The sequence below is a fragment of the Micromonospora psammae genome, from assembly GCF_036902725.1.
GTDB lineage: Bacteria > Actinomycetota > Actinomycetes > Mycobacteriales > Micromonosporaceae > Micromonospora.
On the sequence record NZ_JBAKHM010000002.1, the window covers coordinates 115,344 to 171,298 of the forward strand.

Consider the following 55,955-nt stretch of genomic DNA (forward strand, 5'->3'; position numbering starts at 1 on the left):
CGAAATCCACGACGCCCAGCGAGTCGCCCCAGGCGAAGTCCTCGCCGGCCCCGTAGTACTCCAGAAGGCTCTGGCCGCCGCGAAACGCTGCGACGGCGTGCAGACCGCCGACCTGGCCAGCTCGGAGCACTTCGTCCAGGCGGTCACGCAACTGCGTTGTCACATGATCCTCCCGAAGGGCGTTAGCGGCCAGCGGAACACCTCGCTCGTTATACCGGAATCTGCGCCATGCAGTGGCCCGCCTGAGAGCCTCCACCGCGGCGCGAGATGCCGCCGTACTCCGCATCTGCCGCAGCACAGGCGCGCGCCGGTGCTGGCAGGTCCGTCATCCTCGGTAGCCGCCTCCGTGGCGCATCCGGTGTGGGAAGGTCCGGAGGTGCCGAGGCCAGTGCGCCAGGTCGCGTTGGGCAGAGGGACTACCCGAGCTGGTCGCGGCGGCGTGTCAGGTAGGCGGTCTCGGCGGTGTTGCCCGCCAGCTCGATGGCTTTGTCGTAGGCCGCGCGCGACTTCTGGCTGCGGCCCAGCCGGCGCAGCAGGTCGGCGCGGGTCGCATGGTAGGCGTGATAGCCGGCCAGGTCGTGCTCAAGCCGGTCGACGGTTGCCAGCGCCACCTCCGGCCCGTCAAGCTCGGCGACCGCGATGGCCCGGTTGAGGGTGATGATCGGCGAGGGGTCGAGGCGGACCAGCTGGTCGTAGTTGGCGACGACCTGTGACCAGTCGGTGTCGCGGACGTCGCGGGCGCAGGTGTGCATGGCGTTGATCGCGGCGAGGATCTGGTAGCGGCCCGGGGCCATTCCGGCGGCCAGGCGTTCGCGCACCAGCCGATGACCCTCGGCGATCAGCGCCGCGTCCCAGACCCCGCGGTCCTGCTCGGCGAGGGTGACCAGTTCGCCGCTCGTCGAGACGCGGGCCGCGCGGCGGGCCTCGGTCAGCAGCATCAGCGCCAGCAGCCCGGCCACCTCACCGTCGTCGGGCAGGAGAGCCCGGACGAGGCGAGTGAGCCGGATCGCCTCGGCGGTCAGGTCGTGACGTACGGGATCGGTGTCGTGGCCGGTTGCCAGGTAGCCCTCGTTGAAGACGAGGAAGAGGACGGCGAGTACGCCGGAGACGCGGGCCGGGAGATCCTGCGCGGACGGCACCCGATAAGGGATGCGAGCCGCCTTGATCTTGGCCTTCGCGCGGGTGATCCGCCGTTGCATGGTGGTCTCCTGCACCAGGAAGGCGCGGGCGATCTGGGGTACGGTGAGACCGGCGACCATGCGCAGCGTCAGCGCCACGCGGGTCTGCATCGCGAGCGCCGGGTGACAGCAGGTGAAGATCAGCCGGAGCCGCTCGTCCTCGATGGCGTCGACAGGCTCGGGCGGGTTGTCGTCGTACAGCATCCGAGCCTCCCGCTGCTTGCCGTCGCGCTTGTTCTCGCGCCGGATCCGGTCGATGGCCTTGCGGTTGGCGGTGGTGGTCAGCCAGGCGCCGGGGTTGGGGGGTACGCCGTCGGCCGGCCACCGCTCGACGGCGGTCGCGAACGCCTCGGCCGCCGCCTCCTCGGCGATGTCGAGGTCACCGAAACGCCTGTTCAACGCGGCGATGACCCGCGCCCACTCCTCGTGGTGGGCGCGGGTGATCGCCTCCCGGACGTCGACCACGCTCACAGGAACTGCCGCACCTCGACCTTCCGGTTGCAGTGCTTCGACCCCTCGCCGGCGAGCTTGAGCGCCACGTCGAGGTCGGGAGCCTCCATGATCCAGAACCCGGCGAGATGCTCCTTCGACTCCAGGAAGGGCCCGTCGCTGAACATCGCCTGTCCGCCTCGGTTGTCGATGACGGTGGCCGTGCTGGGTGCCGCGAGGCCACCGGCGAAGACCCAGTGACCCTCCGCCATGAGCCGGTCGTTGAACGCGTCGATGGCCGCCATCTCTTCGGCGGTGGCGGGGCCGGCCGCGTCGTGGATCACGGAAACCAGGTACTGCAGCCTTGGATCATCTCCTGTGGTTCGGGTCGCCCCTCGTGGGCGGCCGCTCATCCCTGCAACGAACGCCACAGCCTCGATCCGACAACTCCTCCCGTGCCTTTTCAAGACCTTTCCGGTGTGCCGGCCTCGCTGGTCCGAGGCGCCCTTGGAAACGTCCTCTCACGCAACATGTGCCCGCTCGTGCCGACGCGCGGTCGCGGGAAGCGTCGATCCCGGAGGGCTCGCATGCTCAGTCGAGCAACCAGCCGTGTAGTTGCCTGGCGTACGGAGTCAGGGCGAGCACCGCCAGCGCGAGCCACATCGCCGTGCCGATGACGAGCCAGCCGAAGGTCTTCCGGTCGCCGATCCGCCAGGTGCGGACAAGGGATGCCACCCCGGAGACCAAGGTGACGAACGCGACGGGGTGGACGAGCATCGCCACCATCCGGCTGATCTCGAACACCCACACCAGCGGGTTCCACAACGAGTCCGGGCCGGCTGGCGGCAGGGAGTCCTTCGGGTCGCCCAACCGTTCCAGGCCGGGGTCCAGCACAGCCGGGAGATCGCCGGTGCGCAGTGCGGCCACGAGCAGCACGCCGAAGCTGCCGACCAGGCACACCGCCAGCAACAGCAGTTGCACCGATACCACTACGCGGCCGCCGATTGAGGCGGCCGCGACCTGATCCTGTCGGCTCATCGGCGCAACGTACCCGCTCGCCGTCGACTACGAGAGCCCACGTCAGCGGGCGGGCTCAGTGCCTCCGTGAACGCACGGACGGCATCGCCGACCATCCGCTCATGCCGCCGACCGTGCGCGCGGCCGCGCCGTCGAGCCCGACGGCTGCCCCGGCGCCCTTGACAAGGCGAGCACTGCGCTCGTGTCCCACCTCCGCAACGTTCCTCCCGGAAACCGGGACACGCCTCTGCGGCACCGAATGCCTCGCGGGTGAAGCGGGCCCGGTGCTGGGCTTCGCTGGGGGAGACGTCGGTGGCCTGTCAACGTCTACAGCGAGGTCGCCCCGGAGCGACCGAGAATGCGCCCGAGCGCCTCGGTGACCAGTTCGGGAGCTCACCAGGGTTTTCACCCACGGACGGGCGGGGACGCGGGTCAAGAGGGGCGAACGCCGCCCCGCCGGACGACAGGGAGGCGACATGAGTTTGGAACGACCAAAGGACCAGGTCGAGAAGGTGGCTGGCCCCCAGAGGGCGCGGTTGGGCGACATGCCCCAGAACGAGCGGTCGGAGGCGGAGCGGGTGATGCAGCGAGACAAGGCCCAGGGCAGACGGCCCGGCGAGCACATCCAAGCGGATGCTCGGGAGGCGGGAGAAGACTTCACGAGCTGATCCGGCAGGTCGCGACGCCCCCGGTCCGCGTGCCGGGGGCGGTGCTGCACCCGCTGCTGCTGCAGAAGATCGAGAAAGGTCGTCACCACTAGCATTGCCTCCGAGGAGGCTGAGTCGTGGGAGCCGGCATTGCTCGGCTTCTTGGTCCTGTGGATAGCGCAGACGCCGTCCTCAACGGCCCCGCGTCAGACGATGCCCGCGGAGATGAGCTTGGCCGGTAGTGCCGCGGATCTACGACCAGGTGCTGGACGCGGTCGATCATGCCGCCCGAAAGATCGAATAGGACGACCCACAAACGCCTCGGTCGAGGCGTCGACCCGGTCGGGCAGACCTGCGGGCGATGGTGTCGTCAGGTCAGGAGACCCTCCCGCAGCTTTGCGCCCAGGTTGATCCCACCTACCGCCTGAGGGCTGCTCGGCTCGTGTACCTCGAGGGTGTTGTTGCGGCGCATCAGCTCACGGACCGGAGGTGGCAGCCGGGGCGGGTCGTCCATGGCTGCGAGAATCTGCCCTGCGCTCGTGATCAGTCGATCGACCAGGGCGGTCGCGTCGGTGTCCACCCGCACCCGGCCGTACTCCCAGCCGGCTGTGGTGAGGTCGAGCAGCTCGAACACGTGGGTCAGGAGCGGGTACGGGTCGGTCACCCGGTCGAGCTGGGGCGCCCGGCTGCCGACCACCGCGACGGCGGCGGCCACCTGCGCATACGGGTGGAAGCCGCACGGCAACGCGAACAGTGGCCACCGCAGCGCCGGGCCGGCTTCCTTCCACAACGGCCGGTAGTTCCGGCGGTGCACCAGGAGCCGTCGGCCAGTCCGTCGGTGTATGTCATGGGCCTGGGCCTGTAGGTCCGCGTGGGCTTCGTCGGCGACCTGGCTCACGATCCGGGCCGCCACCACCAAGCCGTCGTCACCGTTCAGCATTCCGGTGACCGCCTCAGCCTGCTCGGGAAACCGGACCTGCGCGCCGGCGCCGTACCGGTGCTGGACGTCCCGTAGCAGCGCCTGCTGCCGCGCCGGATCGAGCTGGACCCGCCCGCCGCCCAGCAACTGCCGGAGCCAACGCATATCGCCTCGTTTCAGCAACCGTCCCGGATCGCGGCAATGCTAGTGCGTGGGACCTCCCTCATGCGGTGATGGGGTGGCTGAGCGGTCTTCGACCTTATGGTGGTGCACGCGCATCCGTACGACGAGGCGACGAGCACGGCGGCATCCCTTGTCCAGTAGGCGCGCGGACGAGGGCCCCGGGTTGATGGCCCGGCCCCAACCCAGTCTAGGTAGGGCCGCTGTCAGTTGAGCGGGATTCAGCGTGCCGCGCCGCCCGGTCGACCTGGGTCGGTCCGGGAGGGCCGGTGACCGACGCGCGGAGCGCGTATCACGGAGGAGTTGCCAGACGCCGGGCGGAAACCCCGCGCCGCGTCGGCCACCGTGTCGTCGGGATCGCGCTCGAGAGCCCGCCGGATGTGCGGCGGGAGGACCTCGGATGTTGCCATCGCCAGCCGGACCTCCACGGAACGGTCGTCAACCAGGCGTTCCAGATCCGCCTCGTCCAGCTCGACCGCGCGGACCAGCGCGGCACGGACGTCGACCACGGGGTCCTGAGCAAGCGCGCTGCGCTGCTCGGCGGTGGTCCGCGGGTTGCGGGCGACCCCCTTGCGTACGCGTGCGGTGCGATCGGCCATCAGGGCGGTGATCACGTCGGGGTCGTGGGTGTGGGTGGCGAGTCGTTCCCGTACCTCAGGTGAGACGTCGTCGATCAGCCTGGCGGCCAGGTCGGGCTCCAACTCCCGCATCTCCGCGAGGAGGCCACGAAGCTCCTTGTCGGGCGCCTCCGACATCACCCGGCGAACCGACTCGTCGCACGCCGGGTTGCCGGCGACCGCCCAGCGGACCCACCGGTCGGCGTCTTTGACCAGACGCAGGAGATTGGCGACCGAGGTCGAAGGGTTTCTCGCCACCGCCTCCCGGACCTGACGATCATGGTCCCGGGTCAGCGGTCGCAGTGCCTGCGCGGGTGCGTCGGTCCGGGCCGCGACCGCCTTACGGACCACGGCCGACGGGTCGGACGCCAAGTCGATGAGGGTCATCTGTGGCGTTGCGGGGTCCTGCGCGAGGGCGAGCCGCGCGTCGGCGGCCCCATCGGGCGCGCGGTGGGCGGTGGTACCTGACCCGCTGTGACGATCAGGCCCGTCGACGTCCTGCTGCTTCCCCATGGGCGCAATCATGTCACGGCCCGACTGGGGCAGCGCGAGCCTGACCAGCGCGTTGACGATGGTCGAAGCGCTACCGCTCGGCGGCGCGCTTCGGAGTGGCACACCTTGATGTCTTCATGACGGCGGACGAGGACGGAGGAGATCGCCCGGCGCTCGGGCCTCGTGATCGCGGGACCCGTGCTGCCGAATGGCATGATCGGATCGATCGGGCGTACCGGCACCAGACGGGGAAGCAGGTTGGGGATCCTTGACAAGTCCCAGGAATCGGCCCTTGGAGATTTTCTGCTTGGGAGAATGTCCGAGGCGAGCTTCGTGGCGGCCTTCGGCGTGGATCCCCGAGTAGACGAGGGATACCTGCCTGAGCTGCTGGCCGAGGCGGTGCGTCGCCAGGATGCGACCCTCGTCGAGGCCGCCCTGAGCTTGATGTTCGCTTTCGACCTGCTCGGTCCTCGGTACCTCGCGGTGCTGTGCGACCTGCTGGTGGCCGACTGGCACCACGACCACGAAGACGTGGCGAGGGCGCTCCAACAGTTGTCTGATCCAGCGGCCGTGCCGGCGCTGCGCCATGCCTCCGAGCTGGATCTGCCGTACCGCGAGTACGACGACGTTCGCGCGCTGTCCCGTAAGTGCATGTGGGCGCTCAGCGACATCCGTACCGAAGAGGCTGTCGCCGCGCTAGAGGCGCTCTCACACTCAAGTAACAACTCCGTCGTTCGAAACCTCGCGGCGTACCACCTGGCCAAGGTCCGCAACGGTGAGCCACCGTCCCGAGTGAGCCGGCGTCTCCGCGAACGGTAAGGCGTCGGCCCAGAGCCCGACTGTGATGCGGGCCGGACGAATTCGGCTACAGCGTTGGCGTGGTCGTCGCGCGTCAGGGTCAGCGGGTGGCGGCGGCCAGGAACATGGGGACGGCGAACATCAGCCGGCCGCTGGCGGCGCGCCGGGTCTGCTCTCTGACCCACGCCTCGCCCTCCTCGACGCTGATGGCGCCAGTTTGACGGGCGGCGGCAGCGTGTCCGGCGAGCAGCGGCTGCATGGTGGCGTCGGTGAATATGGCGGTGTGGACTTCGACCTCGACGTCGTGAAAGCCATTGTCGAGCAGCAGATTGCGGTAGGCGCGGGCGATGCGGGGGTGCAGGATGGTGTCGGCGCGGGCGTGCACGATGCGGCGGGTCAGGTCGGGTTGGTCGGAGTCGATGACCAGGGCGTCCCAGTCCTGGCCGACCAGCACGATTCGGCCGCCGGGGGCGAGGACCCGGCGGGCTTCGGCCAGGGCGAGGGACGGCTCGGGCAGCACGTGGTACACCTTGTCGGCCCGGTAGCCGTGGGCCTGCCCGTCTGCCAGGGGCAGGTCGATGGCGTCGGCCGCGCGCAGGTCGAGGTCAGGGAATCGGCTGCGGGCCGCGGTCAGCATGGTGGGGTCGAGGTCGACACCGATGGCGCGGGCGCCGCGCCGGGCGAGTTCGGCGACGGCGCGGCCGGTGCCGCAGCCGACGTCGACCACTGTCGCGCCAGGGTGCAGCCGTAGCAGCTGGTAGCCGCGTTCGCGTAGCGTGACGGCGGCGGGCGTGGCTTCGGCGGCGTGGAGTGTCTGGATGAGGGTTTCGGTGTCCGTGTGGGCGGTGTGCGTCTCCGGCATGTGGTTGAGTCTGCGAGTTCAGGTTGACCTGAAGTCAACTCTCCTCCAGCTGAGGTGAGCCTGACGCCCGGGGGAGTTGTCGATGGAGTACTCGATCGGGAAACTGGCGGCCCGCTTCGGGCTGGCCCCGCATGTCCTGCGGCACTGGGAGGATGTGGGCTTGCTGCCCCCGGCGCGCCGGGTTGCGGGCCGCCGGATGTACGGCGCGGCGGATGTGACCCGGGTCGCGGAGATCCTGCTGGGTAAGGAAGCGGGCTTCAGTCTGGAGCAGTTGCGGGAGCTGTTCACCGCTCCGGATCGTGACCGACGGCGTGAGCTGCTGGGCGGCCAGTTGGCCCAGGTGCGGGAACGCATCGCCCGGCTCACGCTGTCGCAGACGCTGCTGGAACATGCATTGCGCTGCCGACACCCGGACTACCAGTCGTGCCCGCAGTTCCAGGCGATGATGCTCGCACGGCTGGACGAGGTCGACACGGCTGAGGCCCTGAACCACCACTGATCTTAGAAATGCGCGAACGCACTCCCATGCCGCGCTCAGCATGCTGAGGTGTCGCAGATCAGTTGGCGGACGCCCGGCCTGCTGCGACCTCCGGCCGGCGTCGGCCGCGCGCGGGCAACCAGGCTCGTGTTATTCGGGAGGAGCAAGGATCGCGGCCTCTAGACGCAGTCCGACGCCGACTAGGACGAGAAGGCCGGCGAGGATATGCGGCTCGACCTGCCCTGAATCGCTCGACATCGTAAGCGCGGAGATCAGCAAGCCGGCCAGCAACGCAGAAGTGCCTACTACCCGTCGGGTGGCAGCTCGCCTGGATCGAAGGTCCACTACGGGACCGTACCGGAGAGCAGACAACGGAACTGTCCGCAGCGCGACCGATCGAACCACTGCGCCCGTGACGATCGCGGTGTGGTCGGTCGGTCGCCGCCGTGGGCGGGGCGATCGCCGCCGCGCCGCTCCGCGGCTTGCCACCGATTGTCAGGGTCGAGCCCTGCTGCGTCCACGGCTGCTGGACAGGAGTTTGCCGAGCCGGCCATCGAAGTCGCGAACGCGCGCCGTCGTCTGGCTGATCTTCAGCAGCACCCGGCCGGACGGACCGTCATCCGCCGGTCTCGCAGGCGTCGATTTCGCCACCTGGGCCGGCGCGGGTGCCGACAATGAGGAAATGAGAGCGCAGAGCTATCTGAAGAGGTCGCAAGAAGCCGCAGCTCGTCGTCGTACTCCGAAGAGACAACCAGCCGTGCCTCGTCGTCGTGCTCCATGGCCACTGATGGCGGCGCTGCTTGCGGCGGGAGCGGCCGGAGCCGCGGCGGTACGGCGCCGCAGAGGCGCCGGGCGCAGCGGACCCACCGGAGCCGAGGCGACAGGCGACGTCAGCCCGGCCGGTCTTGCCGGGGGGCCTGTCCGGCCCCTCGGCAGCCCCGAAGGAGGCGCACAGAGCTGGCGCCAGGCAAGGTGAAGCCCAAGCCGCCGCGGAGCGTGCGCTGGCGGCCGATCGGTAAATGTGTAGCGGTGTTGTGGCGCGTGTCGGGACACTGCGTCGGTGATCGGTTCTGCACCGCCTCAACCGCTTCGACCTCGTGCCCTGAGGCCCGGAGACCTCGTCGTTGTCGCATCGCTGTCCGGGCCGCTCCATGCCGCTTACGAGCCCGACCTCGAGCAGGCGGTGGTCGTGCTCGAGCGGATGGGATTCCGCGTGCGTCGGGCGCCGCTACTCGAAGCAGGGCGGCACCATTGGTGGAGCGCGGCTACGCCGGCGGAGATCGCCAGGGAATTCAATGCTCTTCTGCGTGATCCTGAGGTGCGCGCCATCATCGCGCATGACGGCGGCCAGACGGCGCTCGGCTACCTCGACCTGATCGACGTTGAGGCGATCGCTGCCGACCCCAAGCCGATCCTCGGCTACAGCGACATCTCACTGCTGCATCTGGTGCTCTATGTACGCACGGGTCTGGTCGGGTTCCATGCCGACCTGGCCACGCCTGGACTCGGCGGGGCGTGGCAGGCTGCGCCCGCAGCGCGCCGAGCGGAACTTGAAAGCTCTACTCGACGTTGCTGACCGGTACCGAGGCGATCGGTGCGCTGCCGGCCACCCCGTCATGGGAGTGCTGGCGTGCCGGCCGTGCCGAAGGACGGCTGATCGGCGGGGTGCTCAATCGCATCATGCGGGCGCAGGCGACGCGATACGCGCTGCCGCTCGAATGGTTCGACGGCGCGGTGCTGTTCTGGGAGGAGATGGGCGGCCAAGCGTCGTGGGTGTGGAGCGATCTGCAGGTGCTGCGGCACTGCGGCATCCTCGATCGGATCTCCGGCATGGTCGTGGGCGTCCCGTACGCCATCGACGGCCTCGGCGGGCCCGACGCGTCCCCGACCCTGCCCGAGATAGTTCTCGACGTCCTCGGCGACCGTGACATCCCGGTCCTGGGCAACGTCGAGTTCGGGCACGCCGGCCCGAATCTGCCGATGCCGGTCGGCATCCGCGTCGGCCTCGATGCGCAGCAGCGGACGTTGTCGCTGCTCGAACCGGCGGTACGGCCGCCCGCGACAACGGGACCGGACCCATCATCGTGGGCCGCACCCGGACGGCGGTGACGTGCGGGAGCTGACCCAGTTGTCGATGCGCCACTACACGCCACCGAGCACCGGCGCGATCGTGCCGCTGCTGCACATCACCCCGTCGAAGCTCGACACCGGCACGCCCGGCAGCGGTGACCGTCCGGGTGCCCGTGATCTGTTTGGGGCTTCACGTGCGCTGATGTCGGCACCCTAGCGGCTTGTTGCACGGACAGTTCCGGTCGGTGACAGCGGCTATGTTCGTGGTCGTGCTGGTGTCGCCCCGTGTTACCTGCCTGCTTGCTGCATTCGTCGTCTTCGTGGTCGCCGGCTGCGGCGACGGCGGTGCTCCCACTGCTGTTCCTTCGGCAGCGCCGGAGGTATCCACCAGTGCCCCCGGTGCCTCCGCTTCGGCCCGTAAGCCCTCCTACACCGCGGTCGACGTGGACTTGTGTGCGCGTACGGATCTGAGGCCGTTGGCGGACCTTGGGGTGACGGTGATGCGCACCGATCCGAAGCCGCCCGTCGGAAGGCCAGGAGCGGCGTGCCTGTTCGAGATGCGCACGAAGGCGGGCTATCAGGCGAACCTGCGGGTGGAGGCGTCCACCCCCGCGACCGAGGACGAGGCCCGTTCGCTGTACCGAAGTACCCGGCAGGTGACCGGCATGACGCTGGTGGGGGCGGTCGCCGACGTGGGGGAGGAGGCGGAGGCGTTCACGAAGCGTTCCAAGCCGGGTTTCCGGTACACGGAGTACATGGTGCACGCCCGCAGCGGCAACCTGGTGGTGAAGGTGTGGCTGGCCGTCGGCGCAGATTCCTACCCGCCCACGGCGACGTTGGCCGGGAAGTCCCTGGCCTTCCTCAAGGCAACCCAGACGTCTGTGCCCACCGCCTGACGCCGTGTTGAACGGCTCGCCGTACTCGAGGTCGGTGGTTCCAGACTGCATCGCGTGTTGGCGGGGCTCGGCTACGACATCCCGTCAGTCGACACCTGGGCGTCGCGGTGCGGCTGGCGGCCGGTGCCGGAGCACCGCTGACCCGGATGATGTGGACCGTTTCCTGGCGAGCGATCCGATTCGCCCTGCCGTCGGCCGACATCCATAGTTTTCGGCGCAGGGAATGACCGGCGCGATGGCGTAAGCTGGGCGCGTAACGGCCGCCCTGGTCCCTGGTGGTGCCTCAGCCGCAGGCACACCATCAGGAGCACCGGATGCCTGTTTCCCCTGCCTATGTCGTCCCCGGCCGGGAGTCCGTGGATGACCTCGTCAAGCGGATCGCCGACCGTGACCAGGCCGCCTTCGGTCGGCTCTACCGCCGCCTCGTCCGCGCTGTCTTCACCCAGGTGAGTGCGAGGGTGGGTAGCCCGTCGGCCGCCGTCGCGGTGACCCGGGCGGTGTTCGTCGAGGTCTGGCAGCTCGCGCCGAGGTGCGCCGCCGGTCAGGTCGATGGTCTCGGGTGGGTGACGGCCATCGCCGTTCGCCGGGCGGAGGAGCGGCTTCGCGAGATCGATGTCAGCCCTTCGCCTCTCCTCACCGGATACGACGAGTTCCTCGGTCACATACTGACCACCGCGTTGAGCGGCGAGCCGCCGGCCCAGCTCGGCACGTCGGTTCCCCCTACCACCAGATGACCGTCTGCCGATCGGCTCTCGGCCCGGTGTGCGGCGCGGTCATCGGGCCGAGCAGTCGTTCTTGTCCGTCAGCCCATCGGCAGCGCGACCGTCTGCCGATTCTGTCTGATGTGGATTCAGCCGGCGTCGACCCCTTCGTGGGCTCGAACTCGGTGAGGACCCGCGCCGGTCAGCGCGGTGCTGCCACCTTCGTTGTCCCACACCGCGTACCTGTCGGAGCCGGTCGCCGCCGCAGCCCGGGGCCCAGCCGGTGCGCTGGCCAGGATGTCCGGCGCGCGCCTGACGTTGGTCGGGTCGGCGGCGGTCGCCATCGCCCACTCGGCTGCCGCCCCCGATGTGGCGGGCGGCACCACCAGCAGGTCGACCTGGACGTCGCGGCCGGTGGTGGCGACCAGCAGGGCGGGGTCGAGGGTGTCGAACCAGCCGATCCGGACCACGTCCGGTCCGACGGTCAACCGGCGGACCGGGCTATCCCAGGTGTGGATGTTGAGCATGAGATGCCGGATCCGGCCATGACGTTCGGACAGGGCGAGGACAAGGCCGGGGAGTTCGGTGGCCGGGTCCCAGGACCGCGGCCACCACCCGCCGTCCAGAACGGCCCGGTCGTGGGGGAGGGAAAGGACGAGCCGGGGTGCGGAGGGCGCCGGTGCGGGGACCGTGGTGGCTGGTCGCGTGCTGATGGACATGGCTCATCCGTCCTGATTCTCCGGGCGGCGTGGCAGCGGGACGCTGGCGATGCCGGTCGTCGGCGGGGGAGTCGGACCGGACTCGGGCGAGCCGGCTTCCTGCGTGCCGCGACGGCGGCCCAGCATCCTGAGTTGCACGATCCGGGCGGTGCCGGGCAGGGCGACGAGCAGGACCCCGGAGACCGCGGCCAGCAGCAGCGCCACCCCCATCGGCAGGGTGCCGTGCGCGCCGAGGAACGACACCTCGGCGCGTTGCCCGTTCTGCAGTACGAAGATGAGCAGCAGCAGGAGCACGACCGCGAACACCACGGCAGCGACCCACAGACCGCCGACCCGCGAGCGCTTCACCGCCGGCTGCGGGGGCATCGGACGAGAAACGTCGGTGCCGTCGTGGCCGTCGAGCGGGAAGAATCGAACATGATTGTTCCGGGGTGCGGTCATCAAGAACCGCCGCCTTCCGAGGAGCATGTGGCCGGCCTGAGCGCGGTAATGCGCTGGCGCGCCTGGTTGATGGCGGGCCTGCGACAGGCTGTCGCGGTCCGACGTGCGGTGGGAGGTGCCCTGCCAGGAACGCGAGGAGGCCCGGCGACCTGACCGGTGGGGGTGGCGCGGCGAGCGGTCATCACGGTGACCTCGATCGGTGGGGGCGTCCGCCAGCGGCGGACTGTCAGCCACCGGGGTCCCGAGCGACACTGCCAGCGTACGCCTCCGCGCCTCGACCGGCCCGTCAGCCGCCGGCACCATCGCGGCCTGATGAGCCGCTGGTCGCGCGGCGGCGTCATGCGGGGTAGGGTTCGGACCTCGCTCGGGACCTCGGCGCCGTACCGCAACGTCCGCTTTGAACGATCCGGGTCGGAGCCAGCAGTGGACGAGGACAACCCGGGGTTCGGCGATCCGATGACCTCCGATCGCCGGCTGCGGCTGTGGGCTGTTCTCGCCGATGCCGCCCGGGGTGGCGCGGTTGCGGTCGATCACGTCTGCGCGGCGGCGGTGGCGGTCGCGGGGGTCGACTCCGCCGCCGTCGCGGTCATCCTCGACGCCACGCCGCGTGAGCTGGTGTATGCCACGGACCGGACCGCGTCGGCGCTGGAAGACCTGACCCTGACCCTCGGTGAGGGGCCGTGCGTGGACGCGACCACCGGTGGGCCTGTCCTGGTAGCCGATCTGACGGCACCGGATTGCTGGAACCGCTGGCCGGTGTTCGCGCCGGCCGCGGTGCTCGCCGGGGCCGGCGCGGTCTTCGCGTTGCCACTACGGATAGGCGGGATCCGCCTCGGTGTCCTGGACCTCTACCGGGCTCGCGCCGGTGGCCTCGGAGTGGAGCAACTGGCCGACGTGCTGGTTCTGGCGGACACGGCGTGCGCGGTGCTGCTGGACGACGCGACGCGCCACGGGGTGGACCGGGGCGATCAGTGGCCCGAGGGGACCGGCCTGCAACACCCCGAGGTGCACCAGGCGACCGGCATGATTGTGGTCCAGTTGGGAGTGCCCGCGGCGGTGGCGCTCGTCCGGTTGCGCGCCTACGCATACTCCCAGGACCGGCAACTGCGGGACGTGGCAGCTGACGTCGTCGCTCGGCGCCTGCGTCTCGGACCGGCGGAGGACACATGGTGACCGGACTTCATGAGCATGGATCGGCGCCAGGACGGCGCGTTACGGACCATCCCGCCGGGCGACCGGTGGATGGAACCACTGATTGACGAGGTGACTGACATGGCCGAGACCCCGCTGGCCGACGTTTTCGTGGAGATGGCCGACACTCTCGTCGACGACTTCGACGTGATCGAGTTCCTGCACGTGCTGACCGAGAGGTGTGTCGAGCTGCTGGGTGTGTCAGCGGCCGGGCTGCTCCTGACCGACCAGCGGGACACGCTGCAGGTGGTCGCCGCCTCCTCCGAACGCACCCGGCTGCTGGAGCTGTTCCAGCTCCAGACCGACCAGGGGCCCTGCCTCGACTGCTTCCGTAGCGGCCAACCGGTGTCGGTCGCCGACCTGACCCTGACCACTGCCCGATGGCCGAGGTTCACCGCCGCCGCCGCCGAGGTCGGCTTCGCCGCAGTGCACGCCCTGCCCATGCGCCTGCGCTCCGAGGTCATCGGCGCGCTGAACCTCTTCGACGTCCGGCCGGGAGCCCTCGACGAGGGCAAGCTCCGCATCGGTCAGGCACTCGCCGACGTGGCCACCATCGGACTGCTGCAACAGCGCGCCATCCACCGACGCGACATCCTCACCGAACAGCTGCAGACCGCCCTGAACAACCGCGTTCTGATCGAACAGGCCAAGGGGGTTCTCGCCGAACGCCTCCAGGTGGACGTCAGCCAAGCCTTCGCGATACTGCGCGACGGCGCCCGCAGCCGCAACCGGCGACTGTCCGAACTGTCCCAGGCGATCGTCGACGGCTCCGAGCAGTTCGCGCCGGGGGCGGTCACCAACCGGCCCGGCTGACCAACGGCTCGACAACCGAGCCAGCGTCCCCGGGCGCGTCCAGGTGTCGGTCGGGGGGATGAAGGCGTACGGTGAGGGTGTCGCCCGGGTCCCCGGTGGCCGCCAGTCTCGCCGCCACCAGCCCGTTAGGGGCGCTGAACAATGGTCACCCCCATCGTGACGCCGACGGCCGTTTCGTCCCCTCCGACGCCGAACCCGGCCAGGGGGGACAGCGAACAACTGTTGCGTCGACGCGCAGCCCTGAACGTCGAAGATCCCGACCGCGCACGGCTACGAACCCGGATCATCGAGGCGAACCTGCCGATGGCGGGTCGACTGGCCCGCCGGTACGTCGGCCGCGGAGAGCCGTACGAGGACCTGGCGCAGGCCGGCGCGCTCGGCCTGATCAAGGCCGTCGACGGATACGACAGCAATCGGGGCGTGCCGTTCGCCAGCTACGCCGTCCCGACCATCCTCGGCGGCATCCGGAAGCACTTTCGCGACACGGCCTGGGCGATCCGGGTCCCACGCGCGGCCCAGGAACTGGGGGCCCAGGTGCCCGAGGCCCGTGGCAGGCTGGCGCAGCAACGCGGTCGCCAACCGACGGATCGAGAGCTCGCCGACGACCTGGCGGTGACCGTCTCCCAACTCGTGGCCGCCGTCGCCGCCCTCGACATGTATCGCCTGGCGTCGCTCAACGAGCCACGACCCGGGGCCGACGACCTCGAGCGTCACGCGCTCGTCGGCGCCGCCGATCCGGCGTACGCAGCCGTTGACGACCACCTCACCCTCCAACTGCTCCTCGCGGCGCTTCCCGCACGTGAACGTCGGATCCTGACCATGCGGTTCTACGGCGACCTGACCCAGGCGGAGATCGCCACCCGGGTCGGGCTGTCCCAGATGCACGTCTCCCGGCTGCTGAAGCGCTCGCTGGCCCAACTGAGAGCCGGGATGCTCCGCTGAGTCCTCGCCACCGGCCATACCGCCACCTGTGACCAAGACCAACCCGAACGACTTCCCAAGGGGGCAGAAGATGAGGATCGCCAGGTACCGGATCGTTGCGGCTCTGCGCGAGCGCGACCAGCAGTTCAGGGCCGACTGGGTCGAGCGCGAACTACCGGAGCGGGTGGACCCCGCCAAGCACGTGGGGCTGCTCGCCACCCTGCGCCTCGATCCGGCTGACCTCGCCGACGCGCCGTCTCCATGAGGGTTGCCCTGCTCGGGCCGGTCGCCTGGCGGACACCCCCACACCACTACGGTCCCTGGGAGCAGGTGACCGGGCTGCTCGCCGAAGGGCTGGTCACCCGGGGCGTGGACGTGACCCTCTTCGCGACGCTGGACTCCGTCACCTCCGCCGCCCTCGACGGCGTGTGCCCCCGGGGGTACGCCGACGATCCGGACCTGGACGGCCGCGTGTGGGAGGCGATGCACGTGTCCCACGCGATGGCCCGCTCCGGGCAGTTCGACCTGGTGCACAGCCACCTCGACTGGCTGCCGCTCGCCTTCGCCGAACACTGCCGTGCTCCGCTGCTCACCACCGTCCACGGCTTCTCCGGCGCGGGGATCCTCCCCGCGTACGCCCGGGCCCGGTCGTCCTACGTGTCGATCTCCGACGCCGACCGGAGCGCCGATCTCGACTACGTCGCCACGGTGCACCACGGTGTCGACCTCACCGGGCTGCCGTTCACCCGCGACGCCGGCCCAGGCCTGGCCGCCTTCGGCCGGATCCATCCCGACAAGGGCACCCACACCGCCATCGAGATCGCCCGCCGCGCCGGCCGGCCGCTGACCATCTGCGGCATCGTGCAGGACGAGCGGTACTTCGCCGAACAGGTGGCCCCGCACATCGACGGCGACCAGGTCGTCTTCCTCGGATCCGTCGGCCCCCGTCGGCGTGCGGAGGTGCTGGGCTCCAGCACCGCGCTGCTGCACCCGATCGCCTTCGACGAGCCGTTCGGACTGTCGGTGGTGGAGTCGATGGCCTGCGGCACGCCGGTCGTCGCGTACGCCCGCGGGTCGATGCCGGAGATCGTCGACGAAGGGGTGACGGGCTTTCTCGTACACACCGTCGAGCAGGCCGTCGACGCCGTCACCCGGGCTGCCGGGCTCGACCGGGCCGGCTGCCGGGCCCGGGCCGGGCAGCGCTTCGGCGCGGACCGGATGGTCACCGACTACCTGGCCGTCTACGACCACCTCACCCGCCGACCGCACCGCTGAACCCGGCCACCGCCTACGAATCCGTTCCGCCGGCCACACACGCTGGCCGGCGTGCGCCGATACCGCGTGAGGTTCGCCCCCGTACGCCGGAGGCGGCCGACAACCAGAAGGCCCGACACCCATGCCCAGCTACGGATTCCTCAGCACCCACCCACCGACCCGGTGTGGACTGGCCACCTTCAACTCCGCCCTCGCCGCCCACCTGACCGCCGACGGTACGCGCGGCGGCATCGTGCGGGTCACCGACCACGGCGACGACCTGCGGGCCGGACCGGGGGTCGTGCACACCTGGTCGACGCGTACCCAGGCCGGATGGCGGGATGCCGCGGCGGCCCTGAACACCTTCGACGTGGCCGTCGTGCAACACGAGTACGGCATCTACCCCGGCGCCGACGGCGAGGATGTCCTGCCGCTGCTGCGCCGGCTCAGCGTGCCGAGCATCGTGGTCCTGCACACCGTGCTCCGCCGGCCCTCGGCCCGGCAGAAGTCCCTGCTGGAGCAGATCGTCACCGCCGCCGGGGCGGTCGTCACGATGACCGACACGGCTCGCGACCGGCTGCTCGTCGGCTACACCGTACGTCCGGGCAAGGTCACGGTCATCCCGCACGGCGCCGCGGAGCACGTCGGCGTACCCGCCGACCGCCGTACCCGCCCGCACCTGCTGACCTGGGGACTGCTCGGTCCCGGCAAGGGCATCGAGTGGTCGCTGCGGGCACTCGCGCAGTTGCAGGACCTCGACCCGACACCCACCTACACCGTCGCGGGCCGGACCCATCCGAAGGTGGTCGAGCACCACGGGGAGGCGTACCGGTCGGGACTGCACCGGCTCGGCGCGCAACTGGGCGTCGCGCACGCCGTGGACTACCAGGACGTCTACCACGACCAGGCCGCCCTCGGCCGGCTGATCCGCTCCGCCGACGTGGTCGTGCTGCCCTACGACTCCCGCGAACAGGTGACCTCCGGCGTGCTCATCGAGGCGGTGGCCGCCGGGGTACCGGTCGTGGCCACGGCCTTCCCACACGCCGTCGAGCTGCTCAGCGGCGGCCCCGGGCTGGTCGTACGCCATCAGGATCCCACGGCGCTGGCCACCGCGATCCGGCGGATCCTGACCGAACCGGGCCTGACCGCCCGGCTGGCCGGCCGCAATCGGCCGCTCGCCGCGGACCTGCGCTGGCCGGCGGTGGCGGCCCGCTACGGCACTCTCGCCGAGCGGCTCACCGTGGCCCGCCCGACGGTGGTCAGCGCGGCGTCGGCGTGACCGCGACCATCGGCCGTCCCACGACGCCGGACAGCGGTCACCCGCCGACCGGGCCCGGACCGAGCTTCGCGCACCTGAGCCGGTTGAGCGACGACACCGGGTTGTTCGAGCACGCCCGGCACGGCATCGTCCGCCGCGAGCACGGCTACTGCACCGACGATGTCGCCCGCGGCCTGGTCGTCACCAGCCGCGAGCCGGAGCCGGCCGAGGAGGTGCTCCGGCTCGCCGAGTGCTACCTCGCCTTCCTGACCCACGCGCAGGACGGCGGCGGCGCCTTCCACAACCGGCTCGGTCACGACCGGCGGTGGACCGACGCCCCCGGGCTCGGCGACTGGTGGGGCCGGGCGCTGTGGGGACTGGGCACCGCCGCTGCCCGCAGTCCGGCCCCCTGGATCCGGGAGGAGGCGCTCGTCGCCTTCAGCCGGGGCGCCACTCGGCGCTCCCCGGCCCCGCACGCGATGGCCTTCGCCGGGCTCGGCGCCGCCGAGGTGCTGCACCGCCACCCGGCCCACACCGCCGCAGCCGCGCTGCTGTCGGATGCGGCCACCACGGTCGGTGCTCCCGGAGCCGACCCGCGGTGGCCCTGGCCGCAGCCGCGGCTCACCTACGCCAGCGCGGCCCTCGCGGAGGTCGTCGTCGCGGCCAGTCAGCTGCCCCACGGCGGACCACCCCTCGACGACGGCCTGCGGATGCTGGCCTGGCTGCGCGACGTCCAGCTCCGCGACGGGCACCTGTCGGTCGTACCCGCCGGGGGGTGGCAGCGGGACGGCGTCCGACCGCGCCACGACCAGCAGCCGATCGAGGTCGCCGCCTTCGCCGATGCCTGCGCCACCGCCGCCACCGTCACCGGCGACCCCGCCTGGGAGAACGGGGTGCGACAGGCCGTCGGGTGGTTCCTCGGCGACAACGACGTCGGCACGCCGATGTGGGATCCGGCGACCGGCGGCGGCTACGACGGGCTGACCCCGCACGGGCCCAACCTCAACCAGGGCGCCGAGTCCACCCTCGCCCTCATCTCCACGCTGCAGCACGCCCGGCGGTGGTCGTGACCGGTGCCCTGGCCGTCCGGCACGGCACCACCCTCACCCCGGACGCACGCCGGGTCATCGTCAAGCTCTTCGTCCCCGGTGAGGACGACGCGGTGGTACGCAATCGCGCGCGGGCACTCATCGACCGGATCGCGCACCTCGACGACGAGGAGACCGGCCGGCTGCTGCGGGACACCTTCGACCGCTTCGGCACCCGGCATCGCGACCTGGACGGCACCTTCCACCACCACTACGACCTCGTCCGACACCGCATCTTGCGGGCCCGGGACCTGTCCCCGGCCACCCGGCTCCTGATCGGCGCCTACTTCAGCCACGAGTACGCGGTCGAGGCGGCGGCGCTGTGCAACCCGTCGATGGTGGCCCATCCCGACCAGGTCGGCCTGATCGCGGGGCAATTGCGCGTCGCGGTCAGCCTGCGCCAGATCGGCGAGGGCCACGTCTCGTCGATCGGGTTCGCCAGCGCGGTCCTCGGACCCGGGCGCCGGCTCGCCGTCGCCGACCGGTCCGGCCCCCTGGTCGTCGGGCAGCGGGCCGGCATACGGCACCGCCGCGACCTCCTCGCCGCCGGCCTGACCGAGGCGGCCTGCGACAACGAGATCACCGCCACCGTGCTGGACGCACTGCCCGAACGCTACGACGAGGCCAGCTTCGAGCAGGTGCTCGGCGACCTGCCACCGGACCTGCTCTCCCGCAGCACCGGGCCGGGCACCCTCGAACATGTGCGCCGCACCAACGCCGCCAGTTACGCCACGACCTTCCCCGCCGACACCGCCCTGCACCAACGGGTGCTCTGGCCGGCCGTTCCGGCGGAGAGCAACGGCATGGAGGACGCCCGGTTCGTCAGGTTCACCGACGAGTCCGGGCCGGTGTACCGGGCCACCTACACCGCCTACGACGGACGACGCATCGCCACCCGCGCGCTGACCAGCGGTGACCTGCGTCGCTTCGAGATCACCCCGATGCGCGGACCGGGCGCCCGCAACAAGGGCCTCGCGCTGTTCCCCCGTACCGTGGGCGGCCGGCACCTCGCCCTGTGCCGCGCCGACGGCGAGACCATCGGCCTGACTCGCCTGGACGGCGAGAACCGGTGGCAGGAACCGGTACCGCTGCACGCCCCTCGGGACAGCTGGGAACTGATCCAGGTGGGCAACTGCGGATCGCCCATCGAGACCGACGCCGGCTGGCTCGTCCTCACCCACGGGGTCGGCCCGATGCGTCGGTACGCCATCGGCGCGCTCCTGCTCGACCTGCGCCGACCGGAACGGGTGGTCGCGCGGCTCCCCGGTGCGCTCCTGGCGCCCGACGAGACCGAGCGGGACGGATACGTCCCCAACGTCGTGTACTCCTGCGGCGGGCTCATCCACGACGGCGAGCTGTGGCTGCCGTACGGGGCCAGCGACAACCGGGTCGGGTTCGCCACCGTGCCGGTGGCCGACCTCGTCGCTGCGATGGTGGCGTCCCCGCCGCCGGTCGGCGAACGGCGTGTCTGCTAACCCGCCATGACCAGGCGCTGGTCTGGTCGGCTACGGCGACGACGCACGCACCGACCAGGTGATGGCGGCGGTGCAGGCGGACGACACCCGCTGGGCGGGCGGTACGACCCGTACAGGTCGATGCCTCACCGGACCGGCGAGACACCAGGGCCCTCCTGATCGTTGAGCCGGTGTCCCCGGAATCGGGGCGATGCTGAACTGGAGGACGAGGTGCCGGACTATCCGAAGGCGATCGGCCCGGACGACCGCGTTGAGCCGGTGCCCCGCCGGATCCGCGCCTACCTCGCCGGCGAACTGGTGCTGGACAGCAGGCGGGCGCAGTACGTGTGGGAGTGGCCCTTCTATCCCCAGTACTACATCCCGATCGCCGACGTGAAGCGCAGCTTCCTGATCGATGAGCACCGCACGGAGCGGATCCGATGTGGGACCGGACGGGTGCATGGGCTGCGCGTCGGCGAGACCTCCCGTCCTTCGTCCGCCCGGTGGTACGGAGACGACGCGTTGCCCGGGTTGGCGGACACCGTCCGGTTCGAGTGGACCGCCATGGACTGGTGGTTCGAAGAGGACGAGGAGGTCTACGTGCACCCCCGGAATCCGTACACGCGGGTGGACGCGCTGCGGTCCACCCGCCGCGTGCGGGTGGAACTCGACGGGGTCGTGCTGGCCGAGTCGGCGTCGCCGGTGCTGGTCTTCGAGACCGGTCTGCCGACTCGCTACTACCTCAACCGAACCGAGGTGAACTTCGGTCACCTCGTGCCCTCCGAGACGACCACCTCCTGCCCGTACAAAGGCCGGACAGGCCGCTACTGGTCCGTGCGTGCCGACGGCAGGGTGCACCCCGACCTGGCATGGTCGTACGACCATCCCACGGGCACGCTCCTGCCGATCGCCGGGCTGGTCGCCTTCTTCAACGAGAAGGTCGACCTGATCATCGACGGGGAGCGACTCACCCGTCCGAGGACGCACTTCTCCTGATGGCGCCTGTCCATCACTGGCCGCCACCCGGCGCAGCGCACCGGCGAGCCGGAGGTGACGGGGCGATCGAGGACGGCGAAGCGCCGGAGATCGAACCACACGTGGTGCCGCCCGCCCGGTCACCCGGGCGGGCGGCGATCATGACCGCGTCGACAGTCGCAGTCGGGCGGCACGATGGGGAAGACGCTCGGTGCTAGGACACCGTCACGTTCTGGACCAGGCCGGCACCCTCGAAGACGTTGAGCCCGAACAGGCCGCTCGCGTACGACGTGTCGGTCGCGTCGATGACCGGCACCGCCCCGCCGTCGAGGTACACCCGGAACCGGGACCCGGTGGCCACGACCCGTAGCTGGTAGGTGCGGCCCGGGCGGATGGTCGTCGGGTGCTCGGCGATCACCCGGCCGGGCCTCCAGAACTTCACCACGCCGCCGGTGTCGACGTTGACCGTGTAGTGCCGGGTGGCGTCGGCACTGGCCCGGAATGTGAGCGCCACGGCTGCGCCGGTCTCCACCCGCACCTCGCCTGCGTAGGTGAAGTCCGTGCCCGTCCGCTCGCTGAGCAGGAACGCGTTGCCGGCCGACCGGCCGCGCACACCCGCGCCGGGTACCGTCCACGTGCCGCCGACGGTGCGCCAACGGGTGCCGACGGTGGTGGCGAAGCCGGCCGCGTCCGCGTTGAGGTGCTGGACGATGGCGGCACCGCCGAAGACGTTCGCGCCGAACCGGCCCGTCGCGTACGCGGTGTCGGTCGCGTCGATGACCGGGGTCGGCGCGTGGTCGAGGTAGACCCGCAGCCGTGACCCGTTGGCGACCACCTTGAGGTGGTACGTGCGACGGCGTTCGATCGGCGTCGGGTGCACCGCGATGTCCCGGCCCGGTCGCCACAGCTTGACCAGGCCGTTGGCGTCGATGTTCGCCGTGTAGTGGCCGGTGGTGTCGGCGCTGGCGCGGAAGGTCAGACCCGCCGCGGTGGCGGTCTCCAGGCGCAGGTCGCCTTCGTAGCTGCCGTCGCCGCCGGACTGCGCACTGAGGTAGAAGCCGTCGCCGTCGACGGACCCGCGCTTGCCCTCCACCGTGTCGCTCCAGGCGCCGCCGGCTGGCCGCCACGGGCCGGTCAGGTTGCTCTCCAGGGTCGACTCTCCGACGCCCCAGGTGGAGCCGATGCGATGCAGGCGCAGCGTGCTGAGCCGCACCGAGCCGCCCTCGGCGAACAGGCTGATGCCCTGGCTCGTCGGCGCGGAGTCGAAGGCGACGTTGTCGGTCCACGAGAACGTGCCGTCGTTGCCGAAGATTTCCAGCTGGCCCCGGTCGACCAGCAACCGCAGTCCCACCCGCCCGTCGATCGCCGGCAGCGGCTTGCCGTCGAGCGTCTGGGTGGCGCGGTCGTACGTGACCGCGCGGTCGTGGCTGCCGTCGGCTCGGGTGTGCAGGCGGAACCCGAAGCGGGCGGCGGTCGCGGCCGAGACGTCGAACTCGGCCTCCAGCTCGTACGTGTCGGCGGTGACGCCGGCCAATGGGTTGGTGGCGGGGTCGGTGCTGACGGTTCGGTTGGTCCACGTCTGGGTGCCGGTTCGCAGGGCGGCGACCTCGGCGACCGGGTTCCGGGTCACCCGGACGCCCTCGGGTAGGGTGCGCAGGCCGAGCCGGACCGGGATGCTGGCGTTGCCGGTCCAGGTGCTGCCGGTGTTCCCCGGCTGCCAGGCCATCTGCACGATCCGGTCGTCGGGCATGTTGGCGAAGGTCAGGCCGGCGTAGAAGGTGCCGTTGAAGTTGTTGCGGCCGTGGTCCATCGCCTGCGGTGTGGTCCAGGTGGAACTGAACGTGGCGCCGTCGAAGCTTCCCACCACGTACTTGCCGCCGGCGTCGGTGAGGACCCAGCGCTGGGCGGCGTTGTTCCCGTCGAGCGGCAGCACGAACAGGTCGGGGCACTCGAACAGCCAGCTCGCCGCGTACCGGCTGCGGAAGGTCCAGGTGATCAGGTCGGGCGAGGTGTAGAAGTTGACGCCGTTGCCGCCGGCGTCGGACCAGATCACCATGACCCAGCGCTGGGTCGGCTCGTGCCACAGCACCTTCGGGTCGCGGCTGGTGCCCGGCATGGTGACCAGTTTGCGGCCGTTGTCGTAGCTGGCGAAGGTCTTCGCCCCGTCGGTGCTGTAGGCCATGCTGACGCCGTTGGTGCCGGTGAAGACGACGATGGGGTCGTCGTCGCCGGACTTGAGGCCGGAGGTGTTGGCGGTGTCGACGACGCCCCCGCCGGACCACAGGTCGCCGGGGTGCACGCCGGGCTCCAACGCGATCGGCTTCTGGGTCCAGTGCGTCAGGTTGGTACTGGTGGCGTGCCCCCAGTGCATCGTGTCCCAGCCGAGCCCGTGCGGGTTGTGCTGAAAGAACAGGTGGTAGGTGCCGCGGTAGTACAGCGGAGCGTTGACGTCGTTCATCCAGCCTGAGCGGGCGCTGAAGTGGAACTGCCCGCGCCGGGGCTCGGTGTAGTCCGTGGCGGAGTAGGGGAACTCCGGGTATGTGCTGACGGTGCCGGCCGTGGCGGGTGCCGGTGCGGTCAGCACCGCGGGCAGCACCGCGGCGGCGATCATCAGCACCGTGGCGACGGCGATGCGCCGCACGACGGCCGGTAGCGGGTCGGACATCGGTTGCTCCCTGCTGGTTGGCGGACGGGGAGGGTGCGACGTTTCAGGGCCGGCTCGCGTGGGGACCGGGGGTCTCACCGGAGCCACGCGGGATGAGCCGGGTGGGTACGACGTGGACGGTGGGCTCCCACCGTTCGCCGTCGAGGCGGCGGAAGACGAGCTCGGCGGCGAGGCGGCCCATCATGAACGGGTCCTGGGCGACCACCGTGACGGCGGGCTGGAGCAGGTCGGCGAGGGGAAAGTCGTCGAAGCCGACGAGGGCGACCCGGTGGTGGTGGTCCAGTTCGCGCAGCGCCCGGATGGCGCCGATGGTCACCAGGTTCTGTGCGGTGAAGTACGCCGTCGGCGGCTTCGGGCCGGCGGCCAGGCGCAGGGTGGCCTGCCGGGCCGAGTCCTCGGTGTGCAGGTCGTGGGCGATGTGGTCGGGGTCCGGTCGGATGCCGTGGTCGCTGAGGGCTTCCTTGTAGCCCTGGAGTCGCTGTTGAGCTGTGGCGATGGTGCCCAGATCGCCGAGGAAGGCGATGTCGCGATGGCCGTGCGCCACCAGGTGGTGCACGGCCGCCGCGGCACCCGCACGGTTGTCGGCGAGGACTGCGTCGGCGCGTACCCCGACCGGCGGACGGTCGACGAAGACGACCGGCGTGCCGGCCGCGATCTCCTGGCCGAGATACGCCTGGTCGGCGCTGGCCGGCACGACCACCAAAGCGTCCGCCTGCCGGGACGTGAACGCCTGGACCAGGGCCCGCTCGCGCAGCGGGTCCTCGTCGACGCTGCCGGCGAAGATCATGACGTTGCGCTCACGGGCGACGTCCTCCAACGCCCGGTGCAGCGCGGAGGAGAACGGGTTGGCGACGTCCTCCAGGACGGCACCGATCGCGGCGGTGCGGCCGTTCGCGCGGCGCAGGGTGCTCGCCGTGAAGTTCGGCCGGTACTTCAGCTGCGCGACCGCGCGCTGGACCGCGCTCACCTTGGCGGGGCTCACTCCGGGCTCACCGTTGACGACACGTGAGGCGGTCTTGGGACTCACTCGGGCGAGAACCGCCACGTCGCGCAGGGTGGGGCGCGTGGTCGTGGCGGCAGCGGTGGTGTCGTCGGCGTCGTGGTGCACAGCTCTCCTCGGCAACGGCCCGTACGGACCGACGTCGATGCGGCCCGCAGTCGCGCCGGCTCAGCGTGAGCGACGTTTGACCACGTTGTCAATGTTGCTAGCCCATTGCATCTTCGTGATGCCCACACCTCGGTCCATGAACCACCCCGGTCTATGCGAAGTATTGACAATCAGCGAATCGACGCTCAAGACTGCGCTTGACATCGTTGTCGAGTATCGGCCGACGGCCGGCGTCATCTGGAGGAGTGGACATGATCCTGCGCAGAAGTCGGCGAGGCGCGCTGATGCTCGCCGTCGCGACGAGTTTGTCGATCGCCGCCTGTGGCGGGGACGGCGGGGCCGGCGCCGGTGGTGACGACAAGATCGCCGTCGCGCTCGTCACGAAGAACTCGACCAACCCGTTCTTCGTGACGATGCAGGAGGGCGCGCGGAAGGCGGCCGACGCCGGTGGGGTGAAGCTCACCCTGGCCGCCGGCAAGGAGGACGGTGACGAGGCCGGCCAGGTCCAGGCGATCGAGGACGCGATCGCCCGCGGAGACGACGGCATCCTCATCACCCCCAACGGCCCTGGCGTGAACCCCGCCATCAAGAAGGCCCGCGACGCGGGCCTCTACGTCATCGCCCTGGACACCCCGCCCGACCCGGCCGACACCGTCGACATCACATTCGCCACCGACAACTTCAGAGCCGGCGAGCTGATCGGTCAGTGGACCGCCAAGCAACTGGCCGGCAAGCCTGCCACCATCGCCCTGCTCGACCTGTTCAACGACAAGATCGTCTCGGTGGACTACAACCGCGACCAGGGCTTCCTGGCCGGCATGGGGATCGACACCAAGGACCGGAAGGCCAACGGAGACGAGGCCAGGAGCGGCTCGTACTCGGGCGGTACCTACACGATCGTCTGCAACGAGCCGACCAACGGCGCCGAGGACGGCGGCCGTACGGCGATGGAGCGCTGCCTGGCCAAGAACCCGGCGATCAACGTGGTCTACACCATCAACGAGCCGGCCGCGGTGGGCGCGCAGAAGGCGCTCAAGGCCGCCGGCACCAAGGACGTGCTGGTCGTGTCGATCGACGGCGGCTGCAACGGCGTGCAGCAGGTCAAGGATGGCCTCATCAATGCCACCGCCCAGCAGTACCCGGTGAAGATGGCCGAACTGGGCGTCCAGGCGATCAAGAAGATCGCGCAGGACGGCCAGAAGCCGCAGACCACCAGCGGGCTCGACTTCTTCGACACCGGGGTCACGTTGGTGACCGACAAGCCGGCTGCCGGCGTGGAGAGCATCACCAGCGCCGAGGGCGCCGGCCGGTGCTGGGGCAAGGCCTGACCACCGACGACCGCATGAGGCGACCGCCCCGCGCGGCAGGCCGTCCAACCGCGCAGCAAGTCACCATCGTCAACGGCAGGGAGCCTGCGTGACCATCACCCGACCAGCCGCCACGGCCGCCGAACAGTTCGCACTGCGGCCGCGCTCACCGCTGCAACGCATCCAGCAGGTCCTGCATGCCCGCCCGTCGATCAGCCCGTTCCTCGTCCTGGTCCTGGCCTTCGTGGCGTTTGCCGCCATCAATCCGCGCTTCGCCTCGCCCAACTCGCTGTCCCTCGTCCTGCAGCAGGTCGCCGTCATCGGCGCACTCGCCGTGGGACAGACCCTCGTCATCCTCACCGCTGGCATCGACCTGTCCGTCGGCGCCATCACGATCCTGTCGATGATGGTGGCCGCGAAGCTCGCCGAAGGTCAGGGCCTCCCCGGCGCCGTCGCCCTGGGCGTCGGCATCGGCATCGGCCTGCTGGCCGGCCTGCTCAACGGCGCACTCGTCACCCGCGTGAACCTTCCACCCTTCATCGTCACGCTCGGCACCCTGAGCGTCTTCGGCGCGATCGCGCTGCTCTACACCAGGGGTCAGAGCGTCCAGGCAGTCGATCTGCCCGGCCTGCTGAACTGGACCGGCGAGACCTTTCCCGTGGGCGAGTTCCGCATCAGCGTCGGCGTGGTGATCGTGGCGATCCTCTACCTCGTCGTCGGCTACGCCCTGGCGAAGACCGCCTGGGGTCGCCACGTCTACGCCGTGGGCGACGACCGCGAAGCCGCCCGGCTGGCCGGCATCCGCGTCGACCGGGTGCTGTTGAGTGTCTACCTCACCGCCGGCGCGATCTACGGCCTCACCGCGTGGATTCTCATCGGCCGAGCCGGCGCGGCGAGTCCCAACGCCATCACCGACGCGAACCTGGAGAGCATCACCGCGGTCGTCATCGGTGGCACCAGTCTCTTCGGTGGCCGTGGAGCGCTGCTGGGCACGCTGCTGGGCGCCCTCATCGTCGGCTTCTTCCGCAGCGGCCTGTCGCTCGCCGGCGTCGATGACCAGTACCGGGTGCTCGCCGTCGGGGTGCTCGTGCTCCTCGCCGTCGCCGTCGACCAGTGGATCCGGAGGTTCAAGGCATGACCGCGGACGCCCAGACCACACCGACGCAGACCGGCGACCTGTCCACCGACGCACACCCCGACCGGTCACCGGTGCTGTCCGCCCGGGGCCTGGTGAAGACGTTCGGCCGGGTCGTCGGGCTCGACGGCGTGGACATAGACCTCTATCCGGGAGAGGTGCTCGCGGTCATCGGGGACAACGGCGCCGGCAAGTCGACGCTCATCAAGTGCCTCACCGGCGCGCTGGTCCCCGACGCCGGTGAACTGCTGCTCGAGGGCCAGCGCGTCCGCTTCGCAGGGCCGCAGGACGCCCGCAGGGCGGGCATCGAGACCGTCTACCAGACGCTCGCCGTGGCGCCCGCGCTCGACATCGCCAGCAACCTCTTCCTCGGCCGGGAGCGCCGCCGGCGCGGGCCGCTCGGCACGGTCCTACGCATGGTGGACAAGAAGGGCATGCGCCAGGAGGCGGAGCGCGTCCTCGCCGACCTCGGAATCGGCACGCTGCAGAACATGTCCCAGGCCGTCGAGACGCTGTCCGGCGGGCAGCGGCAGGCCGTCGCGGTCGCCCGGGCCGCCGCCTTCGGCAGCAAGGTGATCGTGCTCGACGAGCCGACCGCGGCGCTCGGCGTCAGAGAGTCCAACCAGGTGCTCAAGATGATCGACCAGGTCCGCTCCCGCGGTCTGCCGGTGCTGCTGATCAGTCACAACATGCCGCACGTCTTCGAAGTGGCCGACCGTATCCACATCCAGCGCCTCGGCCGGCGGGCCGGCATCGTCACGCCACGATCGCACACGATGTCGGAAGCGGTGGCCATCATGACCGGGGCCACCACGCTCACCGAGCCACCCGGCCGTGCGGCGGGGTGACGCGACCGTACCGACTCACCTGAGCTGCCACCTGATCGAGGCGAGGAGTTGCCTGATCGTCGTAGCCGGGGAGAGCCTGTCGAATGTAGTCCCGCGCTCGGCCGGCTCATACGCACACCGAGGGCAGCATCCTGATCTGCTGCTCCGGACCGAGCACGAGGCGCCCCGCAACCCGCTGATCGGCGCTGGCCGTCGGGGGATGTGGCGGCCGGAGCCGCCACATCCCCCGCGGCCTTCGAGGTGGCTGTCCCCTCGATCGTGACCGGCCAGGGGAGCTGACTATGGCGCTGCGGTGCAGGGCAGCCCCGCGCAGGTGTCCACGAGTTCCCCGGTGGCGAGGAACTGGGCGATCATGGCCCGGATCGCCGGCGAGTTGGCCGGATGGCCGTGCGGGTCGAGGCCGGCGCGGGGCGGGACGTTGCCCGCCGGCGGCGCCGGTGAACCGCTGTCCACCACCACCAGCGCACTGCCGGCGTAGGGCAGGGTGGGTGCGGCCGGAATCCCCCAGAACGGCACGGCGTCCGCGCTGCGGCCGGGGGCCAGTGCGGGGGTACGCAGTCGCGCGCCGATGCTGCGTGCCATCACCTCGGTCGCGATGTTGGCCACCTGGTGGTCGCCGAACGCCTCGACGAGGATCACCCGCTTCGCCGGAGTGTTGGGCAGCGGGTCACGGGTCAGGTGGGCGAGGTAGCCGTTCGCCTCCCCCCGGTCCCAGAGCAGTTGCGCGAGCCCGAGGATGAGCTGCCGATCCAGCGGGTCGGGGTACGCGGTGCCGAAGACCGGGAGGAACTGGTCGAAGTCCACGCTGCGGTTGAGCAGGGTGGAGTAGTTGGCCCCGGGTACGCCCAGGGAGCAGCGGGTGAGGTCGGTGGCGACGGCACAGAGTGCCCCGCCCAGGATGCCGCCCTGGCTGTTGCCGAGGTAGACGAGCTGACCGGAGCCGGCGCGGAACAGCGAGCCACTGTCGCGGAACGCGGAGCGGGTGCTGAGCCCGCCCCAGGTGTGGGTGAGTGCCCGGCCGAGGAACAGGAAGTTCAGGAAACCCTGCTGGGTGCGGTCCGGGATCGACGGGAACTGGGAGAAGTCACCGAGCGAGTAGATGACGTTGGGTACGTCCTCGGTGGCCATGCCGATCCAGGCGGTGGCGCAGAGCATGGTGTTCGACTCGTTCGAGTACTGCTTGAGCCGGGTCTGGTTGATCTCCAGCGGGGAGCCGAGCAGGCCGTGGCCGTAGAGCGCCGGCCGGGCCGGCGTCGCGGCGCTCGCAGAGCGGGGGATGTTGCAGTGGAACTTCGCGAGCTGGGTGTTCACGCCCTCCTGCTCGGGCAGGCCGTCGTCGCCGGTGTTCAGCCAGGAACCAGGCGGGCCGAGCGGGTTGTTGAGGTAGCTGGGCACCACCACGGTCCCCTCCACCTGCCGCCGCAGGTACGGGTCGGTCTCGGCGGTGAGGTCGGTGACCTTGTCGATGGTGACCGCCGGAGCGAAGATGCCGAGCCGGCGGAACGCCTCGTCGCGCATGTGGGTCATCCGCCCGGTCAGCCCGCGCCGGCTGGCGACGGTGAAGTCCCAGGCCAGGTGCAGCTCGCTGGTGTCGACGCCGGCTGAAGCGAGGGAGCCGAGGGCGCGTTGCGCGTACTCCCAACGGCGATGCAGGGCCGGGTCGGCCGGCGGCGTGGGGGAGCGCAGGACCGTGAAGGTCTCCGAGGCGGCGACCGGGGCGCCGGTGGCGGTGCGCAGCCGGCGCAGCCCGACGACGTACCGGGTGTTCTCGTCGAGGTTGCGGGCGGGCCGGATGATCAGTGCCTGCCGGTCGGGCCGGTCGGCGGCGGTGGCGTCCAGCTCGGCCCAGTACGGGTGCCGCGCCCCGGTCCGGGTGTCGATCAGCACGATCGGGGCGTCGGCGGCGAGCGAGCGGCCGATGTCGGTGGCCGGGGCGAGGCCGGTCGATCCGGCGTCGAGCCCCGGGACGTGCGCGAGCAGCGCGGACCCGGGGGAGAAGCCGTCGCTGCGGTTCCACTCCCAGGGATTGATCCGGGTGCCGAGGATGTTCGCCGGCATGTCGGCCCGGTCGAGGTTGAGCCGGATTCCGGTGTCGGTGCGGGGGTCGGCGACGGTGTGCACGTCGCTGGGGAAGGGCAGCAGGCAGCCGGCCGGCTCGCAGCCGGCGGGTCCGGCCGCGTGGGCGGGTGGGGCGGCGATGGCCCCGGCGGCGAGCAGCAGCACCAGGGGCATCAGCCGAGCGAGGCGACGCGGGGGACGGGGGAGCATGGGAACCTCCGGGGGGACGGGGTTACCGGTAGGTATCCGCCATGAGACACCCCATAGAGACCGACGTCAATGGGTCGGCTTGCCCGGGTGCGACCCCACGGACGTCGACGCCTGCCTCGCCCGGGCGCTCGGGCCGGTCGCGGTGCCGCCGTGAGTGCCCGTCGCCACGTGCGGCCTGGGAGGGGGCGGCGTGGCTCAGCGGCGGAACGGGCCGTGCACCTCGAAGGTGACGCCGCCGGCGCCGCCGATGCCCCGCTGCGAGGAGAAGTACAGCCGGTCGCCGACCGGGTTGAAGGCCACCCCGGTCAACTCCGACCCGGCATGCCCATCGAGCCGCAGGAAGGTGGCGACGACGCCCTCTGGCGTGATCACGCAGACCTCCATGTTGTCGCCGTCCTCGGCGACGTACAGGTCCTTCGAGTGCGACATGGTGATGTTGTCGACACCGCGCAGCGGCGTGCCGGAGACCGTCAGGTCGTCGTCGTAGAGCAGGCCGAGTTCGCTGGTGGCCGCCCGGTACGCCCACACCCGGTTGTCGCCCTTGGTGGTGAAGTAGCAGACGTCGTCCTCGTACCAGCAGCCCTCGCCGCCGTTGAAGTGCTGCGCGGCGGCGACCTGGTAACGCGTCGACGTGCCGGAGGCCGACGGGTCCGGCACCGGCCGCCAGGTCACCGGACCGGTGGTGGTGGCGGAGCACAGGACCTCCAGCACGCCGGTGGACAGGTCCGGGAATCGCGTGGGCCGGAACCGGTAGAAGCATCCGTCGCTGCGGTCCTCGGTCAGGTAGACGACCTGGCGTACCGGATCGACCGCGGCGGCCTCGTGGGTGAACTTGCCCATCGCCGGGCGCGCCACGGGGGGCTGTTGCCCGCGCGGGTCGCACTCCCAGATCTGCCCGCGGGAGACCTCCTCGCCCGAGAGCCATCGGGCCGACGTGTCCCGGCGGCCCACCACCGTCGGTCCGCCGGCGCAGTTGCGGTCGGTGCCGGTCAGGATGGCGTACGCGCCGAGGATCCGGCCGTCACCGGCGAACCGGATGGCCGAGGCGCCGCCCCGGGGCGCCTCGATCTCCGCGTTGGAGACGTAGATCCACCCGTTCTCCGTGGACGTCGCGAAGGTGGCGCCGCCGTCCGGGTTGTAGTGCCAGGTGAAGGAGGTGCCGGGCACCTTCGCGCCGGACCGCGCGACAATCCGGCTGCGGAACCCCTCGGGCAGGCGCAACCCGTTGCCGTCCGCGGCCCGCAGCGGGCCGTACGGGCTGGGGCCGGGCACCGCCGGGGCGGCCAGCGCGGAGCTCCACAGCGAGCCCCCGAAGGCGATCGACCCGGTCGCCACGACCCCGGTGCGAAGCAGCCACCTGCGGTCCATCCTGGTCGCCTCTCGGGGGTGCCGGCCGGTCGAACGGGCTGAACAGGGCCGGACTTCCGGCGCTCACCAGCCGATCCGACCGGCATTCAATTGATCAGATCCTATGGAACGCCTCGTCGGTCTGCCAAGAGGTCCGGTGCGGCGTTTCACCACCGTCCAAGCGCCGGACACCCGTGAGCCGGTCAGGGGATCATGGTGCGCAGCACCAGATCCACCGTGCCGGTCACCGCCGGCACCAGGAGGACGACGATCGCGGTCAACCACAGCGACGCCCGGCGGGCCGGTCGGGTGAGCACCCCGTACAACCAGGCGCCGGCGGCCGCGCCGGTGAGCACGAGCACCGGCGCGCAGCAGGCCGCCAGGGCGTACCCGATCGGCGTGACCGCTGTTCCCCAGACGAGGAACGCGTGCAGTCCGAAGGCGGCGCCCGCGACCAGGTACCGGATCCAGACGGTGCGGGGTCGCGGCACCGCCAGCACCAGCGCGGCGGTCAGCAACGGCAGGCCCGCCGTGACCCGGGGGTCGGCGGCCAGCCCGTACCGCTGCGCCTCGGCGCCGGCGGTGCCGCTCAGGCTCAGACCGACCAGGACGGCCACCACCAGCCAGTAGCGGGCCCGGGGGTCCACCGCCCGCAGGAGACCCAGCGCCAGGCCCGCCCAGGCCGCTGCCACGAGGACGTACGCGGGACTGGTGTGCGTCAGGTTCGCCTGCGTGACGATGCGGACCAGGTGTTGATGGTCCGGGTTCGATGCCAACGCGCCGAAGCTGCCGGCCGCGACGGCGAACTCCCGGGTCGGGTAGTTCTGCAACGGCCCCATCACCACCGCGCAGGCGAGCACGGTCAGATAGCCGAGCAGGTACCGGGTCGCACTCCACATGGGCCGCACGCCGGTGAGGGCGTGCCGACAGGACCAGAACCCGACGCTGATCAGGGCCAGCGAGCAACCCAGCATCGCGTGCGGGAAGGACCAGTTGGTCTCGTCGAGGCCGAAGGACGTGTGCCAGGCCGCGTCCGCCGGACCGGCCAGGGCGATGCCGGCCATGCCGCCGGTGAGCAGGATCAACGAACCCGGATGGCGCTGACCGAGTACCGGCACGGGCCAGGGCAGCGTGACGTACGGACCAAAGCAGTCGCGCAGACGCGGCCGTACGTCGAGCACTGCGACCAGGGCCATCGCGACTGCGGCAAGGGTGTAGATGAACAGGTGTGGCGGCGAGAAGAAGCCGTCGAACGGCTGGGTACGGTGATACTCGGCGTCCCATGATCCGCCGACGAGCAGATCGACGGCTACCACCCACATCACTGCCCACAGAACCCACCACGCGGCCCGTGGATTCGCCGCCGGCGGGACGGGATGCGCGGTTGGTGGGGCCGGCTGCGACATCCGGTCTCCTCGTTGTCAGGTTGGCGGCAGGTTATCCACGAGTGAGGGTCGGGACAGCTGGTGTCAGAGCGTGGCGAGGGCGAAGGAGAGCACGAACCCGGCGGTGGTGCTCAGGGCGACAGCAGGTCCGCCCTTCTCGTAGGCCTCGGGCATCAGGGTGTCCGCCAGCGACGCCAGCACCGCTCCGGCGGCGAAGGCCAGCGGAAGGGAGATCGTCTCCGGTGCGGTGTTCGCCAGCGGACCCGCACCGAGGACCACCGCCAAGACGAGAAGCGCCGCACAGGCGGTCCAGGTGCCCAGCACGAAGCGGCGGGAGCGTCCCTGCGCCCGCATCGACGCGCTGCCGACCAGCGCCTCGGGAAAGTTCGACACGAAGATTGCCGCGAGCAGCGCCAGCCCCCCGGTGCCCTCACCGAGCGAGACCCCGAGAGCGACGTTCTCCGGTACGCCGTCGAGCGTGACCGCCGCCAGGAGCGCGAGCCCGGCAGCACCGGTCATCGACGCGGTCGACGGCGTACGGTCGCTGGCCGCCGCGTCCGGGTCGAGTTTCTCGCTGCCGTGCGGCTGCTCGCGGTGGCCCCTGGCCGCCCGGTCCAAGCGGGCGCTGAGCACAGTGAACACCACCGCACCCGCGACCAGACCCAGTACCGCGCGCCAGATCCCCCCGTGCTCATAGGCGTCCTCGAACAACTCGAACGCCAACGCGGTGATGAGTGCACCCGAGGCGAACGCGAGCAGCGCAGCCAGCAGCCGCTTCGGCAGGCGGAACCGGACACCGGCCAGCGCGCCCAGCACCAGGGCGCTGGAGGCCACCACCCCGAACACGAACGCTTCCATGCCACCGCGATACCCCACCAGCCGGCCACATCAACCATCCCCGATCAATCAAGTGGCTGTCGTCGATGCGCGCCCTCGACACCGGGCGGGCCCGGAGCGGCATGATGGGGGACTACCAGCGGCTCTTGCGGGCCCGGGCGGTCGCCCGGGCGTTGGCCTTTTCTATCGCGCGGACCTCGTCGTCCTTGTTCAGGTTCTCCGGGTCGTCGATGCCGACCCGCCGGCCGACGTCGTCGAGGTGTCCCTTGCTGGCGTTGGCGTCGACCCCCTGGGCGGTGTTGCGCCGCCCCCGCGCCGACTCGGGCGTTCCCTGCTCGGCCTGCGGGTCCGAGGGGCCCTTGTGCTCCTTGAGCTCCCAGTGGTCCCCGACCTTCTCGTGGGTGTGCTTCAGCGAGGCGAACGCGGTGCGGTGGGCCCGCTCGCCGTCGCCGTAGGACTCCTCCGCCGATTCGAGGGTCTTCTGGTAGGTCCGGACCGCCTTGTCGTCGGAGCGGGCGATGGTCGAGGGCACGTCGTCGCGCATCTGCTCGGCCTGCTCGTGCTTGTCGGGCATGACGACGCCTCTCCCGTAGGGGATGCCGGTCGGGGCGGACGTCGCCCGGCGCGGCAGCCGCCCCGCACGGCTCGTCCCTCCCGAATGGACGACGAGGTGCATGCCCGCGCCGTGAACGGAGAAACACCCGCTACAGGGCGGCAGCCCGAAACGCGGACGCCGGGCACCGCCCGCCTGGCCTGGCGTACCAGGGCAGCGGTGTAGCCGCAGGTGACCGTGGTAGGCGCGGCGGGTGGGCGACCGGCGGCTACACACCGATGGTCTGCTGCTGGTCGCCGTGATCATCGGCTGGGCGTACCTGCTGGACGCGCTCGCCTACCGGTGGCCCGCCGCCGAGCGTCTGGACGACGTCAAGGAGGTCCGGATGGAGTCCGAGGGCAACTTCAGCGTCATCACCCGCAACGCCGACAAGCCCCCTGGACCGGGTGCCGTCTGAGGCCGTTTGCACCCTCCGCTGCCGGGAAGGCGACGGCCGACAGTGGCGCGCGGAGCCGCCCGCGCCACCGCAGGCATGGGGAGGCCGACATGAGCGACCGGGAACGGCTGCACGATCTTCGTCAGCAGGCCCACGATGCGGGCATCGAAGGCAACTCCAAGATGACCGAGGAGCAGTTGCGCGAGGCGCTGCGGAAGGTCGGCAAGGGCGAACGGCCCCAGATGGCCAAGCACGAAGCCAAGCGGTGACGCACGCGAGTGGTGTCGGCACCTGTCGTGGGCCGGCACCGCTCGCGGGTTCAGCTGATGGTGGCCAGCAAATGGCCGGACGCCCGGCTGCCGATGCGAAGCCGTGAGGGTTCAGGCCGGCGGTCAGGCCCCGGCTGCCCGGTCGACCAGGGCCCTGGCCACGTCGCGGACCTTGCGGTTGGAGTCCTGCGACACCTTCGCCAGGACCGCGAACGCCTCGGCCGGGGTGCAGCGGCGTTCGCCCATGATGATGCCCTTGGCCTGCTCGATCACCGCACGGTTGGCCATCGCCTCCTGCATCTGGCGGGCGAGCGTGGCGGTGCTGTCGTAGAGTTGCGCATGGGCCAGGGCGACCGCGGCGTACGCGGCGAACGTCTCCAGCACCGCTATGGTGTCATCGTCGAAGGCCTTCGGCGTGCCCGCGTAGACGTTGAGGGCTCCGACGACCGCCTCCTGCATCGGCAGGCCGATCGACACGGAACTGCCCACCCCCGCCTCGCGGCCGCGTTCCGCCCAGTCGGGCCACCTGACCCACCATGGCGGAGCCGGGACCCACGCCGATTCCTTAACGCCGGTTCGCCGCACCCGGAACGTGGGATGCGGACTACAGGTCGCCCAATCTACTCCCCACGCCGCTGAGAGCGATCCGGAGCAGAGTTCCGTGCAGCCGAACCGAAGGAAGAGCACTCGGCCGCCGCGGCTCTGTCCGGTCCGGTTCCGGCACCTCCGGAGCCGTTCGGGCCGGGTGGCCGGTGCGGCCCGGTGCGGTGCTCGGCGTCGCGTCAGCAGGTGGAGGCCCGCCGATCGTCCGTGGCAAGATCTGCCAGGTGCAGATCGGGATGCTCGGACCATTCGAGGTTCGCGCGCACGACGGCGTCCCGGCCGACGTGCCGGGCGCCCGGCTGCGCGGACTGTTGATCGCCCTCGCGCTCGAACCAGGTCAGGTGGTCCCGAAGGCGACGCTCGTCGACTGGATCTGGGGTGAGCACCCGCCCTCCGACGCGGCGAACGCCCTGCAACGGTTGGTTTCCCGGCTGCGGAAGGTGTTGCCGGAGGGGTCGGTCGAGGGGCAGACGGACGGCTACCGGTTGACGGTGCGACCCGACGCTGTCGACGCCGTGCGGTTCGAACGCCTCGTCGGACAGGCCCGCCATGCCGAGGATCCACAGCGGGTACGGCTGCTGCGCGAGGCCCTCGCACTGTGGCGCGGTGCGGCCATGCAGGACGTCGGGCTGCCGGACAGCGCCGCGCTCGCCGCGGCGGTCACCCGGCTCGACGGACTACGCCTGACCGCCATGGAGGACCGGTTCGATGCGGAGATCAACCTCGGCCACGGTGCGGAGCTGGTCACGGAACTGACCGACCTGGTGGCCGCGCATCCGGTGCGGGAACGGCTTGTCGCCGCGCTGATGCGTGCCCTCGTCGCGGCCGGTCGCGACACCGACGCGCTGCTCGTGTACCAGCGCGCCAGGGAGGCCCTGGTCGACGCGCTGGGCGTCGACCCCTCATCCGAGCTGTCCGCCCTGCACGTCGCGCTGCTGCGGGGCGGGTCGGGACGACGGCGGGAGGAGAACCGGAAGACCAACCTGCGTGCCGAGCTGACCAGCTTCGTCGGCAAGGACACCGATGTCGCCGCGGTCCGCGAACTCATCGCCGAACATCGGCTCACCACTCTGATCGGGCCGGGCGGCTCGGGGAAGACCAGGCTGGCCACGGAGACCGCCCGCACGCTGCTCGGCGACCTGCCGGACGGGGCCTGGCTGGTGGAACTGGCACCCATCGGCGCGGACGGCGACGTGGCGCAGGCGACGCTCGCCGGGCTCGGCCTCCGGGATGCCCTGCTCGGCGGGGCGCCGAACGTGGAGCTGATCGACCGGCTCATCGCCGCCATCCACGAGCGGGAGGCGCTGCTGATCCTCGACAACTGCGAGCACGTGATCGAGTCGGCGGCGGCGTTCGCCCATCGACTGCTCGGGGAGTGCCAGCGGCTGCGGATCCTGGCCACGAGCAGGGAGCCGCTCGGCATCACCGGTGAGGCGCTGTGGCTGGTCGAGCCACTGGCCCTGCCGGAGCAGGACGCCGGCCCCGGCGAGATCGAGTCCTCTCCCGCCGTCCAGCTCCTGCGGGACCGGGCGGGCGCGGTGCGCAAGGATCTCGGGGTCGACGCCCGTACGTTGTCGACGATGGTGCGCGTCTGCCGGGCGCTGGACGGGATGCCGCTGGCGATCGAACTGGCCGCGGCCAGGTTGCGCACCATGTCCATCGATCAGCTCGCCCACCGGCTCGACGACCGGTTCCGACTGCTGACCGGCGGTAGCCGTACCGCCCTGCCGCGGCACAGGACGCTGCGCGCGGTGGTCGACTGGAGCTGGGAGTTGCTCACCGACGCCGAACGGATGGTCCTGCGCAGGCTCTCGGTGTTCTCGGGCGGGGCGAGCCTGGAAGCGGCCGAGCGGGTCTGCGCCGGCGATGCGGCCGACCGGGAGCAGGTGCTCGAGTTGCTCACCGCGCTGGTCGAGAAATCGCTGCTGCTCACCGAGGGCGACAGCGCACCGCGCTACCGGATGCTCGGCACGATCAAGGAGTACGCCGGGCAGCGGCTCGCGGAGGCGGGGGAATCGGACCTGGCGCGCCAGGCGCATCTCGCCTACTTCACCGGGCTCGCCGAGACCGCGGAGCCGCATCTTCGCCGCGCCGAGCAATTGGAATGGCTCGCCACGCTCGGTGCCGAGCACGACAACATCAGTTCCGCGATGCGTGGTGCGCTGACCGCCGGCGAGGCGCACGCGGCGATGCGGCTCGCGGCGGGCGCCGGCTGGTACTGGTGGCTCAGCGGGCACAAGGCCGAGGGCATCGAGCTGATCACCGCGGCCACCAGGACGCCCGGCGAGGTGACCGATGACGTCCGGGCCACGGTGTACGCCCTTGTCGTGCACTTCCTCACCTCCGGGCGAGGCGACGAACACCAGACGAAGGAGTGGATCCACAAGGCGCACTTCTTCAGCCAACGCAGTCGGCGCCGCCACCCACTGCTGGGGTTCGTCGCCCCGCTGGAACGCATGTTGCAGGCGCCGGACGCCTTCCTGCCCGCGTTCGAGAAGTTGCTGGACGACGAGGACCCCTGGGTACGCGCACTTGCCCGGCTGCACCTGGGCAAGATGCGGATCATGCTCGGCCAGGACGGGCCGGAGGCGGACGCGTATCTCGAGATGGCGCTCGCCGAGTTCCGGGCACTCGGCGAACGGTTCGGGATCTCGTTCGCCCTGACCGAGCTGGCGGACCGCATCGCCGTGCGCGGGCAGTTCGCCGCCGCGTGCGCGTACTACGAACAGGCGATCTCGGTCGTCACCGAGGTCGGTGCCATCGAGGACGTCATCCGCCTGCGGTCGCGACTGGCTCAGCTGTACTGGTTGCTGGGCGACGAGGAGTCGAGCGCGGCTGCGACAGCCGAGGCGCAACGGTGCGCGGAGCGGGTCACCTGGCCGGATGCCCTGGCCGAGCTGGCCCTGTCGAAGGCGGAACTCGCCCGCTGGCGCGGCGACGCCGAGGAGGCGTACCAGCAACTCGGCGTCGCGACCACCATGCTGGGCGACGACGCGGAGCAGGCGAACGTCCGCGGAATCACACAGGACCTGCTCGGCTACCTCGCCGACGATCTCCGCGAGGCCCGTACGCACCACGCGGCGGCCTGCCAGGCGGCCGCCGAGGCGGGGCACGCACCCCTGATCGCGCAGGTACTCGTCGGGGTCGCGGACCTGGCACTCCGCAGCGGAGACTACGAGCAGGCCGCACGGCTGCTCGCGGCGAGCGCCGGCGTGCGCGGACTGCCGGATCGTTCCCACCCGGACGTGGCCCGCATCGAGCAGGCCGCACGGCGCCGCCTCGGCGACACACGGTTCGCCGAGGCGGCTCCGGAAGGCACGCGGACGAGCTGGCGTCAACTGGTCACGGTCACCCTCGCCTCCTGAACGTGGCGCCGTCATGCGCCGTCGCGTTGAAGTCAGCTCGCTACGCGGTGAATGGTGATGTCGCCGTGCCGCGTGCGGGCGTGGACCGTGACCTTGTCGTCGTACGTGTCGCGGTCTTCCTGGGACGGGACCGAGTTGCGCACCGACCCTCGCTTGCTGTCGGCGTCGACCCTGGCCATGGTGCCCTCGCTGATGCCGACCTCGATGTTTCCCGAGTGGGTCGCCAGCTCCGCCTGACCGCGGGTCAACCGACCGATCCGAATGGCGCCGTCCCCCGTCTTGGCGGTGACGCTGCCGTCGGCGCGGTCGATCTCGAAACCGCCGCTGCCACTGCTGAGGTCGAGGTCGGCCGCTGCGTGACCGATCCAGATCTGCCCGCCCGAGCTCGACAGCTTGACGGTCTGCTCGACCTCGTCGATCCGCATCGCGAACGCCGCACCGTCGATGTTGGCGCGCCCGGCGATGTGGCCGATCGTCACTTCACCGGCCGCGATGTTCGCGTGCAGCGTGTGGATGCGATCGAGCTGGACCCGACCCGATGCCATGTGCAGCTCGCACTCCCCGAATGAGCCGTCGGCCTGGACGTCCGAGTGCGCCAGGTACGCGACCAGGCTGGAGCCGGTGGGCAGGTCGATCGTGATGGCGACGGAGCCGTTCCTGTCCCCGGAGCTGGTCGTCTTGACCGACAGCTGACCGCCGACGAAGTCGACCTTGGTCTTGTCGGCCACCTTGACGTCCGACTGTCTCGCCTTGTTGATGGGTTCGACCCGCACCGTGCTGTCCGTCCGGTCGCTCGCGGTGACCCGCACCTGAGCACCGGCGACGACAACGGTGGCGACGATGGGTCCTGGCGTGGCGAATGTAGGCATGATGCCTCTCCTCGTGTCTCATGCGTGAAGTGTTGGTGGGGCGGCGGGGGAGCGTTGGTCCGCGCGCCCGGGGCGCGCGTTCGCCGTCGGCGAGCGCGCGCCGTGTCAGTTCGTCGCTGGCGGCTTGGGGGTCAGCCCGATCTCGGTCCTAGGAGGGGCGTCGCCCGGGAGGTCAGGCGCGCCTGTTGAAGGTGGAACGCGCCCACAGGTAACCGACGAGAGCGATGCCGACGCACCAGGCGACGGCGGCGATCGCATCGCTGGAGGAGGGTGCGCCGTTGAGCAACCCGCGCATGGTTTCGATGATCGGGGTGAAGGGCTGATACTCCGCGAACTGCCGCAGGCCCGGCCCCATCTTCTCCGCCGGTACGATCGCGCTGCTGAAGAACGGCAGCATGACCAGCGGCACGGCAGCCAGACCCGCCGTCTCCGGAGACTTCGCCGCCAACCCCAGGGCGACCGTGAGCCAGCCGGCCGCGAAACCGAGCAGCACGACGATGCCGACCACGCCGAGCCAGTCGAGGGAACTCGCCGACGGGCTGAATCCCAGCAGGAAGGCCACCCCGATGAGCGCCCCGATGGCGATCAGATTGGTCAGCAGACTGGCCACGACGTGACCGGTCAACACCGCGCCACGGGAGACGTCCATGACCTTGAACCGGTTGATGATGCCCTTCGTCATGTCGGAGTTCACCGACGTCGCGGTGGCCCCCAGCCCGTAACAGACGGCCAACAGCATCAGCCCCGGCGTCGCGTAGTCGATGTAGTCGATCCCGACGTTGAAAGCGTCTCCGAACATGTACACGAACATCCACATGATCACGATCGGCATCAGCACCGCGTTGAACATCGAGGTCGGATTCCGGGCGATGTGCTTGAAGTTGCGGCGCAACATGACCATCGAGTGGGACTTGGTGCTCATTTCGCGACCACCTCCGTGGTGTGGGTGCGGCCCGTCAGGGCGAGGAAGACGTCATCGAGGTCCGGCGTGTGGACGGAGAGCTCTTCGGCGCTGATCGAGTACTCGTCGAGCCGGTCCAGCAGGGCCCGCAGTGATCTCGTGCCACCGTCGCTGGGAACCCGCAGCGCCAGTGCCTCGTCGTCGCGCGTGGAGTCGGTGAGGACCCGCGCGGCCGCGTCGAGTTCGACGGCGTCGGTGAACCGAAGCCGGACATGACTGCCGGGCACCTGGCGTTTGAGGTCGTCGGGAGTGCCCTGGGCAACCAGGCGGCCCTGGTCGAGTACCGCGATCCGGTCGGCGAGCTGGTCGGCTTCCTCGAGGTACTGGGTGGTGAGGAAGAGGGTCACCCCGTCGGCCACCAGCTCGCGGACGATTGCCCACATCGCGCGGCGACTGCGCGGATCCAGTCCCGTCGTCGGCTCGTCCAGGAAGATGATCCGTGGCTTGCCGACCAGCGTCATCGCCAGATCCAGCTTCCGGCGCATACCCCCGGAATAGCTCGACACCGGCTTCTGCGCGGACTCCACCAGATCGAACCGCTCCAGCAACTGCGTGACGACCCGCCTGCCCTCGCCGGAGCCCAGACGCTTCAGGTCCGCCATCAACTGCAGGTTCTCCTGGCCCGTCATCAGCTCGTCCACCGCCGCGAACTGACCGGTGACCCCGATTGCCGCACGCACCGCCCTGGTCTCGGTCGCGACATCGTGCCCGGCGACCCGTGCCGTTCCGCCGTCGGCCCTCAGCAACGTGGTCAGCACGTTCACCGTCGTCGTCTTGCCCGCCCCGTTCGGGCCGAGCAGGGAGAACACCGTGCCCGCACGGACATCCAGGTCGATGCCGTCGAGCACGACCTTGTCCCGGTACGCCTTCCGTAGCCCTGAAACTGCAATCGCCGTACTTGTCATGCGACCACTGTCGGCATCCGGCCTGACACGCCCCTGACACGCCGCTGACACGGCCACTGACACGGCGTCGCATCGAACGGCCGCCGGCCCCGCTTCGCGGAAATCGGGAGATGGCCCGCTGGGATCAGGCGCTGGGCCGGCCTGTCCGGTCCGCCGCCGGCCGCTCCGCCCTCATAGACTTCGCAGGTGCAGGACGAGAACCGGACGTTGCCGGCCGCGCTGGCCGCAGCCCACGCTGAAGGCTTCTCCGCCGACCATGACGGTCACGACTTCGAGCCGTACGACGAGTTCATGTGGTCCGACGAAACGGGTCAATGGTGGCAGTCGTGGACCGGCAACCCGACTGCGGGCGCGGCGCCGTTCCGAGTCTTCGGACAGGACGGGTCCGGCGGTCTGGCCGCCTTCTGGCTCCGCGTGCCTGACGCTCCGATCGAGACCCAGCCCATCGTGTTCCTCGGCTCCGAGGGCGAGCTGCACCTGATAGCCAGTAACCTCGGCGACTACCTGTGGCTGCTGGCCAATGGCGTCGGGCCGATCGAGACCGTCGACGGCATCCACCGCACCACCACGCCCATCCCCGCGCTCACCGCGATCGCGCAGCTCTGCACCGGCGACCGGCACCGGCCTGTCGCGACGGTGATCGACGCAGCCCGAGCCGAGGTCCACGCCCTGATATCGCTGGTCGACACGACGTCCCGGTAGCCGCTGGCCGGAGGTCTGGGTGCACGGCGACCTGTTGCCGGGCAACCTGCTGGTCTCAGACGCGCGGCTCGCCGCGGTCATCGACCTCGATGGCCTCGACGTCGGCGTGTGACCTGCGACCGGCGTGGAGCGTGCTTGCCGACGCGGTCGGCAACGGTCAGCCGCCCTGCGTCCCGCTGTGAACGTCATGTCCGGCGGCGTCCCCCCGCCCGGTCGGTTCAGCCGCGGCGAGCAGGTCGTTGACCGCCTTGAGAAGTGTGTCGCCCACGCGGTCCGGGCTGCCGAGGGCGCCGCCCTGAAGGGCGCCGTCGCGCAGGAGCACCAACAGCCGCGCGGTGTGGTCGGGGTCGGTGTGTCCGGCCGCTGCCGCCTGGTCGCGGAGGGTCTGGAAGAACCAGGCGTGGTGTTCCTCGACGGCCCGGCGCACCGGGTGGGCCGGGTCGGGATATTCCGCCGCGGCGTTGAGGAACGCGCAGCCGCGGAAGTCGGCCCGGCGCACGTCTTCGGCGACGGATTGCATGATGAGAAGCAGCGCTTCGCGTCCGCGCCGGTGCGCGGGGATCTGCGCGACGGCGTTGCGGATCTCCTGGCTACGGCCTCGCAGGTAGGCGACGATCAACTCCTCCTTCGCCGGGAAGTGGCGGTAGAAGGTCGCCCGCGTGACGCCGGCCTCGGTGACCAGGCGGTCCACGCCCACCGTGTGCAGTCCTTCGGCATAGAACAGGCGCGAGGCCGTACGCAGCAACCGGTCCCGCGGGGCGAGCTCCGAGGTGGAAGACATCCCCTCAGCATAGGGACAGACTGTTCGTTCTGCCACCGTACGCGGCACCGAGGTGACGTGATCCACCCCGCCTTGCGCGCGCCGGTAGAACGACTAGTCTTCCGAGCAGAAAGACCGATCGTTCTACTTCTCCGAGGAGTCGTCATGCGCATCCGGAACCTGCTGAGCCTGTCCGCCCTCGCCGCCGTCGGAATCGTGGCCAGCCTCGGCGGCAGCGGCACGGCGAGCGCCGCCGCCGACGACCGCCACCACGGACCCAAGCCGACCGTGGTGCTCGTGCACGGCGCCTTCGCCGACTCGTCCAGCTGGAACGGGGTGGTGTCGCGGCTGCAGAAGCGCGGCTACCCGGTCATCGCGCCGGCGAACCCGCTGCGCGGCCTGAGCTCCGACGCCGACTACCTCAAGCGCCTGCTGGCCACCATTTCCGGCCCGGTCGTGCTTGTCGGACACTCCTACGGCGGCGCGGTGATCACCAACGCGGCCGCGGGCAACCCCAACGTCAAGGACCTGGTGTACGTGGCGGCCTTCGCCCCCGAGGCCGGCGAGACCGCCCTCGGCCTGTCCAGCCAGTTCCCGGGCAGCACCCTCGGTGACGCCCTGGCGCCCCCGGTTCCGTTGGGTGACGGCACCCACGACCTCTACATCCGGCAGGACGCGTTCCGCGACCAGTTCGCCGCCGACGTTCCGGCCGCGGCGGCGGCCCTCTCCGCCGCCACCCAGCGTCCCATCCGCGACGCCGCCCTCGGCGAGGGCTCCGGCACCCCGGCCTGGAAGTCGATCCCCTCGTGGTTCGTGCTCGCCGGTGCCGACAGGAACATCCCGATCGCTGCCCAGAAGTTCATGGCCGATCGGGCCGGCTCCCGCCGCACCGTCACGGTCGAGGCGGCGTCGCACTCGGTCGCGGTCTCGCACCCGGGCGCCGTCGCCGACCTGATCGTCGAGGCCGCCACCGCCAACTGAGCGCCACCGGAGAAACACCCTTGCCCTTGCCGGCCCGCGATGTGGCGGGCCGGCGCAGGCGTGCCTGGCCCCGCTGTGTTGGCGACCCCGTCCGGCAGGCGGACTACTCCGCGAGGTAGCCGGTGGCGGGATCGATCTGAGCGAGGAAGTCGCGGACGGCTTCCTCCATTTCCGGCAGGCTCATCGCGTGGTCGCCCGACCTGCTGAGGCCGAAGCCGTAGTCGTGCGGCCCGCTGAGCCAGTCGAAGTCGTAGGTGCCGGGGTCCTCGGCACGGACCCGGACGCGGAACTGCTGCCCGTCGACGGTCAGCATGATCGGCTCACCCGTGTAGCGGATCCGCAAGTGCTCCGGCACCACGCCCGGCGTCGGCTCGATGGACATGCCAACTCCTCCCTGCATCCGACCGCCCGTACTGGTTCATTCTCCTGGGCGCTGCTCGGACGGGAGCCAGACGCCGTATCCGCCGCGCCGGGTCGATCCAGCAACTGCCCACCGGTGGGAGGATCGGCGGCGTGATCGAACTGCCTGAGGGATCCTGGTGGGACTGGGACGTGCGGCATTTCGACGGCTCCCGGCTTCGGTTGGCAGCGGGACACGACCTGACCTACCACCACGATCTCGAGGTGGTCTTCACGGACGTCGCATACCTGGCCTGCGCGACCCAGTTCCAGGATCCTCGGTTCCGGGAACCCACCCTCGACGAGCGCGCACTGGTGCGTCGGCACGTCGGTGAAGACCCGCCGGTGATCGTCGCCTTCGACGTCGACGCACCGGCCGGAGGTGGTCTTCTTGGCTGTCTCGTCGCGGCAGGGTCGGTTGAGGTGGTACCCGGCCTGGTCTACCGCTACTGACGGCGACGCCTCAGCACAGCGGCGAGCGCGCACGAATCATCCAGGGGCCCGCGCCGATTGTCGAGGTCATCTGGCGCCTGGGACTGACGACGTGGACCTGTTGCCGGAATGCGGGCGAGAGCAACGCCGACTGGCCGGAGCGGTTGCCGCACATGGCCCCGGTCATCGCTGCGCAAGTGGGGGGTGGGCCTACATCGACTGTTCGAGCTACGGCTTCTGTTGGTCCGCTTCCCGAGCTACGACCGCGCGGAGATACCGCGTCGGCTGACCGCCGACGAAGCAGGCCGACTCACCCCACCAGGGCCGATCGACCGGCCGAGCATGGCGGCCGCACACTCGGCATGATGGGCAACTTCAAGCCTCCGGCCCTCGGCTCGTGCGTGGTCGATGATGTGGGGCCGACTCAGGCACCGGCCAGTGCGAGCCTCTGCTCGGCCTCGTCCGGTGCCAACCACGATGCTCCGTCCAGGCTGGCCTTTTTCGCGTTGAACGCGTACACCCAGAGCCCCGCGGCCCAACTCGCCTCGATCTCGCCCGCGGACCAGACGCGGCCGGCAGCGCGCTGGTAGGCGTCCAGGAACGCCGCTGACTCGGCAACCGTCGCGGCCCTGGGTGCCATCCCGCACGGCCACACGGACGCGGCCAGCCCGACGACCACAGCTTCCGGCGCGGCGGTGACGCTGTCCCAGTCGTGGACCACCAGCGGCTCGTCGCCGTTCCAGCGGAGGTTCTGCGCTTCCCAGTCGCCGTGTCCGATCACGACGCGGACACCGGCCGGGGTACGCACGAACCGGCTCAGCCGGCGACGGACCCGCGCCCCGGTCTCGTCGAGCCACGCCGTCGCATGCTCGGCGGCGTTCAGGTCGTCGTCGCGATCGTCGGCGGCCGGCCAGACGCCGGACAGGGCATGATTCCACGCTGTCCACGGGAGACCCGGTTCCAAGGTGCCGACCATCGCCGGCCGGGGCGCGAGAGCGATGAATCGCGCCAGCAATCCGGCGAACCGGCTGACGGAGTCGGTCTCCGGCGCCAGCGATCCTCCGGGCACGCATGCCTCAGCGCTCACCCCAAGGCCCTCCTCGACCACCGGGCCACGCAGTGGCTCAGGAGCGGGAAAGCCGGCGCGCCACAGCGCTCGCTGCACAGCCGCACACCCCGCCAGGCGTGGTGAGTACGGCCGCACCTTGACGATCACCTCGCGCCCGCTGGACAGCCGCACACCGAAGACCCGCGACAGGTGGCCCGAGATCAACCGCACATCCTCCGCCGCGGAGCCGAGGTGACGCTCGCACCAGCGACCAACGTCGACGGTCATCAGCCCGTGTCGCGACCTCACCGGCCGGTGGCGCCGTCGAGGATCTCCCGCAGGATGTCGGCGTGACCGGCATGGCGGACGGTCTCGCTCGTCATGTGGGCGAGCACCCAGCGAAGCGTACGAGGCGCGTCACCGACCGGCTGCGCGGTGAGGACGTCCGGGCCAGCGGCTGCCATGATGCGCGCGTCGCTCTCGGCGATCGCAGCCTGATAGCCGGCGATGAGCTGATCTGAGGAACGGTCCGGCTCGACGACCATGTCGAAGTCGACGTCGGCGTAGCGCGGGTCGCCGGCGAACGTGTAGCCGAACCAGTACCGCTCGGCGTCGGTCAGGTGCTGGACCAGGCCCAGCAGTGTGGTGTCGGAGACGACCAGGCGGCGCCGCAGCTGTTCCTCGCTCAAGCCCGCGACCTTCTTCAGCACGCATGATCGAGCGAAGGACAGGAAGGCGAGGGCGGTGTCGAGCTCGCCAGCGTCGTTGCGCGGCACCGCTTCGCGTTGGGACTCAAGCATGTCCCGACCTTACGTGTCCGTCATCGGGGGAGGCGGGCGCGGACGTGGCCCGAGCGGTTCCGACCAGACGCCCGCACATCGTCATAGATGGATCTGCCTGCCTCACCGTTGAGCCGTCAACGCACGGCCACCGGCAGATTTTCGCGGGCGAAGGCCGCGCCACCCTCCGCGGCCACCGACGTTCGTGCCCTTGGCGTCCCCACCGATCACCAGTGGTAGGTGAGGTTCACGGTCAGTGCGGCCACCGCAGTGGAGAAGAACACGGCCCATCCCAGGAGCTGGCGGGAACCGACGCGCAGGTGCGCGACGAGCGCGCCGAGGAAGTACAGCACGAGGCCGGCGGCGGCGAGGGTGCCCAGCAGCGGCACGGCGAACCCGGCCAGCAGCCCCGACGAACCCGCGGCCAGCACCATGCCCAGTACCGGTAACCACGACCGTGGCACGCGCTTCATGTCCGCCTGGGCCTTCGGATAATCGTGGCCGATCAGGTAGGTGACGGCGGCGATGCCGGTGAAGACCGACGCGAGGATGGTGACCGTGACGTAAGCGGCGAACATGGGCTCTCCTTCGTGGTTGCTGCAAGGACGAGCCAGCGCTGCGGGTTGTGACTGCTGCTCGACGGGTATCGCGAGCACCCTCGACACCTCGGTGGATCGACCCCGCGCAGCCTCTCCACGAGGTAGGTCGCGTGGTCAGGGCGGCGGGGCCGGCTCGTCATCCATCAGGCACATGGCCCTCGGCCTGGCTCACCGCGAAGTGGCCCGCCATGTTCTCCGGCGAGCGGCGCGCCGCCGGCGGCGACCGGTTCGGCCGCGACGACCAGAAAGACGATGTGCGGGGCAACCATCGGTGGTGGCCGGCGAACCGGGGACATCGGTCCCGGCGGATCGGGGTCGCACCAAAGTGTTGATCAGAGTCGCTAGGATGCCACGCGATGGGACCCGTAGCGCAGAGGTAGTCGCGCCGCCTTCTCAGGGCGGAGGATGCCGGTTCGAGTCCGGCCGGGTCCCATCCTGCCGGGTGGTCGGTAGCGCAGAGGTCGACGCGCCGCACTGCGAATGCGGAGGACGCCGGTTCGAATCCGGCCCGTCCACGTCCGGTGGCGAAGGGTGGGGGGACGATGAACGGCGACGAGGTCGAGGCGGCGCTGCGGGTCCTCGGCGAGATCCGCGCGCTGCCCGTCGACGACCCGGTTCGCCAACGGGTGCAGCGCGCGGTGGACGGGCTGCTCAAGGATGCCCAGCGACAGCGGCGCGCCAACCGTCGTCGGCAGGCCGCCGCCGACGACCGGGCGGTCGTCGCGGGTGCGGCCACCGCCGCTGTGGACCGCGCCGAAGGGATGCCAATCTCGCCGCCGACCGGTGGGCCGACCGATGTGGATGGTGCCGGCCGGACTCGGCGGGAGCGCCGTTGCTACGCCTGCCGCAGCCGGTTCCGTACGGTCGACGGCTTCTACCATGCGCTCTGCCCCGCCTGCGCCGACCTGCATCGGCACCACCGGGGCGCCCGCACCGACCTGACCGGTCGGCGAGCGGTGGTGACCGGCGGCCGCGTGAAGATCGGCTATCAGGTGGCCTTGAAGTTGCTGCGGGACGGCGCCGCCGTCACGGTGGTGACCCGGTTTCCGGCGGACGCCGCCCGCCGGTACGCGCGGGAGCCGGACGCGGCCACGTGGCTGCCGTCGCTGCGGGTCATCGGCGCGGACCTACGGGACCCGCGCCAGGTGCTGGACCTGGCGGACCGGCTGGCCGAGGGCGGGCGCCGGCTGGACATCCTGGTCAACAACGCGGCCCAGACGGTGCGGCGGCCGATGTGGGCGTACCAGCCGTTGGTGGCGGCGGAGCTGCTGGCTGCCCGCGAGGGGACGGCCGTCGAATCGGTGGCCGGGCACCGGCCCGGTGCCGCGCCACCCGAGTGGAGCGCGCGCCTCGCCGCCGTCGCCGACGCGCCCGGACGGGAGCTGGCGTCCATCACCGACGCCACCGGCGCGTTGGTCGTCCCCGGCAACGCGAACTCCTGGACCGCCCGGATCGGCGAGGTCGACCCGGTCGAGCTGCTGGAGGTGCAGCTCGTCAACGTGGTGGCACCGTTCCTGCTCATCGACCGGCTCCGCCCGGCGCTGACCGCACCGGCTGCCGGCAACCGGTACGTGGTGAACGTGACCGGCAGGGAGGGCTGGTTCGGCGGCGGCGGCGACGGACCCGATCGGCACCCGCACACCTCGGTCAGCAAGGCGGCGCTGAACATGTTGACGCGCGTCGGCGCGGCCGACCTCGCCCGGCACCGCGTCTACATGTGCGGTGTCGACACCGGCTGGATCACGGACGAGAACCCGCCCGCGATCAAGGCGCATCGGGCCGCCACCGGCTGGCGGCCGCCGCTGGACGTGATCGACGCGGCGGCGCGGATCTACCACCCGATCATCCGCGGCGAAGGCGGCGCGCCGCTGCACGGGGTGCTGCTCAAGAACTACGCCCCAGTCCCGTGGTAGGCACGCCATCGACGGCGCATCAGCGGACCGTGGTCCGGCGGGCGGTGGTGTCCCTGGCGGTACAGTTCTTCGCCAACGGATTCGTCTACGCCACGCTGGTGGCGCGCCTGCCCGCCATCCGGGACCGGGTGGGCATCTCCGTCGGGCTGCTGGGCCTGGTGCTCACGATCGGCAGCCTGTCGGCGCTGCTCAGCAGCTTCTTCACCGGTCCGGTCATCCGTCGGTTCGGCAGCAGACGCGTCGTCGTCGGCGGCGGCCTGCTGTACGTCGCCGCGCTGCCGTGCATCGGGTTCTCGACGACGCCGGTCATGCTCATCGCGGCCTTGGTAGGTCTGATGTTCTTCGACGTGTTCATCGACACCGCCATGAACCTGCAGGGTTCGGTGGTCAGCGCCCGGCGGCACCATCCGGTCATGAGCCGGCTGCACGGACTGTGGAGCCTGGGCACCGTGCTGGGGGCGTTGGTCGCCGCACAGCTCGCGGGCTTCGCGGTGCCGGTTCCGCTCCACTACACCGCCGTGGCGGCGGCGCTCGCCGGCGCCCTGCTCGTCGTGATGCCCGGCCTGCTGCCCGTGGACGAACCTCATCCCCGGCAGGCGCGACGCGAACGCCGGTCCGGGCGGTGGCGGGTGCCCCGGTCCGCCCTCGCCCTGGGCCTCGCCAGCGCCCTGGCCGTGACGGTCGACGTGGCCACCGGCGAGTGGGCCGCCTTCCGGCTCTCCGACGACCTGGGCGCCTCGGCCGGTGTGGCGGCGGCGGCCTTCGCCGCGTACACGGTGGGCATGACCGCCGGGAGGTTCGGCGGCGACGCCGCCGCCGCCCGAATGGGTGGTGCCGTCCTGGTACGGATCGGTGCCGCGGTCGCCGCGTGCGGCCTGGCCACGGCCGCGCTGATCCCCGACCGCCATGCGGCGCTCGTCGGGTTCCTGCTGGTCGGCCTGGGCACGTCGGTCTTCTCGCCGCAGCTGGCCGACGCCGCTGCCCGGGCACCGGGCCCGCCCGGGTCGGGATTCACCGTGCTCTTCGTCGGCCACCGCACCGCGGCCCTGCTGGTGCCGGCCCTCATCGGAACAGCCGCGAACACCTCGACGCTGAACGTCGGCGCGGCCATGGCCCTGGTCGGGCTGCCCGCAGTGATCGGACTGATGCTGGTGGCCGGCACGACGATCCGAGGAAGGACCGCCTGACGGCGATGCTAGCCCCGCTGGCTCACTCCGGCTGCTCCGGCAGGAAGGCCAGCGCCATGGTCAGGTCCAGCACCGTGGCCGGGTCGTTCAGCCGGTCGCCGTACAGCTCGCGCAGCCGTCCCATCCGGTAGCGGACGGTCTGCGGATGCACGAACAGCTCCGCGGCCACCTCGTCGCGCCGCCCCTGGTGCAGCAGCCAGGAGCGCAGCGTCTCGGCGAGCCGCGCGGCGGTGGCCGCCGGCAACGTCGACAGCGGTCGCAGGACCTGGGCGCGCAGGTCCGCCAGGGCCTCCGGGTCGGTGCTGAGCACCAGCCGGGCCAGGTGCTCCTCGGTGTCCAGCGGCGCCCCGTCCTCCGGCAGGCGCAGCCCCAGCGCCAACGTGCGCAGCACCCGCTGGTACGACTGGGCGACCTGGGGCCACGGCCGGGCCGGCCCGAGGACCGCGCGGTGCCCGTGCAGGGCGCCGGCGAGCTGCCGGCGGCGACGGTCGTGCGCGTCTGGGACGAGCAGCACCGCCGCGTCCTCGGCCAGCTCCACCCCGGGCAGGTCCTCGCCGCTCTCCAGGGTGTGCCGGCTGAGCAGGGCCAGTACGCCGCGCAGGTTGCTGCGGGGCAGCACCGCCACGGTCAGGGTGCGCGGTGGGGGCCACTCCGCCCGTTCGGCACTGCGGCGCAGCACCTCCTCCGGCTCCCCGGCGAGCAGTTGCTGGACGAGCCGTTCCAGGTCGCGGCGGCGGACCCGGCCGGCGCTGGCCAGCTCGTCGGAGTGCCCGGCCACGCTGGCCGCGGAGAGTTCGTCGATGTAGGCGAACATCAGCTCGGCGAACTCGGCGACGGTCTCCGCGGAGAGCCCGTTCTGCACGGTGGTGGCGGAGACCTCGCGCCAGGACACCCGCGCTCCCACCCGGTACGCGGCCAGCAGCGCGTCCATGCTGCGCCCGGACCGGGCCTCGCCGCTGCCCAGGGCGTACGCGGCCTCCAGTGCCCGGCTCAGCGGGGTGCTCGGGTCGGCGGTCTCGGCCCGCTCCAGGAGCTGGAGGAAGGTGCCGAGGGCGATCCGGACCGCGTTCTCGATCTTGTCGCGCATCTGGCCGGTCAGGGTGCCGGAGTAGTCGGGCACCTCGCCGGTGATCGCGGTGACGGTCCGCTCGGCGACCTGGGGCAGCCGCGCGCGCAGCTGCTCGGCCACCCGTTCGTCGAGTCTCAGCGGCGCGGCGCGGTGGCTCGTACCCCCGATTGGCTCGATCATGCTGTTCTCCCCGCACAAAAAACGGTGTGGAATTCACCTTCGCCGGTCAAGATGTTATGCGAAGGAGCGAGCACCCTGGTGGTATGACCACCACTGTCCCTCGCCCTCCGGCGAAGGTCTCCGTCCGGGACCGGCTGCTCCGGCTCGCCGAGACGGTCACCACCCCGCTGCTGCCCGAGGACTATCTCGACCTGGTCGCGCCGCTGCGCGCCGGCGCCGCCCTGCGCGGCCGGATCGTCGCGGTGGACGCCGAGACCCGGGACGCGGCGACCCTCACCATCCAGCCCGGCCGCGGCTGGCGCGGCCACACCCCGGGCCAGTACGTCCGCCTCGGCGTCGACGTCGACGGGGTCCGGCAGTGGCGGGCGTACTCTCTCACCTCGGCACCGGGCCGCGCCGGCGGCCGGATCTCGGTCACCGTGAAGGCGATCCCGGACGGCAAGGTCAGCAACCACCTGGTCCGCCGGGTACGGCCCGGCACCATCGTCCAGCTCGACCAGGCGCAGGGCGACTTCGTCCTGCCCGACCCGGCCCCGGCCCGCGTCCTGTTCCTCACCGCCGGCAGCGGCATCACCCCGGTCATGGGGATGCTGCGCGCCGGCGCGTGCGCCGGCGCGGACGTCGTGGTGGTGCACTCCGCACCCACCCCGGACGGCGTGGTGTTCGGCGCCGAGCTGCGGGAACTCGCCCGGCGGGGCGCGATCCGGCTGGTGGAGCGGCACACCGACACCGAGGGCGTGCTCGGCGTCGACCAGCTCGCCGTGCTGGTCCCCGACCACCTGGAGCGCCAGACCTGGGCCTGCGGGCCGATCGGCATGCTGGACGCCGTCGAGGAGCACTGGGCGGCGGCGGACGCCGCGGACCGGCTGCACACCGAACGGTTCCGGCCCACCGTGATCTCGCCGGGGGAGGGCGGCACCGTCACCTTCACCCGGTCCGGTCTCAGCATGCGGGCCGACGGCGCCACCCCCATCCTGGAGGCCGGGGAGGCGGCCGGCGCGCTGATGCCGTCGGGCTGCCGGATGGGCATCTGCTACGGCTGCGTGCTGCCGCTGCGCCAGGGCGCCGTCCGCGACCTGCGCACCGGGGAGACCACCACCGCCGTCCCGGGCGACGGCGTACTCATCCAGACCTGCGTGTCGGCGGCGGCCGGTACCTGCGACATCGATCTGTAGACAGGAGGCCGGACGTGACCGTGATCCAGAAGAAGTCCGACAACCCGATCGCCCACCTCAGCGCCGAGGACATCGAGAGCCTCGGCAAGGAGCTCGACGCCATTCGGGACCGGGTGATCGCCGAGCGCGGTGAGGATGACGCCCGGTACATCCGGAAGGTCATCAAGACCCAGCGGACGCTGGAGCTGAGCAGCCGCGCGGTGCTGCTCTTCTCGCTCTTCCCGCCGGCCTGGCTGGTCGGCACCGCCGGCCTGTCGATCGCCAAGATCCTCGAGAACATGGAGATCGGCCACAACATCCTGCACGGCCAGTACGACTTCATGCGCGACCCGAAGATCCACTCCACCACCTGGGAGTGGGACCACGTCTCCCCGGCCGACCAGTGGAAGCACTCGCACAACCAGCTGCACCACACGTACACCAACGTGATCGGCAAGGACAACGATCTCGGGTACGGCATCATGCGCGTCGACGAGGACCAGAAGTGGCACCCGATGCACCTCGGCCAGCCGCTGTGGAACCTGATCAACGCCTGCTTCTTCGAGTACGGCATCGCCGCGTACGACCTGGAGCTGGGCCGCAACCTGCAGAAGGGCCGGCACAAGAGCCCCGAGTTCCGGGCCCGGGCCCGCGCCGTCGGCCGCAAGATCCGCCGACAGGTGCTCAAGGACTACGTCGTGCACCCGCTGCTCTCCGGCCCCTCCTTCCTCAGCACCCTCGCCGCCACCTTCACCGCGAACCTGGTCCGCAACCTGTGGAGCCACTCGGTGATCATGTGCGGGCACTTCCCGAATGGCGTGGAGACCTTCGAGAAGAAGTCCATCGAGGGCGAGACCCGCGGCGAGTGGTACCTGCGGCAGATGCTCGGCTCGGCCAACATCAGCGGCAGCCGGCTGATGCACATCATGACCGGCAACCTGTCGTTCCAGATCGAGCACCACCTCTTCCCCGACCTGCCCAGCAAGCGCTACCAGGAGATCGCCCCGCAGGTGCGGGCGCTGTTCGACCGGTACGGGCTGAAGTACACCACCGGCCCGCTGCCCAAGCAGGTCGCCTCCGCCTGGTGGAAGGTCATCCGGCTCTCGCTGCCCAACCGGAAGTCGGCCCGGCCCACGCCGGCCGACGAGCTTTCCACCCGTACCCTCGCTCCCTCCGCGGCCTGACCGACGACGGCGCCGCCGCCCCACGCGAAAAGCGGTGGGCGGCGGCGCCGTCGCGCGCTACGGTCGGGGGCATGCAGACCAGGCGCAGCACCGTTGCCGCCGCGCGAGCTTCCCGCTCGCCGGCCGCCGCCGCCTGATCGACCCACACCCCGCCGGCGACCGGAAACGGTCCGCCGGCTTCTTCGTGTCACGGCACGCGTCTCCCCGCGGCGGACCGTCTCCGGTCGCACCGACCCGGAAGGCCACCGCCATGGAACCCGACCAGATCGTCCGCACCTTCGTCGAGCACTACCGCCGCCGCGACCACCGGTACGCGCCGGAGAGCTCGCTGGTCCGGCCGCCCGACGACCCGGTGCTCTTCACCACCTCCGGGATGCACCCGCTGACCCCCTACCTGGCGGGCCGGCCCCACCCGTCCGGGCGGCGGCTGGTCAACGTGCAACGCTGCCTGCGCACCACCGACCTGGACGAGGTCGGCGACCGCACCCACCTGACCGTCTTCGACATGCTGGGGTCGTGGTCGCTGGGCGACTACGACATCGCGGAGAGCCTGAACTGGGGATACGAGCTGCTCCGCGACGGCTTCGGCGTCGACCCCGGCCGGCTGCACGCGACGGTCTTCGGCGGCGACGACCAGGTCGGACCGGACGAGACCGCGTGGCGGACCTGGACCGCGCTCGGGGTGCCGGTCGAGCTGAACCGCGAGGAGAACTGGTGGTCCAACGGGCCGACCGGGCCCTGCGGACCGGACTCGGAGATCTTCGTCTGGACGGGGGAGGGGCCACCCACCGGCACGCCCGGCACCGACGGCCGGTGGCTGGAGGTCTGGAACCACGTGCGGATGCGCTACCACCGCCACGACGACGGCCGGCTCACCCCGCTGCCGCAGCCCGGCATCGACACCGGGATGGGCCTGGAACGGCTGGAGATGGTGCTGCGTGGCGGCCGGTCCGTCTTCGAAGGCGAGGGCCTGGCGTCCTGGGTGGACGACGTGGGCGGGCTCTGGCCGCTGGACGGGACGCCGCTGCGCCGGGTCTGCGACCACCTCCGGTCCGCGGTGGTCGTCATCGGCGACGGGGTACGACCGTCGAACACCGGGCGCGGCTACGTGCTGCGCCGGCTGGTCCGCCGGGCGCTCACCGAACTCTGGCGCGACGATCCCGCGCGCAGCCTCTCCGCGCTGCCCGACGAGCCGTACGCGGACACGGTCCGCCGGTTCCGGCAGCACAGCGACGTCGACGTGCTGCGCCGCACGATCGCGGACGAGGAGCACCGGTTCCGTGGCCTGCTCCGCCGGGGCCGCCCGGTG

The 55,955-nt window shown here is 71.0% G+C and carries 54 protein-coding genes, 2 tRNA genes and 3 pseudogenes (2 of these 59 cut by a window edge); 33 read left to right on the forward strand and 26 right to left on the reverse strand.

Annotated features, from left to right (window positions below):
- The 6 genes from V6U79_RS03785 to V6U79_RS03810 form a co-directional block, all read right to left on the reverse strand.
- Positions 1-163: the beginning of a serine hydrolase domain-containing protein gene (locus V6U79_RS03785; protein WP_334613490.1), read on the reverse strand. 824 nt of this gene lie to the left of the window's left edge; only the first 163 of its 987 coding nucleotides appear in the window; the start codon lies at positions 161-163; the stop codon falls past the left edge of the window.
- Between the two features lie 253 nt (positions 164-416).
- Entirely contained in the window at positions 417-1,643 is a 1,227-nt protein-coding gene (locus tag V6U79_RS03790; protein WP_334613831.1) for an RNA polymerase sigma factor, read from the reverse strand.
- A 2-nt stretch (positions 1,644-1,645) separates the two neighbouring features.
- Positions 1,646-2,020, reverse strand: a complete 375-nt coding sequence (locus V6U79_RS03795; protein ID WP_334613832.1) for a YciI family protein — start codon at positions 2,018-2,020, stop codon at positions 1,646-1,648.
- Between the two features lie 178 nt (positions 2,021-2,198).
- Complete coding sequence (locus V6U79_RS03800; protein ID WP_334524027.1) at positions 2,199-2,645, reverse strand: hypothetical protein; 447 nt, start codon at positions 2,643-2,645, stop codon at positions 2,199-2,201.
- Between the two features lie 996 nt (positions 2,646-3,641).
- Positions 3,642-4,355: a hypothetical protein gene (locus V6U79_RS03805; RefSeq protein ID WP_334524030.1), complete on the reverse strand. Its 714-nt coding sequence runs from the start codon at positions 4,353-4,355 to the stop codon at positions 3,642-3,644.
- A gap of 236 nt (positions 4,356-4,591) precedes the next feature.
- The gene (locus V6U79_RS03810; protein WP_334524033.1) at positions 4,592-5,374 is read right to left on the reverse strand and encodes a hypothetical protein; all 783 of its coding nucleotides are present in this window, start codon (positions 5,372-5,374) and stop codon (positions 4,592-4,594) included.
- Positions 5,375-5,794: 420 nt separating this feature from the next.
- On the opposite strand from V6U79_RS03810, the gene V6U79_RS03815 reads away from it, so the two are divergent.
- Positions 5,795-6,298, forward strand: a complete 504-nt coding sequence (locus V6U79_RS03815; protein WP_334613491.1) for a HEAT repeat domain-containing protein — start codon at positions 5,795-5,797, stop codon at positions 6,296-6,298.
- Positions 6,299-6,377: 79 nt separating this feature from the next.
- Here V6U79_RS03815 and V6U79_RS03820 read toward each other — a convergent pair whose 3' ends face one another.
- A complete protein-coding gene (locus V6U79_RS03820) occupies positions 6,378-7,139 on the reverse strand; it encodes a methyltransferase domain-containing protein (protein WP_334613492.1) in 762 nt (253 codons plus the stop codon).
- An 82-nt stretch (positions 7,140-7,221) separates the two neighbouring features.
- Here V6U79_RS03820 and V6U79_RS03825 point away from each other — a divergent pair, with 82 nt between their 5' ends.
- The 6 genes from V6U79_RS03825 (at position 7,222) to V6U79_RS03850 (ending at position 11,317) form a co-directional block, all read left to right on the forward strand.
- Positions 7,222-7,638 carry a MerR family transcriptional regulator gene (locus V6U79_RS03825; RefSeq protein ID WP_334524041.1) on the forward strand — a complete coding sequence of 139 codons (417 nt, stop codon included), beginning with the start codon at positions 7,222-7,224 and terminating at the stop codon, positions 7,636-7,638.
- A gap of 1,039 nt (positions 7,639-8,677) precedes the next feature.
- A complete protein-coding gene (locus tag V6U79_RS03830; RefSeq protein ID WP_334613493.1) occupies positions 8,678-9,193 on the forward strand; it encodes an LD-carboxypeptidase in 516 nt (171 codons plus the stop codon).
- Positions 9,187-9,726 (forward strand): hypothetical protein, encoded by a 540-nt coding sequence (locus V6U79_RS03835; protein ID WP_334613494.1) that lies wholly within the window; start codon positions 9,187-9,189, stop codon positions 9,724-9,726. Before V6U79_RS03830 ends, V6U79_RS03835 begins: the two co-directional genes overlap by 7 nt.
- A 1-nt stretch (position 9,727) precedes the next feature.
- On the forward strand, positions 9,728-9,904 hold the full coding sequence (locus V6U79_RS03840) for a hypothetical protein (protein WP_334613495.1): 177 nt from the start codon (positions 9,728-9,730) through the stop codon (positions 9,902-9,904).
- A 40-nt stretch (positions 9,905-9,944) separates the two neighbouring features.
- Positions 9,945-10,583, forward strand: a complete 639-nt coding sequence (locus tag V6U79_RS03845) for a hypothetical protein (RefSeq protein WP_334613496.1) — start codon at positions 9,945-9,947, stop codon at positions 10,581-10,583.
- Positions 10,584-10,897: 314 nt separating this feature from the next.
- Positions 10,898-11,317, forward strand: coding sequence for a sigma-70 family RNA polymerase sigma factor (locus tag V6U79_RS03850; protein WP_334613497.1), 420 nt, complete (start codon positions 10,898-10,900; stop codon positions 11,315-11,317).
- Positions 11,318-11,433: 116 nt separating this feature from the next.
- Here V6U79_RS03850 and V6U79_RS03855 read toward each other — a convergent pair whose 3' ends face one another.
- The gene (locus tag V6U79_RS03855) at positions 11,434-12,003 is read right to left on the reverse strand and encodes a DUF5994 family protein (protein WP_334613499.1); all 570 of its coding nucleotides are present in this window, start codon (positions 12,001-12,003) and stop codon (positions 11,434-11,436) included.
- A gap of 3 nt (positions 12,004-12,006) precedes the next feature.
- Positions 12,007-12,444 carry a LapA family protein gene (locus V6U79_RS03860; RefSeq protein WP_334613500.1) on the reverse strand — a complete coding sequence of 146 codons (438 nt, stop codon included), beginning with the start codon at positions 12,442-12,444 and terminating at the stop codon, positions 12,007-12,009.
- Positions 12,445-12,867: 423 nt separating this feature from the next.
- Here V6U79_RS03860 and V6U79_RS03865 point away from each other — a divergent pair, with 423 nt between their 5' ends.
- The 9 genes from V6U79_RS03865 (at position 12,868) to V6U79_RS03905 (ending at position 21,419) form a co-directional block, all read left to right on the forward strand.
- On the forward strand, positions 12,868-13,617 hold the full coding sequence (locus V6U79_RS03865; protein WP_334613502.1) for a GAF and ANTAR domain-containing protein: 750 nt from the start codon (positions 12,868-12,870) through the stop codon (positions 13,615-13,617).
- A gap of 99 nt (positions 13,618-13,716) precedes the next feature.
- On the forward strand, positions 13,717-14,448 hold the full coding sequence (locus V6U79_RS03870; protein WP_334524059.1) for a GAF and ANTAR domain-containing protein: 732 nt from the start codon (positions 13,717-13,719) through the stop codon (positions 14,446-14,448).
- A 222-nt stretch (positions 14,449-14,670) separates the two neighbouring features.
- On the forward strand, positions 14,671-15,390 hold the full coding sequence (locus tag V6U79_RS03875) for a SigB/SigF/SigG family RNA polymerase sigma factor (protein ID WP_334613503.1): 720 nt from the start codon (positions 14,671-14,673) through the stop codon (positions 15,388-15,390).
- A gap of 70 nt (positions 15,391-15,460) precedes the next feature.
- On the forward strand, positions 15,461-15,634 hold the full coding sequence (locus V6U79_RS03880; RefSeq protein ID WP_334613504.1) for a hypothetical protein: 174 nt from the start codon (positions 15,461-15,463) through the stop codon (positions 15,632-15,634).
- Complete coding sequence (locus V6U79_RS03885) at positions 15,631-16,644, forward strand: glycosyltransferase family 4 protein (protein WP_334613506.1); 1,014 nt, start codon at positions 15,631-15,633, stop codon at positions 16,642-16,644. Before V6U79_RS03880 ends, V6U79_RS03885 begins: the two co-directional genes overlap by 4 nt.
- 121 nt (positions 16,645-16,765) lie before the next feature.
- A complete protein-coding gene (locus tag V6U79_RS03890; RefSeq protein WP_334613508.1) occupies positions 16,766-17,902 on the forward strand; it encodes a glycosyltransferase in 1,137 nt (378 codons plus the stop codon).
- Positions 17,899-18,951 (forward strand): glycosyltransferase, encoded by a 1,053-nt coding sequence (locus V6U79_RS03895; protein ID WP_334524071.1) that lies wholly within the window; start codon positions 17,899-17,901, stop codon positions 18,949-18,951. The genes V6U79_RS03890 and V6U79_RS03895 overlap by 4 nt, the downstream gene beginning before the upstream one ends.
- Positions 18,948-20,444, forward strand: a complete 1,497-nt coding sequence (locus V6U79_RS03900; RefSeq protein WP_334613509.1) for a glycoside hydrolase family 130 protein — start codon at positions 18,948-18,950, stop codon at positions 20,442-20,444. The genes V6U79_RS03895 and V6U79_RS03900 overlap by 4 nt, the downstream gene beginning before the upstream one ends.
- A gap of 210 nt (positions 20,445-20,654) precedes the next feature.
- Positions 20,655-21,419, forward strand: coding sequence for a DUF427 domain-containing protein (locus V6U79_RS03905; RefSeq protein ID WP_334613510.1), 765 nt, complete (start codon positions 20,655-20,657; stop codon positions 21,417-21,419).
- Between the two features lie 193 nt (positions 21,420-21,612).
- Here V6U79_RS03905 and V6U79_RS03910 read toward each other — a convergent pair whose 3' ends face one another.
- The gene (locus V6U79_RS03910; protein ID WP_334613511.1) at positions 21,613-24,063 is read right to left on the reverse strand and encodes a glycoside hydrolase family 32 protein; all 2,451 of its coding nucleotides are present in this window, start codon (positions 24,061-24,063) and stop codon (positions 21,613-21,615) included.
- 43 nt (positions 24,064-24,106) lie between these two features.
- Positions 24,107-25,171 carry a LacI family DNA-binding transcriptional regulator gene (locus tag V6U79_RS03915; protein WP_334524087.1) on the reverse strand — a complete coding sequence of 355 codons (1,065 nt, stop codon included), beginning with the start codon at positions 25,169-25,171 and terminating at the stop codon, positions 24,107-24,109.
- Between the two features lie 251 nt (positions 25,172-25,422).
- Between V6U79_RS03915 and V6U79_RS03920 the strand changes: the two genes are divergently transcribed.
- The 3 genes from V6U79_RS03920 to V6U79_RS03930 all read left to right on the forward strand — a co-directional run bounded on the left by V6U79_RS03920 (position 25,423) and on the right by V6U79_RS03930 (position 28,461).
- Positions 25,423-26,499, forward strand: coding sequence for a substrate-binding domain-containing protein (locus V6U79_RS03920; protein ID WP_334524091.1), 1,077 nt, complete (start codon positions 25,423-25,425; stop codon positions 26,497-26,499).
- Positions 26,500-26,587: 88 nt separating this feature from the next.
- Entirely contained in the window at positions 26,588-27,616 is a 1,029-nt protein-coding gene (locus V6U79_RS03925; protein ID WP_334613512.1) for an ABC transporter permease, read from the forward strand.
- Positions 27,613-28,461, forward strand: coding sequence for an ATP-binding cassette domain-containing protein (locus tag V6U79_RS03930; protein ID WP_334613513.1), 849 nt, complete (start codon positions 27,613-27,615; stop codon positions 28,459-28,461). Before V6U79_RS03925 ends, V6U79_RS03930 begins: the two co-directional genes overlap by 4 nt.
- Before the next feature lie 279 nt (positions 28,462-28,740).
- Here V6U79_RS03930 and V6U79_RS03935 read toward each other — a convergent pair whose 3' ends face one another.
- The 5 genes from V6U79_RS03935 to V6U79_RS03955 all read right to left on the reverse strand — a co-directional run bounded on the left by V6U79_RS03935 (position 28,741) and on the right by V6U79_RS03955 (position 34,872).
- Positions 28,741-30,693 (reverse strand): hypothetical protein, encoded by a 1,953-nt coding sequence (locus tag V6U79_RS03935; protein ID WP_334613514.1) that lies wholly within the window; start codon positions 30,691-30,693, stop codon positions 28,741-28,743.
- A 231-nt stretch (positions 30,694-30,924) separates the two neighbouring features.
- Positions 30,925-32,097, reverse strand: a complete 1,173-nt coding sequence (locus V6U79_RS03940; RefSeq protein WP_334613515.1) for an alkaline phosphatase PhoX — start codon at positions 32,095-32,097, stop codon at positions 30,925-30,927.
- A 182-nt stretch (positions 32,098-32,279) separates the two neighbouring features.
- Entirely contained in the window at positions 32,280-33,392 is a 1,113-nt protein-coding gene (locus V6U79_RS03945) for a hypothetical protein (protein ID WP_334613516.1), read from the reverse strand.
- Between the two features lie 153 nt (positions 33,393-33,545).
- On the reverse strand, positions 33,546-34,319 hold the full coding sequence (locus V6U79_RS03950; RefSeq protein ID WP_334613517.1) for a ZIP family metal transporter: 774 nt from the start codon (positions 34,317-34,319) through the stop codon (positions 33,546-33,548).
- A gap of 112 nt (positions 34,320-34,431) precedes the next feature.
- Entirely contained in the window at positions 34,432-34,872 is a 441-nt protein-coding gene (locus V6U79_RS03955; protein ID WP_334613519.1) for a ChaB family protein, read from the reverse strand.
- A gap of 256 nt (positions 34,873-35,128) precedes the next feature.
- Here V6U79_RS03955 and V6U79_RS03960 point away from each other — a divergent pair.
- Positions 35,129-35,308, forward strand: a pseudogene (locus tag V6U79_RS03960) (DUF421 domain-containing protein); the annotation flags it as partial.
- Between the two features lie 89 nt (positions 35,309-35,397).
- Positions 35,398-35,556, forward strand: a complete 159-nt coding sequence (locus tag V6U79_RS03965) for a hypothetical protein (protein WP_334524113.1) — start codon at positions 35,398-35,400, stop codon at positions 35,554-35,556.
- 123 nt (positions 35,557-35,679) lie between these two features.
- Here V6U79_RS03965 and V6U79_RS03970 read toward each other — a convergent pair.
- Positions 35,680-36,084 (reverse strand): annotated as a pseudogene (locus tag V6U79_RS03970) (ANTAR domain-containing protein); the annotation flags it as partial.
- A gap of 299 nt (positions 36,085-36,383) precedes the next feature.
- Between V6U79_RS03970 and V6U79_RS03975 the strand changes: the two are divergent.
- Positions 36,384-39,524: an ATP-binding protein gene (locus V6U79_RS03975; RefSeq protein WP_334613520.1), complete on the forward strand. Its 3,141-nt coding sequence runs from the start codon at positions 36,384-36,386 to the stop codon at positions 39,522-39,524.
- 32 nt (positions 39,525-39,556) lie between these two features.
- Here V6U79_RS03975 and V6U79_RS03980 read toward each other — a convergent pair whose 3' ends face one another.
- The 3 genes from V6U79_RS03980 to V6U79_RS03990 all read right to left on the reverse strand — a co-directional run bounded on the left by V6U79_RS03980 (position 39,557) and on the right by V6U79_RS03990 (position 42,259).
- Entirely contained in the window at positions 39,557-40,393 is an 837-nt protein-coding gene (locus V6U79_RS03980) for a DUF4097 family beta strand repeat-containing protein (RefSeq protein ID WP_503629756.1), read from the reverse strand.
- A gap of 172 nt (positions 40,394-40,565) precedes the next feature.
- Positions 40,566-41,315: an ABC transporter permease gene (locus tag V6U79_RS03985; RefSeq protein WP_334613522.1), complete on the reverse strand. Its 750-nt coding sequence runs from the start codon at positions 41,313-41,315 to the stop codon at positions 40,566-40,568.
- Positions 41,312-42,259 (reverse strand): ATP-binding cassette domain-containing protein, encoded by a 948-nt coding sequence (locus V6U79_RS03990; RefSeq protein ID WP_334613523.1) that lies wholly within the window; start codon positions 42,257-42,259, stop codon positions 41,312-41,314. Before V6U79_RS03990 ends, V6U79_RS03985 begins: the two co-directional genes overlap by 4 nt.
- A gap of 186 nt (positions 42,260-42,445) precedes the next feature.
- On the opposite strand from V6U79_RS03990, the gene V6U79_RS03995 reads away from it, so the two are divergent.
- Together V6U79_RS03995 and V6U79_RS04000 are read left to right on the forward strand one after the other, a co-directional pair.
- Positions 42,446-42,961, forward strand: coding sequence for an SMI1/KNR4 family protein (locus V6U79_RS03995; protein ID WP_334613525.1), 516 nt, complete (start codon positions 42,446-42,448; stop codon positions 42,959-42,961).
- A 13-nt stretch (positions 42,962-42,974) separates the two neighbouring features.
- A pseudogene (locus V6U79_RS04000) lies at positions 42,975-43,073 on the forward strand (phosphotransferase); the annotation flags it as partial.
- A gap of 45 nt (positions 43,074-43,118) precedes the next feature.
- On the opposite strand, the gene V6U79_RS04005 reads toward V6U79_RS04000, so the two are convergent.
- Complete coding sequence (locus V6U79_RS04005) at positions 43,119-43,808, reverse strand: TetR/AcrR family transcriptional regulator (protein ID WP_334613526.1); 690 nt, start codon at positions 43,806-43,808, stop codon at positions 43,119-43,121.
- Between the two features lie 78 nt (positions 43,809-43,886).
- On the opposite strand from V6U79_RS04005, the gene V6U79_RS04010 reads away from it, so the two are divergent.
- Complete coding sequence (locus V6U79_RS04010) at positions 43,887-44,702, forward strand: alpha/beta fold hydrolase (protein WP_334613528.1); 816 nt, start codon at positions 43,887-43,889, stop codon at positions 44,700-44,702.
- Between the two features lie 103 nt (positions 44,703-44,805).
- Here V6U79_RS04010 and V6U79_RS04015 read toward each other — a convergent pair whose 3' ends face one another.
- Entirely contained in the window at positions 44,806-45,084 is a 279-nt protein-coding gene (locus V6U79_RS04015; RefSeq protein ID WP_334524142.1) for a hypothetical protein, read from the reverse strand.
- A 131-nt stretch (positions 45,085-45,215) separates the two neighbouring features.
- On the opposite strand from V6U79_RS04015, the gene V6U79_RS04020 reads away from it, so the two are divergent.
- Positions 45,216-45,554 carry a hypothetical protein gene (locus V6U79_RS04020; protein WP_334524144.1) on the forward strand — a complete coding sequence of 113 codons (339 nt, stop codon included), beginning with the start codon at positions 45,216-45,218 and terminating at the stop codon, positions 45,552-45,554.
- Between the two features lie 403 nt (positions 45,555-45,957).
- Here V6U79_RS04020 and V6U79_RS04025 read toward each other — a convergent pair whose 3' ends face one another.
- From V6U79_RS04025 to V6U79_RS04035, 3 genes are all read right to left on the reverse strand, one after another.
- Complete coding sequence (locus V6U79_RS04025; RefSeq protein ID WP_334613530.1) at positions 45,958-46,869, reverse strand: phosphotransferase family protein; 912 nt, start codon at positions 46,867-46,869, stop codon at positions 45,958-45,960.
- Between the two features lie 17 nt (positions 46,870-46,886).
- Positions 46,887-47,381 carry a DinB family protein gene (locus tag V6U79_RS04030; protein WP_334524149.1) on the reverse strand — a complete coding sequence of 165 codons (495 nt, stop codon included), beginning with the start codon at positions 47,379-47,381 and terminating at the stop codon, positions 46,887-46,889.
- A 206-nt stretch (positions 47,382-47,587) separates the two neighbouring features.
- Entirely contained in the window at positions 47,588-47,938 is a 351-nt protein-coding gene (locus tag V6U79_RS04035; RefSeq protein WP_334613531.1) for a DoxX family protein, read from the reverse strand.
- A 380-nt stretch (positions 47,939-48,318) separates the two neighbouring features.
- On the opposite strand from V6U79_RS04035, the gene V6U79_RS04040 reads away from it, so the two are divergent.
- The 4 genes from V6U79_RS04040 to V6U79_RS04055 all read left to right on the forward strand — a co-directional run bounded on the left by V6U79_RS04040 (position 48,319) and on the right by V6U79_RS04055 (position 51,059).
- Positions 48,319-48,391, forward strand: a tRNA-Glu gene (locus tag V6U79_RS04040).
- A gap of 10 nt (positions 48,392-48,401) precedes the next feature.
- Positions 48,402-48,476: transfer RNA gene (locus V6U79_RS04045), tRNA-Arg, on the forward strand.
- A 25-nt stretch (positions 48,477-48,501) separates the two neighbouring features.
- A complete protein-coding gene (locus V6U79_RS04050; RefSeq protein WP_334524155.1) occupies positions 48,502-49,872 on the forward strand; it encodes an SDR family oxidoreductase in 1,371 nt (456 codons plus the stop codon).
- A 47-nt stretch (positions 49,873-49,919) separates the two neighbouring features.
- Entirely contained in the window at positions 49,920-51,059 is a 1,140-nt protein-coding gene (locus V6U79_RS04055; RefSeq protein ID WP_334613532.1) for an MFS transporter, read from the forward strand.
- Between the two features lie 22 nt (positions 51,060-51,081).
- On the opposite strand, the gene V6U79_RS04060 is transcribed toward V6U79_RS04055, so the two are convergent.
- The gene (locus V6U79_RS04060) at positions 51,082-52,308 is read right to left on the reverse strand and encodes a PucR family transcriptional regulator (protein ID WP_334613533.1); all 1,227 of its coding nucleotides are present in this window, start codon (positions 52,306-52,308) and stop codon (positions 51,082-51,084) included.
- An 83-nt stretch (positions 52,309-52,391) separates the two neighbouring features.
- On the opposite strand from V6U79_RS04060, the gene V6U79_RS04065 reads away from it, so the two are divergent.
- From V6U79_RS04065 to V6U79_RS04075, 3 genes are all read left to right on the forward strand, one after another.
- Entirely contained in the window at positions 52,392-53,483 is a 1,092-nt protein-coding gene (locus V6U79_RS04065; RefSeq protein WP_334613535.1) for a ferredoxin reductase, read from the forward strand.
- A gap of 14 nt (positions 53,484-53,497) precedes the next feature.
- A complete protein-coding gene (locus V6U79_RS04070; protein ID WP_334613536.1) occupies positions 53,498-54,646 on the forward strand; it encodes a fatty acid desaturase family protein in 1,149 nt (382 codons plus the stop codon).
- 250 nt (positions 54,647-54,896) lie between these two features.
- Positions 54,897-55,955, forward strand: the 5' portion of a protein-coding gene (locus V6U79_RS04075) for an alanine--tRNA ligase-related protein (protein ID WP_334613538.1). It continues 114 nt past the right edge of the window; 1,059 of the gene's 1,173 nt are visible here — the first part of the coding sequence; its start codon is at positions 54,897-54,899; its stop codon lies beyond the right edge, outside the window.

Excerpts from the sequence above, each read along its gene's own strand:
- V6U79_RS03795 (WP_334613832.1), bottom strand. The coding sequence starts at position 2,020 with ATGAGCGGCCGCCCACGAGGGGCGACCCGAACCACAGGAGATGATCCA.
- V6U79_RS03800 (WP_334524027.1), bottom strand. The coding sequence starts at position 2,645 with ATGAGCCGACAGGATCAGGTCGCGGCCGCCTCAATCGGCGGCCGCGTA.
- V6U79_RS03805 (WP_334524030.1), bottom strand. The coding sequence starts at position 4,355 with ATGCGTTGGCTCCGGCAGTTGCTGGGCGGCGGGCGGGTCCAGCTCGAT.
- V6U79_RS03810 (WP_334524033.1), bottom strand. The coding sequence starts at position 5,374 with ATGACCCTCATCGACTTGGCGTCCGACCCGTCGGCCGTGGTCCGTAAG.
- V6U79_RS03815 (WP_334613491.1), top strand. The coding sequence starts at position 5,795 with ATGTCCGAGGCGAGCTTCGTGGCGGCCTTCGGCGTGGATCCCCGAGTA.
- V6U79_RS03820 (WP_334613492.1), bottom strand. The coding sequence starts at position 7,139 with ATGCCGGAGACGCACACCGCCCACACGGACACCGAAACCCTCATCCAG.
- V6U79_RS03825 (WP_334524041.1), top strand. The coding sequence starts at position 7,222 with ATGGAGTACTCGATCGGGAAACTGGCGGCCCGCTTCGGGCTGGCCCCG.
- V6U79_RS03845 (WP_334613496.1), top strand. The coding sequence starts at position 9,945 with ATGTTCGTGGTCGTGCTGGTGTCGCCCCGTGTTACCTGCCTGCTTGCT.
- V6U79_RS03850 (WP_334613497.1), top strand. The coding sequence starts at position 10,898 with ATGCCTGTTTCCCCTGCCTATGTCGTCCCCGGCCGGGAGTCCGTGGAT.
- V6U79_RS03855 (WP_334613499.1), bottom strand. The coding sequence starts at position 12,003 with ATGTCCATCAGCACGCGACCAGCCACCACGGTCCCCGCACCGGCGCCC.
- V6U79_RS03860 (WP_334613500.1), bottom strand. The coding sequence starts at position 12,444 with ATGACCGCACCCCGGAACAATCATGTTCGATTCTTCCCGCTCGACGGC.
- V6U79_RS03870 (WP_334524059.1), top strand. The coding sequence starts at position 13,717 with ATGGCCGAGACCCCGCTGGCCGACGTTTTCGTGGAGATGGCCGACACT.
- V6U79_RS03880 (WP_334613504.1), top strand. The coding sequence starts at position 15,461 with ATGAGGATCGCCAGGTACCGGATCGTTGCGGCTCTGCGCGAGCGCGAC.
- V6U79_RS03885 (WP_334613506.1), top strand. The coding sequence starts at position 15,631 with ATGAGGGTTGCCCTGCTCGGGCCGGTCGCCTGGCGGACACCCCCACAC.
- V6U79_RS03890 (WP_334613508.1), top strand. The coding sequence starts at position 16,766 with ATGCCCAGCTACGGATTCCTCAGCACCCACCCACCGACCCGGTGTGGA.
- V6U79_RS03910 (WP_334613511.1), bottom strand. The coding sequence starts at position 24,063 with ATGTCCGACCCGCTACCGGCCGTCGTGCGGCGCATCGCCGTCGCCACG.
- V6U79_RS03920 (WP_334524091.1), top strand. The coding sequence starts at position 25,423 with ATGATCCTGCGCAGAAGTCGGCGAGGCGCGCTGATGCTCGCCGTCGCG.
- V6U79_RS03930 (WP_334613513.1), top strand. The coding sequence starts at position 27,613 with ATGACCGCGGACGCCCAGACCACACCGACGCAGACCGGCGACCTGTCC.
- V6U79_RS03935 (WP_334613514.1), bottom strand. The coding sequence starts at position 30,693 with ATGCCCCTGGTGCTGCTGCTCGCCGCCGGGGCCATCGCCGCCCCACCC.
- V6U79_RS03940 (WP_334613515.1), bottom strand. The coding sequence starts at position 32,097 with ATGGACCGCAGGTGGCTGCTTCGCACCGGGGTCGTGGCGACCGGGTCG.
- V6U79_RS03950 (WP_334613517.1), bottom strand. The coding sequence starts at position 34,319 with ATGGAAGCGTTCGTGTTCGGGGTGGTGGCCTCCAGCGCCCTGGTGCTG.
- V6U79_RS03955 (WP_334613519.1), bottom strand. The coding sequence starts at position 34,872 with ATGCCCGACAAGCACGAGCAGGCCGAGCAGATGCGCGACGACGTGCCC.
- V6U79_RS03965 (WP_334524113.1), top strand. The coding sequence starts at position 35,398 with ATGAGCGACCGGGAACGGCTGCACGATCTTCGTCAGCAGGCCCACGAT.
- V6U79_RS03980 (WP_503629756.1), bottom strand. The coding sequence starts at position 40,393 with ATGCCTACATTCGCCACGCCAGGACCCATCGTCGCCACCGTTGTCGTC.
- V6U79_RS03985 (WP_334613522.1), bottom strand. The coding sequence starts at position 41,315 with ATGAGCACCAAGTCCCACTCGATGGTCATGTTGCGCCGCAACTTCAAG.
- V6U79_RS03990 (WP_334613523.1), bottom strand. The coding sequence starts at position 42,259 with ATGACAAGTACGGCGATTGCAGTTTCAGGGCTACGGAAGGCGTACCGG.
- V6U79_RS04010 (WP_334613528.1), top strand. The coding sequence starts at position 43,887 with ATGCGCATCCGGAACCTGCTGAGCCTGTCCGCCCTCGCCGCCGTCGGA.
- V6U79_RS04015 (WP_334524142.1), bottom strand. The coding sequence starts at position 45,084 with ATGTCCATCGAGCCGACGCCGGGCGTGGTGCCGGAGCACTTGCGGATC.
- V6U79_RS04025 (WP_334613530.1), bottom strand. The coding sequence starts at position 46,869 with ATGACCGTCGACGTTGGTCGCTGGTGCGAGCGTCACCTCGGCTCCGCG.
- V6U79_RS04030 (WP_334524149.1), bottom strand. The coding sequence starts at position 47,381 with ATGCTTGAGTCCCAACGCGAAGCGGTGCCGCGCAACGACGCTGGCGAG.
- V6U79_RS04035 (WP_334613531.1), bottom strand. The coding sequence starts at position 47,938 with ATGTTCGCCGCTTACGTCACGGTCACCATCCTCGCGTCGGTCTTCACC.
- V6U79_RS04050 (WP_334524155.1), top strand. The coding sequence starts at position 48,502 with ATGAACGGCGACGAGGTCGAGGCGGCGCTGCGGGTCCTCGGCGAGATC.
- V6U79_RS04060 (WP_334613533.1), bottom strand. The coding sequence starts at position 52,308 with ATGATCGAGCCAATCGGGGGTACGAGCCACCGCGCCGCGCCGCTGAGA.
- V6U79_RS04065 (WP_334613535.1), top strand. The coding sequence starts at position 52,392 with ATGACCACCACTGTCCCTCGCCCTCCGGCGAAGGTCTCCGTCCGGGAC.